Below are 57671 nucleotides of genomic sequence, written 5' to 3' on the forward strand. Positions count from 1 at the left end.
CGGATATGCGTCAGGTCTTCCAGGGCGATTAACTTGATACCCCGCTTTGCGGCTTCCTGCACAATCTCTTTGCTTACAACGTTATTGACATGCGTCACATGGCGTCTTTCTCGGCCTGAGGCTTTTTTCAGGTGCTGTCTGGCACTCTGAGAGCCGTTGCGCTGAAGACGCTTTCTCTGACTCATATATCGGTCTCTTTTATCCTTTAATGCTCCTGCTTTCCAAATACGGCCCGTGCTGACGGCCGCAATATTGTTCTCGCCGACATCAATACCCATGATCTCGTCGGCTTTCAGATTCTTTAAATGCTCTTCGCCCGAACAACCTTGGGACTCCACTGCGATGTGAAGCTCCCAAAACGCTTCTTTCCGGCCTCTCCGGGGATGCAGAACAAGGTTGCACTCCTTACGCTTTCCAGAAGCCAGCAACTCTTTTTGAAAAGGGCCGGGGCACAGACGTGCCCGAATCCGACCGCTGATGGTTGAAATTGAAACAGTGCCGTCAGGGAAAAATGTCAGCGTGTTCTTGTCGACGTGAACCGAGGGGTGCCTGAACACCAGCGTCTTGAGCTTCTTGTCCTCACTTTTGAGCTGTGCCGGATGCTTGGCAAGCTCCGTCTTGTAGGCTGCCGACACCGAGCGGATGACGTTACAGGCATACTGGCTGCCGAGATCCGGAAATTTTGCCTTGATCTTGTCATAAACTGCGTGATGCAGCGTGAAACGCTGCCAGAGCCTCTTCGTGCGGTCCGCCGCTACTGTCGGAACTACAAAGTTACACACCTGCGCATAGAGTCTCTGCGTCGCTGCGAGCTTTTCGTGTGCTGCCGGATCGAGTAGTTCCAGCCGAACGCAGGCTGTGCGGACACACTTGCCGCTCCCTTCAACGCGCCTAACGCCGTCCGCGGATGTGTTCAGTCCTTTCGATGTAGCTTTTGATCGTTTCTGCACTGACACTGCCTGCTGTTCCGACGTAGTAAGAAGGCGACCAAAGATGGCCTGCCCAAAGTTCATTTTTGAGTTCCGGATGCCGCATCAGCAGCATCCTTGCACTGGCACCCTTCAATACTCTCACCGCGTCGGCAATGCTGACGGACGGCGGAAAACTGACAAACAGGTGCAGGTGATCCGGCTGAATTTCCAAAGAAAGTATCTCATACTTTCTTTCAGCGCATATACTTTCAAGCAACTCACGCAGAGACTGCGCAACACCACCCCTGAGAACGGATTTCCTGTACTGGGGGCACCATACCATATGGTAAGCTGTCTGATAGACGCAGTTTCTGCTGTAAACGATGCTTAGCATAGTGCGTATGGTACCAATTTTTTAAAATAAAAACAGCCGCGATTCCTCCCGCGTCTGAAGACGCGGGTTTCCTCGCGGAATTTCTATGAACTGGAAGCGCTTGCTCAGCCTGAAAGCTGGGGCGACGTCTGTAAAGGCTGTCGAGAAGAAGAAACGGCGCTTGCCGCATAAAAAGAAAAAGGCCGGAATGCTGTTGGAACATCCAGGCCTTTTTTTAGGGAAACCCTGCTTTAGGCTTTGGGCAGACGTGCAAGCTGCGCCTTCACCTTTTCAAGGGTGGCGGCGAAGTCAGCCTGACGCTTCTTTTCCTGGTCAACAACCGCCGCGGGCGCGCGCTCCACGAAGGAGGCGTTGGAAAGTTTGGCCTCACACTTCTTGAGCTCATTTTCAAGGCGTGCGACTTCCTTGGTGAGACGTTCGCGTTCGGCGTCAATGTCGATTTCAACCTTGAGCATGAGCTTAAAGTCGCCGACGATCGCGACCGGCGCAACGGCACCTTCGTTAATCGCATTGATGTCTGCGACATGTTCAACGCCTGCAAGGCGTGCAAGCGCCGAAAGGTACCCGGCAAAAGCCTTCACCGTGGCGTCGCACCCTTCAACGGCAAGCGGAACCCGCACGGAGGGAGACAGCTGCATTTCGCCTCTGAGGTTACGCACAGCATCGATCATCTGCTTCATCAGGCCCATTTTTTCATCGGCCGAAGCGTCGAGCGCCTTTTCATCGAACTCGGGGTAGCGGGCAATCATGATGCTCGTTTCTTCGTCCGGGCGGCGTGTTGCGGCCGCAAGGCTCACCTTCTGCCAGAGCTCTTCGGTGATGAAGGGGATGATGGGGTGCGCCAGGCGCAGTGTTGCTTCAAGCACCGTAGCAAGCGTGTGGCGCGTGGCGCGCTGCACGGCTTCATCGGCGTCAGAAAGCTGCACTTTCGCAAGTTCCAGGTACCAGTCGCAGAACTCGTTCCAGACAAAGCTGTAGATGGCGTTGGCGGCATTGTCGAGACGGTAGTCGGCAAAGGCGTCCTTCACGGCCTTCACGGTGCGCTCAAATTCGGAGATGATCCACTTGTCAACGAAGGAGAAGCTCATGGGCTTGCCGGCGTTTTCACCGGTGCCGCAGTCCTTGCCTTCGATATTCATGAGCGTAAAGCGTGTGGCGTTCCAGAGCTTGTTGCAGAAGTTGCGGTAGCCCTCGCAGCGCTTGATGTCAAAGTTCACGTTGCGGCCGAGCGTGGCGTAGGCAGCCATCGTAAAGCGCAGGGCATCGGCGCCGAACGAGGGAATGCCGTCCGGGTAGCGCTTTCTGAGGCGCTTTTCAACCTGCGGGGCTTTTTCGGGCTGACGCAGACCGCGGGTGTTCTTCTTTACGAGCGACTCAAGGTCAATGCCGGAAATAAGATCGAGCGGATCGAGCGTGTTGCCTTCGCTCTTACTCATCTTCTTGCCTTCGGCATCACGCACGAGACCGTGGATGTAGACGTTCTTAAAGGGAGCGCGGCCCGTGAAGTGTTTGGTCATCATGACCATGCGCGCAACCCAGAAGAAGATGATGTCGTAACCGGTAACGAGAACCGTCGAGGGGAGGTAGAGGTCGTAAGCGGCCTTGTCTTCGCCCCGGGGTTCAGGCCAGCCCAATGTGGAGAAGGGCACCATGGCGGAACTGAACCACGTGTCAAGGACGTCCTCGTCACGGGTGAGCTTGACGCCTTCTCCGGCCTGAGCCTGAGCTTCTTCTTCGTTTTCAGCAACGTAGACGTTGCCCTTTTCGTCGTACCAGGCCGGAATCTGATGGCCCCACCAGAGCTGACGGCTGATGCACCAGTCCTGAATGTTTTCGAGCCACTGGCGGTAAACGCCCTGCCATTCCTTCGGGAAGATGTTCACTTCCCCCGAGGTGACGGCTTCAAGGCCCACTTCTCCGATGGACTTGCCCGGGAAGAGACTGCCTTCGGGGGCGGGTTTGCTCATCGCCATGTACCACTGCTCGGAGAGCATGGGTTCGACCACCTCACCGGTACGCGTCACACGCGGCACCATGTGCTTGATGTCCTTGATGCCCACCAGCAGGCCCTGCGCCTTTAAGTCTTCGACGCAGGCCTTACGGCAGGCGTAACGGTCCATGCCGCGGTACTTTTCCGGGCAGTTGTCGTTCATCGTCGCCGTCTTGGTGAGGATGTTGAGCATCTCAAGGTTGTGGCGCTTGCCGACTTCAAAGTCGTTGAAGTCGTGCGCAGGCGTGATCTTCACGCAGCCGGAACCGAATTCACGGTCGACGTATTCGTCGGCAATCACCGGAATCAGGCGGTCGGTGAGCGGAAGCTTGAGCATCTTTCCGACAAGGTGCTTGTAGCGCTCGTCTTCGGGGTGAACGGCAACGGCCTGGTCACCGAAAAGCGTTTCAGGACGGGTCGTTGCAACGATGACGCCTTCTCCGCCGTCAGCGGCCGGATAGCGGATCTCCCAAAGGTGGCCCGGAGCTTCCTCGCTTTCGACTTCAAGGTCGCTCACCGCACTCTGCAGCTTCGGATCCCAGTTCACGAGGCGCTTGCCGCGGTAGATGAGACCTTCACGGTAAAGCTGAACGAAGGTCTTTTTGACGACTTTGCTTAACTTGTCGTCCATCGTGAAGTAAAGGCGCGACCAGTCAAGGCTGTCGCCTAAGCGCCGCATCTGATTGAGAATCGTGCCGCCGGAATACTTCTGCCACTCCCAGATTTTGCTGATAAAGGCTTCGCGGCCGATCGCGCGGCGGTCAGTGCCTTCTTCCTGCAGCTGGCGTTCCACCACGATCTGCGTGGCGATGCCGGCGTGGTCTGTGCCGGGCAGCCAAAGCGTGTTGTAGCCCTGCATGCGGTAGTAACGCGTCAGAGAATCCATCACGGTCTGGTTGAAGGCATGGCCCATGTGCAGGATGCCCGTAATGTTGGGCGGGGGCAGCTGAATGGCAAACCCGGGCTTGGCGGGGTCGCTGCCGGCCTTGAAGTAGCCGCGGCTTTCCCAGACGGGGTACCAGCGCGCTTCAATGTCGGCCGGCTCAAAGCTTTTGGCGAGTTCGTTGGAGGTGGTCTGACTCATGATGAACTTTCAAAAAACAATAGGTACGGGCGGGACAAAAACGCGTTCCGTCCGGCTGAAAATCTGTAGGACCTGTAATTTTCGCACGATTTAACGGATGCGAGAAGAGCAGCGCTTGCCGGAAAAAGTCGTTGTTTGCTTGGAGCCAGGTTATGAGCTTTTCAGAAAAAAAATTTGATTTTTTCTTTCGACTTAGGCAGAATGCACCGCCTACGAAGAGACATTGGTCTTTCTCGTGAGAAAAATTTGGGGGTGTAGCTCAGCTGGGAGAGCGCTGCGTTCGCAATGCAGAGGTCAGGAGTTCGATCCTCCTCATCTCCACCACTTGCCTATTCCATAGGAAGTTCAATGCAGTTTGAAACCGCGTAAATACTGCGCCAATGCATTGAATTGAGCGTCACAAGGTGCCGTACAGAAATCCGGCTTCGTTCGACATTGTTCGTTCGAAGCCGTTTTTTTTTGGGTATAACTTTGGGTATAACTGTGGTACTGTTTCGCCATATCCCTTAAAAACAGTTATACCCACGATGCCCAAAGCCGCAAAAACACTGACTTCCCGTGAAGTCAATGCCATCACAAAGGGCGGTCTGACCGCTCTTGGCGGTGCCGACGGCCTTTACCTCAGTGTCAAAGATTCCGTAACAAGATCGTACGTGGATCGTTACCGCGTCCGCAATACCGGCCGCCGCACCATGATCGGCCTCGGATCTGTCGCTGACATCAGTCTCAAAGACGCCCGGGCGAAGGCCATGGAGCTCAGAAAGATCGTTGATCACTCAATCTGTCTTTCAAACTTTCCGATTTTGTCTCCCGCCTCAGCAAACGTATCGTTAAACGTTCCTGCCAGCTTGCCCGATACGGTGAAGGCAATCGCGTAGTCCTTAAGTCCCATATTTTCTCCGGGCAAAATAAAGGCCCGCAAATGCGAGCCCGGAAACCAGCATAATGGAAAACTCCATCAGCAGAACAACAGCAGGTAGCAGAAATAGAGCAGAAAATAGAAAAACACGCCTGCCATCGCCAATTGCAAAAGCAATACGATGAAATTCATCACTGCCGTAAGCAGATTAAACAACGCCCCGACAAGATCAAAAAAAGCAACCATGGTCGGCCCCTTAAGACGCCTAACACTTCCAGTAGAAGTATAGTGCGAAAGGTTGCTCTATTTACCTTTTCCTGCTCTTGTTTCAGCCTTCAGACAGGCATTTAAAGCTCGTTCCCAATCAACTACTTCGACCAGAGGTATCCGTTCCCACTCCATCGGCCCGCTGTATGTGCAGCGAGCCAGGGAAAGGTAAACGATCTTCAGTGTCAAGCGACATAAGAATTGACCCTCAAAACGACATAAAAATTGACCCACCTCCAAAAGGGACAAAAGAAAGGCATTTGACGTGCCGACCCGGAACGGCCGGCAGGCTGTGGAGGGGGAAGGCGTGTCAAATGGTGCTCCAGTTCCCCTTGCAGGGCGGCGTTGATGAAGCGTTGGGCTACGATCTTCATCGCTTCGTTGAAATGAGCCTGCGTTAAGGCCGCTAAGCCGCCGGCTTCCATCAGTTGCTCTACGGCATCGTTCAGAATGGCCTGCTGCTGGTCGGTAAATTTTACGGTGTCGTTTATTTTGGGTGTACGGGGTGCCACGGTGATTCCTTTCGCGCCCTACGGGAGCGCTATTATCGCCTGGACACAAAAAACCTTACATCCTCGGGAGTTTCGACAAAAAAGCAGGCACTTTCTCTTTTGAAGGTGCCTGCTTTCATTTCAGCTTAACCGGGTGACGTTATTCGTAGCCCTGCTTGGCCACAACCGCTGCGCGCTTACGTTTGAACATCAGCTCGTAGAGGATGAGACCGGTATTTGTCAAGACAAATACCGCAACCGAGGGATTGCGGCCAAAACGTCCGCTCATTGTAGGACGGGAAAAGACAAAGCAGGAAGCGGCAGTCGGCAATTGCGCCGATAGATGCCGGAGCAACGCCGGGCGCGGATAACAAAAAACCGTGAGGCATTGCTGCTTCACGGTTTTTAATGAATTTCTGGTGCGCCGGGTAGGATTCGAACCCGCGACCCCCTGGTTCGTAGCCAGGTACTCTATCCAACTGAGCTACCGGCGCACACTTTTTTCTGCCCTCTCAAGCAGAGACCGGCATTTTACAGAAACACTTTTAAAAGTGCAACTGCCGTGCCGGTGAGCAGAAATTCAGGTCTTACGCTGCCATCGCCAGACCGCTGTCGATGCGGGCAAGCACTTCGTCTTTGCCGAAAAGTTCCAGGGTCTTGTCAATCTGCGGCGTACGGTCAACGTTGCAGACCAAAACTCTGAGCGGTGTGGCAATCGGGCCCATCTTGATGTTGAGCTTTTCCATGACGGCCTTGATGGCACCGTAAATGGAGGGCGCATCAAACGTTGCAAGCTTGGCAGCTTCTTCACGGAAGGCAAGGAGCGCTTCCTTGTTGCCGTCAGCCAAAGCGGCCTTTACCGCTTCCGGATCACGCTCGAGGGGCTTATAGAAGAAGAGGGCGGCATCGGCAAGCGCTTCAAGCGTGGCGGCGCGGGTCTTTAAAAGGCCGCAGACGCCCGCAAGCGACGGGCCGCCTTCAACCTTGCCGCCGCGCTTTTCAATGCGCGCACGGGTGAGGTCTGCAAGACGCTTGTCATCGGCTTCCTTCATGTACTGGGCATTGAGCCACTCGAACTTCTTAAAGTCGATGCGGGCTGCGGCACGCGAGCAGTCGGAAAGGTCAAAGACCTTGGCCAGCTCTTCGCGCGAGAACTTTTCCATGTTGCCGTGGCCCCAGCCGAGGCGGGCGAGGTAATTGAAGACGGCTTCGGGCAGAAACCCGCGGGCTTCGTATTCCATCACCGACACCGAACCGTGGCGCTTGGAAAGCTTCTGTCCGTCAGGCCCGTTGATAAGCGGCAGGTGCGCAAAAATCGGAATCTCGGCGCCGAGGGCCTTATACAGATTAATCTGACGCGGCGTGTTGTTGATGTGGTCGGCACCGCGGATCACGTGGCTGACCTTCATGTCCCAGTCATCCACCACCACGGCAAAGTTGTAGGTGGGAATGCCGTCACGCATGATGATGAGGTCATCGAGTTCCTTGTTGGAAATCGTGATCGGGCCGTAAACGGCATCATCCCAGGACACGTCGCCGTCATCGGGATTGCGGAAACGGATCACGGGCTTGACGCCTTCGGGAATCGGGCGGCCGACGCAGTTTTCAGGACGCCAGCGGCCGTCGTAGCGGGGCTTAAGCCCCTTGGCACGCTGCTCTTCGCGCATTTGATCGAGCTCTTCGGGGGTGGCGTAGCACTTGTAGGCGCGACCGTCGGCGAGCATCTGATCAACGATTTCGCGGTAGCGGTCCAGACGATCCATCTGATAGATGGGGCCCTCGTCGTAGTCGAGGTTGAGCCACTTCATCGAATCGAGAATGACCTGCGTTGCCTCATCGGTGGAGCGCTTCTGATCAGTGTCTTCGATGCGCAGCAGGAACTTGCCGCCCAGGTGCCGGGCCACAGCCCAGCAGTAAATGGCGGTACGGGCAGTCCCCAGGTGCATCATGCCGGTGGGCGAGGGAGCAATACGGGTACGGATTTCTTTCATCACAATTCTCTAAGTAATCCTGAACGCAGGTGAGGCGCCTTTATTTTTTCGATCGGTGCCGTCAGACTGAGATTTCAACAGAATTCAGCATTTTAGCGCTTACGGGTAAAATATCGGCCTTCAAAAAATTTTCCGCCGACGGATGTAAACCGTGACCGCAAAAAAACTCTATCTGCGCAGCTTCGGCTGCCAAATGAATGACTATGACTCCGCCCGTATCGTCGACCTGATGGCCAAAAACGGGTACGAGCGGGTGGCAGCGCCCGAAGAAGCCGATCTCGTTGTGATCGTGACCTGTTCGATTCGTGAAAAGGCTCAGGAAAAGACCTTCTCGGATCTCGGACGCATCCGCGAAATCAAGAAAAAGAATCCGGAGCTTCTCATCGCTGTGGGCGGCTGTGTGGCAAGCCAGGAAGGTGAAAATATCCTGAAGCGCTCCCCCTGGGTGGACGTTGTGTTCGGGCCGCAGACACTGCACCGGCTGCCGAAAATGATTGAAGAGCGCCTGAAAACCGGGCGCCCGCAAGTGGACATCACGTTTCCTGAAATTGAAAAGTTTGATTGTCTGCCTGCGCCCAAGAGCAACGGGCCCGCGGCCTTTGTTTCCATCATGGAAGGCTGCAGTAAGTACTGCTCTTACTGCGTGGTGCCTTATACGCGCGGCGAAGAAATCAGCCGTCCTCTGATGGACGTGCTTGTGGAATGCACGCTTCTTGCCGCACAGGGCGTGAAGGAAATCACGCTTCTCGGGCAAAATGTGAACGCGTACCGCGGGCGCGGCGCCGACGGCTCGGTTGTGGACTTTGCGCTGCTTCTGGAATATGTGAGCGAAATCGACGGAATTGAACGCATCCGCTACACCACGAGCCACCCGACGGAATTTTCCGACCGTCTGATTGAAGCCTACGGGCGGCTGCCCAAACTCGCCAACCACGTGCATCTGCCGGTTCAGAGCGGCTCAGACCGGATTCTGGAAGCCATGAAGCGCGGCTATACGCACGACTGGTATCTCAACCGCATTGCCAAACTCATGGCCGTGCGTCCGGGAATTTCCATTGCCACGGACTTCATTGTGGGATTCCCCGGCGAAACCGAGGAAGACTTCAACGAAACGATGCGCCTGATTGATGAGGTGGGCTTTGACGCGAGTTTCTCCTTTGTGTATTCCAAGCGTCCGGGAACGCCCGCGGCAGATCTGCCCGATGACACCCCTTACGAGGTGAAGTTAAAGCGTCTGCAGCATCTGCAGGCCGTCAACGACGCCCGCGCCACGGAAATTTCCAAGGCCATGCTCGGCAACATTGAGCGCTGCCTGGTAACGGGCCCGGCGAAAAAGGGTGAGGGGATGCTTTCGGCGAGAACCGACAACAACCGCGTCGTCACCTTCGAGGGCGGCCCGAGGCTTATCGGCCAGATGGTCAACATTGAAATCACGGATGTCTTCCCGCATACGCTGGGCGGACGTCTTGTCAAGTAAAGAGGCGTCATGCAGGAACTTCAGGAACAGGTTTTTTCTGCGGAACTCACTGCGGCTGAGCTCTCGCGCCTTGTGGGGCCGTTGGACGAGAATCTGCGGCAGATTGAAAACGCCTTCGGCGTGCAGGTGCTGCGCCGCGGGCACAACTTCCGGTTTGCGGGAGTGCAGGCCGCAGGTGCCGCGCAGGTCTTAAGACGCGCCGCGGCGTGCATTCAGGCCGGTGAAGATCTGACGGTTAACGACGTTCAGATGATGATCATCGCCGAGCAGCGGGGCGGAGAAACCGAAGACGATGAGGGCTTTACGCTCAGAACGCGCCGCTCGGGTTTGAGACCGAGAACTCCCAATCAAAAGGCCTATCTCAAAGCATTACTCGAAAGTGATGTGACCTTCGGTATCGGCCCGGCCGGAACCGGTAAGACGTACTTGGCGGTTGCGGCTGCCGTGGACGCGTTTGAGCGCGATGCCGTGGAGCGCATTGTTCTGACGCGCCCTGCGATTGAAGCCGGTGAGCGCCTCGGGTTTCTCCCGGGAGACCTCACGCAGAAGGTTGATCCCTATTTAAGACCGCTTTACGACGCGCTTTTTGATCTCTTCGGATTTGAAAAGACGCAGCGCCTCATTGAAAAACAGGTGATTGAAATTGCGCCTTTGGCGTATATGCGCGGCAGAACGCTCAATAACGCGTTTGTGATTCTTGATGAAGCCCAGAACACGACCGTCGAGCAGATGAAGATGTTTTTGACGCGTATCGGTTTTGGTACGCGTGCCGTCATCACCGGGGACGTCACGCAGGTGGACCTGCCGCGCGGCGTGAGAAGCGGGCTTGCGCATGCCTCGCGGGTTCTTGAGAATGTCCGCGGCATTGCCATGGTGCATTTTTCGGCGGCTGACGTTGTGCGCCATCCTCTCGTGGGCGCGATTGTGCGCGCCTATGACGCCTACGAAGCCCGTGAAAAGGAAGAGGAAAAGGTGCGGCGCGCTCAGTTAAAAGCGGAGGCGGAAAACTGATGGCAAGAGCAAAAAAGGCCGGAAAGGCCGTGGACGTTACTTTTGAGCGCACGGACGGCGCCAAAAAGCGCCTTCCGACACGCGCCGAGATGCGCGGCTGGATGCAGGCCGCAAGCTTCGTGCCTTTTGCCGGGTCGGTGCGCTTTGTGGGGCCCGAAGAAGGGCGGCTTCTCAATAAAACCTACCGCGGCAAGGACTACACCACAAACGTACTGACCTTTGACTATGCGCACAGCCCGACGGCCGAAGCCGATATTGTGATCGCCACGGACGTCATTGAACGGGAAGCGCGCGAGCAGAAAAAAAGTTTCCGCGAGCACCTGGCGCACATGCTCATTCACTCCGTGCTTCACGCACAGGGCTGGGATCATGAAACCGATGAAGAGGCCGAGGCGATGGAAGCGCTTGAAACCAAGATTCTGTCAGGCCTCGGGTTTGCCGATCCCTACAGTGATCCGGCCCGCGGCCACTAAAAGCGGACGCTCTTTGCTATGCTCAACATATGACGGCATAAAAACGCCGTGAAATCAGTTATTACCATCAAGAAAAAGTTGTATGCCCGACGAGCAACCACAAAAACAGACGAAAAAAAGCAACCGCGGATTTTTCAAACTGTTCCGCAGCCGTTTCAAGGACGAACCGCAGACGCGCGAGGAAATCGTGGCGCTTTTGCGCAGCTCTCTGAGAAAAGGACTTCTTGACGCCGATGCACTTGCGATGATGGAGGGGGCACTGCACGTTTCCGAACTCAGAGCCTCCGACCTGATGGTGCAGCGCGCTCAGATTGAGGCCGTTGATCTATCCGAGAAGAAGGAAAACTGGCTGCCCAAACTCATTGCCCGCGGACACTCACGCTTTCCGGTTGTCGACGGTGACCTCGACACCGTCAAAGGCATCATGCATGCCAAGGACCTTTTAAGGCTCCTACTGGATCCGGACTACGACCTCGCGAGCCATCTGCGTCCGGCCCGCTTTATTCCGGAGACGCTTCCCATCAATATTTTGCTCAGGGATTTCCGCGACAGCCGCAATCACCTGGCTCTGGTGATCGATGAGTTCGGTTCCGTCTCAGGGCTGATCACGATTGAAGACGTGATCGAGCAAGTCGTGGGGCAGATTAACGATGAATTTGACTCCGTGAGTTCCGACGTCGACAACATCGCGGTTGTGGATGCCGAGCACTGGCGCATTAAGGCGGGGACCCATCTGGAACAGTTCAACGCTTATTTCCAGTGCAACCTGCAGGATGACTACTGTGAGACGGTGGGCGGGCTTATCACCGACCGCTTTGAGCATGTGCCTCACAGAGGGGAAGTGATCGAAATTGAAGGGTTCCGCTTCCGTGTCTTAAAGGGCGATGAGCGTCAGGCCGCACTCTTTCTTGCGGAAAAAGTGGTGGCCGCGGAGAAGGCTGAAGCCAAGAGCCGGGAAGGTAACAGCTGATGGAGGCTTTAAAAGCCGGCGGGAAATTTTCTGCGGCAGCGCCGTTTGTGCGTGCCGCAGCCTGCGCTTTGTCGGGCGCTGTTGCGGTTTTGGGGTTTGCCCCCTTTAACTGGTGGCTTCCGACGCTGGTTGCCTTTGCGGCGCTTTTTTTCTGTATTGAAAAATCGGCCGGTGTTAAAGAGGCTTTTCTGGACGGCTGGTTCTGGGGGCTTGCATTTTTCACGCTGGGGTTAAGCTGGACGCACCGTTCGATGGCCGTTTTCGGCGGATTCGGCGATGTTTTGGCCGCGGCAGGCGTCTTTCTGATGGCCGCGGTTCTCGCGCTTACGGCTGCCGTTCCTTGTGCGGCAGCCAGGTTTTTCAAGGCACCGCAGGGGTTACGAAGTCTTTTGTATCTGCCGGTCTGTTGGGTGCTGTCTGAAATTATCCGTACGAATGTCTTCGGATTCGGGTGGCTTACGGCGGGCTATGCGTTTTTACCCACGCCGCTTGCGGGCTGGGCTCCGGCGGGCGGCGTGTTTCTCACGGCGCTGGCGGCACTTTTTGCCGCGGGCCTTGTTGCGGCAGCCACGCTCGGCATGAAGGGGGTTGCCGTCAAAACGGCGGGGGCGCTTTTGGCGGGCGTTGCCGTCGCGGGCGGTTTCGGACTTGAGGGCATCAGTTGGTTCACGCCGGGAAAAACGCTTGATGTGCGGCTTGTGCAGCCCGATCTTCCGATTGTGATGCGGGTAACGGCTTCCGAGCAGACTTCCCGTCTGGAGCGCGTCAAGGCCATGAGTCTTGCAAGTCCCTTAGGCGGCAAACTTGATCTTATTTTGTGGCCTGAGAGCGTTTATGCCGCGCTGTTAAATCGGCTTAAGACCGAAGAAGCGCTTCTGCCGGCTCGCGTTGCCCGTGCGCAGAAAACCACGGTTTTATTCAATGCGTTTGAAGAGCCCGCCCGCGGCGTTTATTTCAACAGCCTCTGGGCGGCAGATGAGGCAGGAAGCGAGGCGCCGGTTTACGCTAAACGCCATTTGGTGCCTTTCGGTGAATATGTGCCCTTCGGATTTCGCTGGTTCGTGGATGCGATGGGCATCCCCATGGCCGATCAGCGGCACGGTCTTGTGCCGGAAGAGGCGCTCAAGGCCTCAGGCATTGTCTACGCGCCGGCGGTTTGCTACGAAAATAACTTCGGCGGTGAACTGCGGGCTTTCTGGCAGAAGCGCGAAGTGCCTCAGCTTATTGTCGTCACGGCAAATCTGGGGTGGTTCGGTGATTGGGCGGCTGCGCAGTTCACGCAGATTTCTGCGATGCGGGCAAGGGAATTCGCCACGCCCCTTCTGCAGGTCGTCAATAACGGCAGCTCTGCGGTGATTGATTTCCGGGGAAGGCTTGAACGCTGGGCGGGGCCGGGCGCACAGAGTCTGGATGCACTGGTGACGGTTTCGCGCGGGAGCGTCACGCCTTATGCCCGGTTCGGGGATCTGCCGCTTGCAGTCCTTCTGACGCTTATCCTCGCGGTCATTGCTTTCTGTCATCTGCGCAGGAAGCGCCGGGAAAGCGCTCTCCGTTAGGTGCTTTCTGCGGGCACGGCGGGCAGGCAGAGCCCTTAATCTTGATGGGGTAAAATTCCTCACTTTCCGCCGTCGGTTTTCGTTAATTGCGGCTCACGGTTGTGTTTTGCGCTGCAACTGAGGCGGGTTGTATTCAGGTTCTAGATAGAAAAAATGATTACCTTTCAGGAAGTAATTCTGCGTCTGCAGCAGTATTGGAACAAGCAGGGCTGCGCTCTGCTTCAGCCGATCGACATCGAAGTCGGTGCCGGTACCTCTCATACAGCGACATTTCTGAGAGCGCTCGGACCTGAACCCTGGCGTGCCGCGTATGTGCAGCCGTCGCGCCGTCCCAAGGACGCCCGTTACGGCGAAAACCCCAACCGTCTGCACCAGCACCATCAGTATCAGGTGGTGTTAAAGCCCGCTCCCGTCAATATCGTTGATCTCTATCTGGATTCCCTCAGAGCGCTCGGCATCGATACGGAGGTCAACGACATCCGTTTCGTGGAAGACAACTGGGAAAACCCGACGCTCGGCGCCTGGGGCCTTGGCTGGGAAGTGTGGATGAACGGTATGGAAGTCACGCAGTTTACGTACTTCCAGCAGGTGGGCGGCCTTGAGTGTAAGCCCATCACCGGTGAAATCACCTACGGGCTTGAACGCCTGACGATGTATCTGCAGAACTGCGACAACGTCTTTGACCTGGTCTACACGAACTGGACCGACGGACTGGGCGAAGAGCACACGCTCACCTACGGCGACGTCTTCCATCAGAACGAAGTCGAGCAGAGTCACTACAACTTTGAAGCCAGTGACCCGGAAAAGCTCTTCAAGCAGTTTGATTACTTTGAAGGCGAAGCCAAGCGCCTGATGGAACTCAGGCTCGCGCTGCCGGCCTACGAAATGGTTCTTAAGGCCGGCCACACCTTCAACCTTCTTGACGCCCGCGGTGCCATCAGCGTCACCGAACGAGCCGCCTACATTTCGCGCATCCGCAAATTCAGCCGTGAAGTGGCGCAGAGCTACTACGAATCGCGTGAACGCCTGGGATTCCCCATGCTTAAGAACGCACATCACGCCTAAGGCGAAGACCGGATTAAACACAATTTGCGGATAAAGAATTCAAAATGACCAGTTTGTTAGTTGAACTTCAGACCGAAGAACTGCCCCCGAAGGCTTTAAAGAAACTTTCCGACGCGTTTGCCGAAGGTATTGCCAAGAGCCTCAGGGCCGCGCATTTTCTGACGGACGATTCCGTTGTGCACGCCTACGGTGCCCCGCGCCGCATGGCCGTTCACATCACCAACGTTCTTGAAAAGAGCCCGGACGAGGCCTTCCGTCAGAAGCTTGTGCCGGTGAAGGTCGGTATCGGTGCCGACGGTGAAGCCGCACCGGCCCTGGTGAAGAAAATGGCTGCGCTCGGCATTTCCTGCCCGGTTTCGGAGCTTAAGCGCGTGAGCGACGGCAAGACCGAACAGCTCTACTACGAAGGTGTGCGCGCCGGTCAGAGCCTTACGCACGGCCTGCAGCAGGCCCTCGAAGACAGCGTCAAGGCGCTGCCGATTCCGAAGGTCATGAATTATCAGTTGGCCGATGGTGTGACCACAGTGCAGTTCGTGCGCCCGGTGAAGCATCTCACGGCTCTTTACGGCAGCGACGTTGTCAACGTCACGATGTTCGGCCTTAAGGCAGGCCGCGTCACGATGGGGCACCGCTTTCATACGCATGCGCCGATTGAAATCACGTCGGCCGACAGTTACGCCGCTGAGCTTCTTGAAAGGGGCAAGGTTATTGCCGACTATGCCGAACGCCGTGCGCGCCTTGTGGAAGAACTCGGTAAGGCCGCCAAGCGCGAAGGCGGCACGCTCATTGCCCCTGAGGACCTTATCGATGAGACGAATTCGCTCACCGAGTGGCCTGTGATTTACGTCTCTGAATTTGAAGAGAAGTTTTTGGCCGTGCCCGAAGAATGCCTCATTCTGACGATGCAGACCAACCAGAAGTACTTCCCGATGCGCAGTGCCGACGGCAAACTCATGAATAAGTTCGCCCTGGTGTCGCACATTGAAGCCAAGGACGGCGGCAAAGCCATTGTTTCCGGTAACGCCCGTGTGGTGCGTGCACGTCTGGCTGACGCCGAGTTCTTCTACAACCAGGACTGCAAGGAAACGCTCGAAAGCCGCCTGCCCGGTCTGCAGCATGTTGTTTACCACAATAAGCTCGGCTCTCAGGCCGAACGGATGCTGCGCGTGAAGGCGCTTGCCGGCATGATTGCCAAGACAATCGGAGCCGATGTCACGCACGCAGAGCGCGCCGCCATGCTTGCCAAGGCGGATCTGCGCACCCTTATGGTGGGCGAATTCCCCGAGCTTCAGGGCATCATGGGTGAATACTATGCGCGCCACGACGGAGAGCCCGAAGACGTGGCTGTTGCCGTGCGTGAGCACTACGAACCGCGCTTTGCCGGCGACAAACTGCCCGAGAGCAAGGTGGCGCTTGCCGTTGCCCTGGCCGACAAGATGGAAACGCTTTGCGGCATGTTCGGTATCGGCCAGATGCCCACGGGTGAAAAGGATCCTTTCGCGCTGCGCCGTCATGCGCTCGGTGTGCTCAGGATGCTCATTGAAAAAGAACTCACCGTGAGCCTCACGACCCTTGTGAAGTACGGGTTTGAAGTCGAAACCGGTGTGGCAGGCGTTAAGGACGCGTCCGCAGAGCTTCTGAACTTCTTCCACGACCGTCTGCGCGTGATGATGCGCGATGCCGGTTACAGCGCTCAGGAAGTCGATTCTGTGCTGTGCGGCCGCCCGGCCGATCTTGCCGATATTCCGCAGCGTCTTGCCGCCGTGCGCCGCTTCCTGGAACTGCCTGAAGCCGAAAGCCTCACTGCAGCCAATAAGCGTATCGGCAACATTCTCAAAAAGATTGAGGGCGATGTTCCGACCGAAGTGGATCCGGCACTTTTTGCAGAACCGGCTGAAAAGGCGCTTTATGAAGCACTCTGCGATCATGAGCCGGTTGCGCAGGCGCTTTATGAAAAGGGCGAGTTCAGCGCGATGCTTGCCTCGCTTACGCCCTTGAAGACTCCGGTTGATGCGTTCTTTACCGATGTGATGGTCAACGCCGAGGATCCTGCGGTGCGCCGTAACCGTCAGGCGCTTTTAAACCGTCTGTCGACCCTGATGAACCGCGTGGCCGAACTCTCGCGCCTCGCACTCTGACGGAAGTTACGCCATGCGCGCCTTAAGGGGCTGGTGCTTTTACGTCGCTTTTTCGGTGACGCTCGTCCCAATCGCACTGGCCTGCGTCCTTTTGTGGCCGTTTGCAGGCGCGGCATGGCGCTATCAGAGAATCGTCAGACCCTGGTTGGGCCTGGTGATGGGGATGCTGAAGTTTTTCTGCGGCGTCACCTACGAAGTCCGGGGAGCGGAAAACATTCCGCTCACTTCCGGCCGTCCCGTTGTCGTTCTGAGCAAGCATTCTTCGGCTTGGGAAACGCTTTTTCTGCCGTACTACATTGACCACCGCATGGGCTTTGTCTACAAGGAGTCGCTGCACTGGATTCCTTTTCTGGGCTGGGCCTTAAAGTCAATGAACATGATTGCGATCAACCGCAGTAACGGCGCGGGCGCTTATGTGTCTTTCCTTAAAAAGGGCCTTCGGTTTGTGAAAAACGGCTGGTGGGTGACGCTTTTCCCGGAAGGAACGCGCGTCGCCTGGGGTGCCCGCGCGCGCTACAAGACGGGCGGCGCCCGTTTTGCCGTTGCCGCCAAAGCCCTGGTCCTGCCGGTGGCGCACGACGCCGGGCGCCTCTGGCCGCGAAACAGCATCGGTAAGACAAGCGGCACGATTCATGTGACCTTCGGACCGGTCATTGATGCGGGAGCGGCCGATTTTGAGACCGTCAACCGTGAGCTTGAAGACTGGATTGAGGGTGAGATCGCCCGTATGTCCGGGCCTGACGCCGGTGCCGCACCGGTCAGGAATCAATCCGTATGACAGCCGAAAACCGGCAGATACGGCTGCCGGAAACGAAAAAGGAACCGGCCTTTACGGTTTCCTACACCCTCATGCGGGAAGCCCGCCGCACACTGGCAGCGAAGCTCACCGAAGAAGGACTTGTCGTCAAAAGCCCGCTCAGAATGGCGCTTGCGGACATCGAAGCGTTTCTCATCAAAAACACCCGCTGGATACGTAAGCATCTTGCCGCGCAGAAAGCCCGGCAGGACGTGGCCTCTCTTGCACAGTTGCGGCACGGCGGGCGCTTTTTCTACCGAGGCCGCATGACCGGACTCATGCTCGGCGCAGAGAGGACCGTACTCATTGAACGCTGCGGGCAGCAGATTCTTTGTTTGTCAGCGGCCCGCGATGCAAGTCCCGCGGCAATCCGCGGGCATCTGCGGGGGTGGCTTGCCGCACAGGCAGCGCGCCTTTTTTCGGGGCGCGTGATGAGCAAAGCCGAAGCGTTCGGGCGAATTCCGTCTGCCGTGAGGCTTTCTGACGCCAAAACCAGCTGGGGAAGCTGTAAAAGCGACGGGACGATCCGGCTTTCCTGGCGGCTCATTGTTTTCCCTGATCCCGTCATTGACTACGTGATCTGTCATGAGCTTGCGCATCTGGCGCAGATGAATCATTCGGCGCGTTTTTGGACTGTGGTGGAGAGCTTAGACCCCGACTACAGGGCGCATGAGGCCTTTCTCAAGCAGTTCAACATCAGAATGTTTCCGCTATAGAGTGTCAGCAATAACGGCTCATTCGGGTTTTAACCGTAGGTGTGCTTTTGGTGTTGTGCTAAAGTGCGCGGTGTGAAAAGGTGGGAAAAAGTGGGTCGCCGATCCGGAAACGGCCGCCCGCGGGATTGTTTTTCTCTGCCTGACACTGCCGCAGGCCGCGGCATGGCCAACTTTGTGCATCAGGGGCACAGACGTGTTTCAGGGAACTTCTTTATTAACGCTCGACGCCAAGGGACGGATGACGATGCCGACACGGTACCGTACGACCCTGGTGGATTCCTGCGGCCCTGACGTCACCTTAACGCGCCACCCTGACGGTTGCGTTCTGATTTACCCCCGTGCCGTCTGGCTTGAAAAAAAGAAAGCACTCGCAGCGCTTCCCTCAAGCGCGCGGATGCTGCAGCGCTTTGTTCTCGGAAGCGCGGTTGACCTCAGTATCGACAGTGCCGGGCGCCTTCTGATTCCGTCGGAATTAAGGGTGCTTTGTTCGCTGGATAAAGACGTGGCGCTCGTCGGTCTCGGGGAACATTTCGAAGTCTGGAATGCCCCCAAGCTCACCGAGCTTGAAGCTGCGGCATCTCAGGAACTTGCTGCCGCCGTGGCGGATTTTCACTTCTGACGGAGGCGCTTGTGACAGATACAGCCGCTTCACTTCAGAAAGAAAAAGCCTTTGTGCATCTGTCGGTCTTGGCCGAAGCCGCGCCGCAGGCACTTCTGACCGATCCCGATGGCATCTACGTGGATGCGACCTTCGGCCGCGGCGGGCATTCCCGCCGGATTCTTGCGGCTTTAAGCCCGAAGGGCAGGCTCATCGCCTTTGACCGTGATCCTGAAGCGGTGAGGGCTGCTGCTTCAATCACTGATCCCCGTTTTACGATCATTCCGGCGCCGTTTTCAAGGATGCAGGCTGAGCTCAGTGCGCGAGATGTTACCTCGGTAACCGGCGTTCTTATGGACATCGGCGTGAGCAGTCCCCAGATTGATGATGCCGAGCGCGGCTTTTCCTTCCGTTTTGACGGGCCGCTTGACATGCGCATGGACACCGAGCACGGGATCACTGCGGCTCAGTGGCTTGCAAAAGCTCCGGCTGAGGATATCGAAAAGGTTTTGAAAATCTACGGCGAAGAGCGCATGGCAGGCCGTATTGCCCGCACGATCTGCGAAGTGAGAAAAACGGAGATCATCGACCGGACGGCGCAGCTTGCCCGCATTATTGCTTCGGCTGTGCCCCGCTCACGGCAGGACCCGCAGCAGCATCCGGCCACCCGGAGCTTTCAGGCGATCCGTATTTTTATTAACGGTGAACTCGATGAGCTTACGGCGGCGCTCGAAGAGGCAGGCGGACTGTTAAAGCCCGACGGAAAACTCTGCGTGATCAGTTTTCATTCGCTTGAAGACCGTATCGTGAAGCGCTTTTTTGAGGCAGGTGCCCATCCTGAACGTGCCGTGGACAGCCGCATCGCGCTCACAAGCGACATGCTGCCCGCGCCCCTGTGGCGCGATGTCACGCGGATTAAGCCTGATGCCGGCGAGTGTGAGGCCAACCCCAGAGCCCGCAGCGCCGTGATGCGCACGGGCGTACGTACCGCGGCGCCTTGGGTGCCCGGCGGCAAGGGGAGGCTCTGATGCGCTTTAACGTCGGCCGTCTTTCCGAGCCTTTCCTCTTTTTGGTGGCACTCGTTTCGGTGGTGGTTCTCTGGTCGAGTGCCTGTGCGCTCGTTTGGACACAGTACCGGGTGAGGCTGCTGTTCACGGAAATTGAACGCGCCAACGATATGGCGCGGCGTTTGTCGGATGACTCAAGCCAGCTCGCGCTTGACCTTTCCAAAGCCGCGCTGCCCGCGGCTGTGAGTGAAAAAGCCCGTCAGATGGGCTTTGCCCCCGCCGATCTTGCGGCGACGGTGCTTCTTGAGGTTTCTCCCGAAGAGCTCGCCCAGAGACACCTGGAGGTGCGCAAATGAGAATGCCCGTCTTTCTCATCGGCCTCTGGCAGGGGCTCTGCCGCAAGGTGCAGCTCATCTGGAAGGAAGACAATTCGCCCAAAAAGCAGCACCCCAACGGCGGTGAAGAGGCGATGCTTCTGGTGCCGATTTCGCCGGGACGAAGCAAACTGCTGTTTTTCCTCTTTTTCTGCGGTCTCACCGCTGTTGTCTGCAAGGCCTTCTGGCTGCAGTGCGGCATTGACACGGAGTTTTTGCAGAAGCAGGGTGAGGCGCGTTACGCCCGCACGCTTTCAGTGCCCGCGCAGCGCGGTCAGATTGTGGACCGTAACGGCGTGGTGCTTGCTTCCACGATTCCGGCAAGAAGCATCTGGGCCGTACCGGAAGAAGCCGCTGAAGCAAGCCGCACGCAGATCGGAAAACTCGCTGAACTCGTGGGGGAGGATGAAAAAGCCGTCTGGCAGAGAATCCACGAGCGCCGTAACCGCAGTTTCGTCTACATCAAGCGTCAGCTTGACGTGGAAACTGCGCAGGCGGTACGGGATCTGCAGATTCCGGGGATTTACATCAGTAACGAAATGCGCCGCAACTACCCGGACGGCGAAATCTCCGCGCATGTGGTGGGCTTTACCGATTCCGATAATAACGGCCGTGAAGGGGTGGAACTTGCCGACAACGATCAGCTTGCGGGCAAACCCGGTTCGCGCCGCGTGATCCGTGACCGCCTCGGGCGCATTGTTGAAGACGTCTGGGTGAAGGAAGCCAAGGCCGGAGCCGACGTGGTTCTTTCCATCGATTCCCGTCTGCAGTTTATTGCGCATAACGCACTTAAAAAAGCAATTGCCAAGCATGAGGCAAAGGCCGGTGCGGTGGTTGTGGTGGACGTGCACACGGGCGAAATTCTCGCAATGAGCAACTGGCCCACCTATGACCCCAACGTGCGCCGCACGCTTCGATTTGAAAACGTCCGCAACCGGGTGCTCACCGACACGTTTGAACCGGGATCGACGATGAAGCCGTTTGCGGTGGCCAAAGCGCTTGACCTCGGGATAGTGAGGCCCGATACGCTGGTGCAGACTGCGCCCGGAAAGCTCACGATCGGCGACAGAACGATCGGCGACACACATAACTACGGCATGATCACCGTGAGTCAGGTGGTCTCAAAGTCAAGCAACATCGGCACGAGCAAAATCGCGCTTGAAATGACGCCGCAGACGTTGTGGCAGACCTATGAGGAGCTCGGGTTCGGGCGCTCTCCGAGAATCGGTTTTCCCGGCGCCGTCTCAGGGCGTCTGAGGCCCGCGGCCTCGTGGCGTCCGATTGAGCAGGCCACCATTTCCTACGGACACGGTATTTCGGTGTCGCTGATGCAGCTTGTGCGCGCCTATACGGCGCTCGCCCGAAACGGCGACGTGATCGATCTCACGTTCCGGCGCACCAACCGTGAAGCCCAGGGCATTCAGGTGTTTCGCCCGGAAGTGGCCCGCCAGATGCGCTCCATGATGATGGGAACGGTCACTGCGGGCGGCACGGCCCGGCGCGTGAGCGTGGAAGGGTATACGGTCGCGGGTAAAACCGGAACCGCCAATAAGATTGAAAACGGTGAGTACGTCAGTAAATACGTGGCCAGTTTTGTGGGCATGGCGCCCGCAGGGCAGCCCCGTATTATCGTGGCCGTCATGATTGACGAGCCCACCAAGGGCAGCTACTTCGGCGGCACGGTCGCCGGTCCCGTCTTTAACGACGTGGCCGCGGGCGCGCTGCGGCTGATCGGCGTACACCCCGATGATCCGACCGCGGTGAGCGGTTCCGGAATTTTTGTGAAAGGATTGCGAAATGACTGAGCAGGCAGACCGGACCCGCGATGCCGTTCTGACCTGGCTTAAGGCCAGAACAAAACCGGGCGCGCATCTTTGCATCGATTCCCGCAATATCCGGCCCGGGGACGTTTTTGTGGCGCTGAAGGGTGAACACACCGACGGCCTTTCATGGGCGCCGGTGGCGGTTGCCCGCGGGGCCGCTGCCGTTCTCACGGAAGAACGGGAAGGGGAAAAACGGCCGGTGCTGCAGGTGCCGGTTCTGGCGGTGCGTGAGCTTAAAAAACGGCTGGGAGAAATCGCCTCGGACTTTTTCGGCAGGCCGTCTGAGCACATGATGGGTACCGCCGTCACGGGTACCAACGGTAAGACAAGCATCAGTCACTGGACGGCGCGGCTTTTATCAGCGCTGCATCACCCCTGCGCAGCCGTGGGCACGATGGGGTGCTTTTATATGGGTGAGAAAATCCCGTCGCCGGCGCTCACGACGCCGGACGCAGCCAGTACCCAGGATCTCTTCAGTAACCTTTACGGCAGGGGCTGTCAGGCGTTTTGTATTGAAGCGAGTTCCATCGGCCTTGTGCAGGGCCGTCTTGACGGAACGGCTTTTCATACGGCGGCCTTCACCAACCTCACGCGGGATCATCTCGATTATCACGGCTCGATGCAGGCCTATGAAGAAGCCAAGGCTCTGCTTTTTGACTGGCCGGGCCTGAAATGCGCGGTCATCAATGCCGACGATGCCGCAGGGCGCCGGTTGATTGAAAAGACGCTCGCGCGCGGCGTGCGCACGATTGCCTGCACGCTTGATGCGGCACTTCAGATTGAAGGCTGCGAAATGTTGGCGGCCGGAAACATCCGTGCGGCGCATGCCGGTACCGCTTTTGACGCTCTCTGGCGGGGTGAACGCTTTGAAATTGAAGCAGCCGTGCTCGGGCGCTTTAATGTCTCGAACCTTCTTGAGACGGCGGGTATTGTTCTGAGCCTCGGCATTCCTGCCCGGGCCGTTTTCGGAAAACTTACGGAACTCACACCCCCTGCGGGACGCCTTCAGACTGTGACAAGCGAAGGCGCGCCGCTTGCGGTGGTTGACTACGCTCATACGCCGGATGCCCTCGAAAAGGTTCTCACGGCTTTGCGTGAAACGGCCGAGCACAGAGGCGGCAGGCTTTGGTGTGTTTTCGGCGCGGGCGGCGACCGTGATCCGGGCAAGCGCCCGATCATGGGGCGCGTTGCGGCGGAGCTTGCCGACGTCGCGGTGGTCACAAGCGACAATCCGAGAACCGAAGAGCCTGCCGTGATTGCGCAGGCTGTGGCCGAGGGCGCAGCGCCTGCCCGGGACCGCCGGGTCGTGCTTGACCGGCGCGAAGCGATAGTCTCGGCTGTTACTGAGGCGGCTGCGGCCGACGTGGTGCTCATTGCCGGCAAGGGCCATGAGGATTATCAGGAAATTCAGGGCGTCAAACACCATTTCAGCGATGTTGAGGTGGTGCGGGAAGCATTTAACGAACGCCGTACGCGCGTCGGGGGAAAATCAGCATGAAACAGGCGCAGACGGGGTGGACTTTTCACGCGTTGTTAAACGCACTGGGGCCGCTTGTAAAGGATGTGGACGGACAGACGGGGGCTGAACTCGGTGAGATCAGCACCGACAGCCGCACCATCACATCGGGCTCGGTTTTTGTCGCCCTCAAGGGCCCCAATTTTGACGGACACGACTACGCCGTTGCCGCCAAAGACCGCGGTGCCGGCGTGCTCATCGTCGAGCGTAACGTCGGTACCGGCGCGTCCTGCCCGCAGATCATTGTGACCGACACCGTGGAAGCCTACGGTGCACTGGCGCGGGCCTGGCGCGCGCAGTTTTCGATTCCGCTCATCTGTGTCGTGGGGTCCAACGGTAAGACCACCACCACGCAGATGATTGCCTCCATTCTGAGGCAGGCCTGCGGCGAAGAGGCGATGCTTGCCACGGAAGGCAACTTCAATAACGCCGTGGGCGTACCCCGCATGCTTTTGAAACTCACACCGCGCACGAAGGCGGCGGTGATTGAGGCCGGTATCAGCCACCCGGGTGAAATGGCGCAGTTAATCAGCTGGATTCGTCCGACAGTGGTGGTGATCACAAACGCCCAGCGCGAACACCAGGAATTTTTAAAGGGCGTTGAAGCGAGTGCCCGTGAAAACGCGATGGCGCTGGTGAGCCTCTCTGCCAAGGGGACGGCAGTGCTTCCGGCCGACGATGCCTGTCTGCCCGTGTGGCTTGAGTTTGCCCGTGCCCGCGGCTGCAAGGTTGCGACCTATGCCGCCGGCGACACCGATTTTGCCGTGGATCTCAGAGCCACGGAAGCAATGGGCACGGTCACGATGGCGTTTGGCTCGGAAACCCTCAGACTCGAACTCAAAATGGCCGGACGCCATGCTGTGCATGATGCGGCTGCGGCCGCTGCGGCTGCGGTGGCCGTGGGCGTCAATTCCCGCGCGGTGGAGGCGGGCTTAAGAAGTTTTGAGCCCGTGGAAGGCCGCGGGCGGCGCCACGTGCTCAGAAACGGCACGGTCATCATCGATGACGCGTATAACGCCAATCCCGACAGTATGCGCGCCGCCGTTGATATGCTGAGCCGCCTCTCCGGGCCCCGCATCTTTGTGGCGGGGGATATGGCCGAGACCGGCGGCGAAAACGTCGAAAGCTATCACCGTGAAATCGGGCAGTATGCCCGTGAGCACGGCGTGGACCGGTTCCTCGCCGTGGGTGAGGCAATGAAAAGCGCCGTTGAGGCTTTCGGCGCCGGTGCGCGGCACTTTGCAAGCCGCGATGAGCTGACGGCAGCGGCCATGGAAACGGCCAAGACGCCCTGCACGATGCTTTTGAAGGCTTCCAACAGTATGGGTCTGCAGCACGTGGTGCGCGACATCGTCTCCGAACTCGGCATTACGGATAAATAAACAAGAAGAAAAACAATGCTTCTTTATCTTTTTCAAAGGCTTGCGGAAGATATTCCGGCCTTCAGCGTCTTTAACTATCTTTCCTTAAGAGCAGTGCTTGCCGCGCTCACGGCTCTGGCAATCGGTTTTGCGGCCGGGCCCTGGGTGATCCGTGAACTCAAAAAACTCAAGATCGGTCAGGCCGTGAGAAACTGCGGGCCCAAAACGCATCTGGTGAAGGACGGAACGCCCACGATGGGGGGCTCTCTCATTTTGGTGGCAATCGGGCTTTCGACACTTTTGTGGATGGACCTCTCCAACCGTTTTGTCTGGGCCGTTCTTTTTGTGACGCTCGGATACGGCGCAATCGGCTGGGTCGATGACTACAGAAAGGTTGTGCATCACAACCCGCAGGGGATGAGTGCCCGCGAAAAGTTCAGCTGGCAGAGTCTCATCGGTATTGTGACGGCGGTCTACCTTGCTTTTGCCGTTTCCATGCCCACCGACACGCATGTCTGGGCAACGGTGATGCACTGGGTGGAAAACGGGTTTGCGCTCTCGGAACCGGGTAAGCTCGAACTCACCATTCCCTTCTTTAAGCAGGTGAGTTTTCCCTTCGGTGTCTGGGGCTTTCTGCTTCTCACCTACATCGTGATTGTGGGTACTTCCAACGCCGTCAATCTCACCGACGGCCTCGACGGCCTGGCGATTCTCCCGTGCGTGATGGTGGGCTCGGCCCTCGGAATCTTTGCCTACGTTGTGGGCCGCCCTGACTACGCGTCCTACCTTTATTTTTCCTATATTCCCGGGGCCGGAGAGCTTGTGGTCGTGTGCGCCGCGATGGCGGGCGCGGGCCTTGCTTTCCTTTGGTTTAACGCCTACCCTGCGCAGGTCTTTATGGGTGACGTCGGGGCGCTGGCTCTCGGCGGCGCCTTAGGCACCATCGCCGTTATTGTGCGGCAGGAAATCGTGCTCGCCATCATGGGCGGGATTTTTGTGGTGGAAACGCTCTCGGTGATGATTCAGACGGTCTACTTCCGGCTCTCTCACGGTAAGCGCGTTTTCCTGATGGCGCCGATTCACCATCACTTTGAACTCAAGGGCTGGAAGGAGACGCAGGTAGTGGTGCGCTTCTGGATCATCACCTTCATTCTGGTGCTGATCGGTCTTGCAACACTGAAGATCCGTTGAGTCGGGCTTTCCTGGGAGCAGAGGACATGTCAAATCAGTCGGTGCGTCTGGCAACAGGTAAAAGAGCGCTGGTTTTGGGGTGCGGTGCTTCGGGTGCAGCCTGCGCGCGGTTTCTTTATTCCCGCGGTTGGGATGTAACGGTGGCTGACAGCCGCACCAATCCGGCGGCTGCCGATGCGCTTGCCGCAGAACTGCCTCATATTGAATTTTCGTTCGGGGGCTTTAATCCCGATCTTGTGCGGGGTGCTTCGCTTCTGGTGATAAGTCCGGGGCTCTCGCCCTCACATTCTGCGGCAGCCGCAACCGTCAACCTCGCACACGAACTCGGCATTGAGGTTGTGGGCGAAATTGAACTCTTTGCCCGGGAGATGAAGCGTCTGAAGGCCTTCTGCGGCTACTCGCCCGTGGTGGTGGGAATCACCGGCACCAACGGCAAAACCACCACAACAACGATTACGGGTCTGATGGCCAAGGCTTCGGGTAAAACCGTGTGCGTGGCCGGTAACATCGGTCCCAATGCGCTCACCGAGCTCACCAAAGCGCTCGCAGCCGGAAAACTGCCTGAAGTCTGGGTGCTTGAGCTTTCAAGCTTTCAGCTTGAGACGACGTCATCGCTCGAACTTACCGCTGCCGCGTACTTAAACCTCACCGAAGACCATATCGACTGGCACGGGTCGCAGGAAAACTACGCGCAGGCCAAGGGCCGGATTTTCCTTCATGCTCGCTCGAGGATTTTGAACCGCGCCGATCCCGTGAGCATGCGCTGGGCTGAAAATACGGCAGGCGCCGCTGTGCGCACCTTTGCGCTCACCAAACCCGAAAAGCTGGGTGAGTGGGGCGTGACCGAGGACGCGGGTGTGGAGTGGATGAGTTTTATCGCACCGCAGACAACGCCCGCGGCAAGCAGCAAAAAAGCGCAGCTTTCGGCCTGGGACGCTCCGGAAATGAGTCTTCTGATGCCTTCGGCCGCGCTCAAAATCCGCGGCCGGCACAATGTGCAGAATGCTCTGGCGGCACTTGCGCTTGCCGACGCCGCAGGTTTTTCGCTTGCTGCGGCCCTGGAGGTGCTTGCAGGTTACACCGGAGAAGCCCACCGCGTGCAGCACGTTCTCACGGTTAACGGTATTGAATTTATCGATGACAGCAAAGGCACCAACGTCGGCGCTGTGGCCGCTGCGCTTGAGGGCCTGGCGGTCGGGGGACGAAAGTGTGCGCTCATCATGGGCGGCGACGGCAAGGGCCAGGACTTCGCGCCGCTCTCTTCATACGTGCAGCAGTTTGCGCGCTCGGTGGTTTTGATCGGGCGCGATGCCGTCCGGATTCAGGAGGCACTGAAAAACACGGGCGTGCCCCTTGAAAATGCGGGTACCGACTTTGAGGGTGCGGTGGACAAAGCCTACGCCTCGGCTCAGAGCGGAGACGCCGTGCTTTTAAGTCCCGCGTGCGCAAGCTGGGATATGTTTGCCAATTACGCCGAACGCTCGGCCCGCTTTATTGCGCGCGCCCAAGAGATTGCCGCGCGCACTGAGGAAGGAAACCGCTGACGATGGCCTGGTTTTTCCCCGGACGGGCTCCGGCCCGGCAGATTGAGGATGATTTAAGCGGCTCCACGGTGTTGCAGACAGGGGGCCGTGCCAAGCGTATCCGTGCCGAGGGTATCGACTGGAGCATCCTTTTTATCACGGGGTTTTTGCTTGCTTTCGGTTCCCTGATGGTGTATTCGGCCTCGATTTCGCTCGCCGACAGTCCGAAGTTTGACACGAGCTACACGCACTTTTTCGTGCGGCATCTGATTTCTATTGCGGTTGCCGCGGTCGCAGGCAGCATCGTCTACCGTATCCCCATGCGCTTTTGGGAGCGTGTTTCGGGGATTCTCGTCATCATCGCCGTATTGCTTCTGATCGCCGTTCTTATTCCGGGAGTCGGTCACAGCGTAAACGGCGCCCGGCGCTGGATCGGCTTCGGTTCTCTGACGATTCAGGTCACGGAAATTGCAAAGTTTGCGGCCTTGATCGGCGCAGCCGGCTTTACTGTGCACCGGCAGGAATTCATGCATTCCTTTACGAAGGGCTTTGCCCCGATGGCGCTGGTGATGGCAGTCGTCGCCTTTCTCATCAACATGCAGCCTGACCTAGGGGCCACCTTCGTCATTGTCTGCATCGCGCTCGGAGTGCTTTTCCTCGGGGGACTTAATCTCAGAATCTTCATGGTGGTTCTGGTTGCCGTGATTTTCGCTGCCGTCATGGCCGTTTATATGTCGCCCTGGCGCGTGGGCCGCGTGATGGCTTACCTTGATCCCTGGAGCAGCGACTATGCGCTCGACAAAGCCTATCAATTAAGCCACTCGCTTATTGCCTTCGGGCGCGGCGAATGGCTCGGCGTCGGGCTCGGGGCGTCGGTGGAAAAACTCAACTATCTGCCTGAAGCGCACACCGACTTTATTTTGGCGGTGGTGGGTGAAGAGCTCGGGTTCGTGGGAGTGATCTGTGTCTTTATTGCCTATTACTTCCTGGTGCGCCGCGCGTTTTCGATCGGACGGCAGGCCATCAAGCTTGACAGGGTGTTTTCCGGACTCGTTGCCGAAGGCGTGGGGCTTTGGATCGGCGTGCAGGTGGTGATTAACGGTGGCGTGGCCACGGGGCTATTCCCGACCAAGGGTCTGACGCTCCCGCTGATGAGCTACGGCGGCTCAAGCCTGCTCGCTACAATTGCGGCTGTCGCTGTTTTACTGAGAATTGACGCGGAAAACCGCATCCTGATGCGGGGCGGAAGGGTTTAGTCATGTCTGAAGAAAATAAAAAGCATCTGGTGGTAGCTGCCGCAGGAACGGGCGGTCACGTGTTTCCGGCGCTTGCGGTGGCGCGTGAGCTCAGAAACCGCGGCTGGAAGATTTCCTGGATCGGAACGCAGACCGGGATGGAGTCCAAACTCATTGCCAAAGACGCTATTGATTTCACGGGCCTGGACTTTAACGGCGTCAGAGGCAAGGGTTTTTTTGGCATGATCTCCGGCGGCATCAAGCTTTTAAAAGCCATGTCGCGCTGCAAAAGCCTCATGCGCGAACTCAAACCCGATGTGATGTTTACCACCGGCGGCTACGTGGCCGTGCCGGTTGCTTCCGGATGCCGCAAAAACGGCGTGCGTGTGGCGGTGATGAACTGCGATGCCGACCTTCTGATGTCCACTGAGATGATTCTCAAGGACGCCTGGGGCGTGGCCTGCGGTTTTGCCGGTTCGGCGCGCTCGCGGGCAGCCAGTAAGGGCCGCATCACCGGTAACCCGGTGCGCGCGGAAATCGAGGCGGTTGAGGCGCCTGAAACGCGCCTTGCAGGCCGCACGGGCCCTCTGAAGCTCCTTGTTTTCGGCGGCAGCCTCGGCGCACGTGTCTTAAATGAGACGGTGCCTAAGGCGCTTGCGCTTTTTGACCCGGAAAACCGTCCTCAGGTACTGCATCAGTGCGGTGCGGGCTCGGTGGAAGAAGCCAAAAAATGCTATGCCGATGCCGGGGTTGAAGCTGAGATTGTTCCCTTTATCGAGGATATGGCCAAGGCCTATACGGAAAGCGACCTTGTGATCTGCCGGGCGGGCGCGACGACCGTGGCGGAACTCTGTGCGGCGGGCGCTGCTTCCGTTCTGGTACCTTTCGTGGCAAAGACCACCAAACATCAGCTCGGTAACGCCCGCTATATGGCGATGAACAACGCCGGTCTGTGTGTTCCGCAGGAAAGCCTCACGCCTGAACACCTCTTCGGAATTCTCGCGAGCATGAAGCGCGAAAAGATTCTGCAGACTGCGGTAAACGCCCGTGCGCTTTGCCGCCTGAAGGCAGCCGCAGCCGTTGCCGACATGATTGAAGACATCGCGGCAATGAAGACCAAGCCCGTCTGACGGGGCACTCAAGGTCGGTAAAGCTGCTTTGGACTGCGGTTTCTGAAAAAAGGTTGATTTGAGTTATGAAGTTCGTTGTCAAGCATCTGCATTTTGTCGGTATCGGCGGCACCGGGATGTGCGGCATCGCCGAGGTGCTCCTGAACCTCGGTTACACCGTAAGCGGCTCGGATCTGGCTGAAAATGCCGCCACCCGCAGGCTCAAAAGCCTCGGCGCCGTGATTTACCGCGGGCATGACGCAAAAAACATTGAAGGCGCCGACGCCATCGTGATTTCCAGCGCCGTACATGCCGACAATCCGGAAGTTGTGGCCGCCAAGGCGGCCCATATTCCGGTGGTGCCGCGCGCGGTGATGCTCGCAGAACTCATGCGTCTGCGCCGCGGTATTGCGATTGCCGGGGCGCACGGCAAGACCACGACGACCTCGCTTACGACCGCGCTTTTGGCCGCCGGGGGGCTTGATCCCACCTATGTGATCGGCGGCAGACTCAACAGTTCCGGCACCAACGCCCGGCTCGGTGCCGGCGAATACATCGTCGCCGAAGCCGATGAGTCCGATGCCTCGTTTTTGAATCTCACGCCGGTGCTTGCGGCCGTCACCAACATCGATCAGGACCACATGGACACCTACGGGCACGACTTTGAGCGGCTCAAGCAGGCTTTTGTGGATTTTCTGACGCGGCTTCCCTTTTACGGGGTGGCGGTTCTGTGCAGTGATGATGAAAACGTGCGCTCGATCATCCCGCGCGTGCCGCGCCGCGTGGTGGAATACGGTTTAAACGACAAGGCCGAAGTCCGGGCCATTGACGTGAGAACCGACGGCACACGGATGCGCTTTACGATTTTAAGGCCCGAGTATCAGCCGCTGCCCGTGGTACTGAATCTGCCGGGGCTGCACAACGTGCGTAACGCCCTGGCGGCGGTGGCAATCGCCACGCTCGTGGGCGTCACGGACGAAGCGATTGTGAAGGGGCTGGCCGAATTTACGGGCGTAGGCCGGCGCTTTGCCCAGTACGGGGATCTTCCAGTCACAGACGCTGAGGGTAAGACCATCGGCAGCTTTAAGCTCGTTGATGATTACGGACACCACCCGCACGAGATGGCGGCAACGATTGCCGCGGTGCGCGGCGCATGGCCCGACAGGCGTCTTGTGGTTGTGTTTCAGCCGCACCGCTACACGCGCACCCGTGACTGCTTTGAAGACTTTGTGAAGGTTCTCTCGCAGGCTGACGTGGTGGTGCTCGCGGACGTTTACCCCGCAGGGGAAACGCCGATTGCGGGCGCAGACGGCCGGGCTCTGGCGCGTGCCGTACGTCTTGTCGGTAAGGGTGATCTTATTTTCTGCGACAGCGTTGATGAGGTGCCGCAGGCCGTGATGCAGGTGGTGCGTGACGGCGATGTCGTGGTGACGATGGGGGCGGGTTCCATCGGGCGCGTCGCGCCGATTCTTGCGCACCATGAGCTCTGAAGAAACGGAAAAAATAAGGAAAAGGAATAAATGCAGGCAGCAGTTGATGTGAAGGCCCTGGGACATGTGGCCGTTCTCATGGGGGGCTTCAGCTCCGAGCGCGAAGTTTCGCTTTCAAGCGGTGAGGGCGTTTTAAAGGCGCTCTTATCCAAGGGCGTCAATGCCGAAGGCTTTGACCCGGCGCGCCGCAGCATCACGGAGCTTGCCGCGGGCGGCTTTGACCGTGTGTTTATCGCCCTTCACGGGCGCTTTGGTGAAGACGGCACGGTGCAGGGGGTGCTCGAGTATCTCGGCATTCCCTATACGGGACCGGGCGTGAAGGCAAGTGCCGTTGCGATGGATAAGAGTGCAACGCGTCTTGTTTGGGATGACGCAGGACTGCCCCTGGCGCGCGGCATGACGGTCACATCAGCCGATCAGGCGCAGGCTGTGTTTGAACGGTTGGGCGGCAGCGTCGTCGTAAAGCCTGACTGCGAGGGCTCTTCGATCGGCGTGACGAAACTCAAGGACGCAACGGTTGACGCGATTCGTGATGCTCTTCAGAAGGCCCTGAAGCTTGATCGCGAGGTTCTCGTGGAAGAGCGCATCTTCGGGCGTGAGCTTACGGTCGGAATTCTCGGAGGCAAGGCCCTGCCCGTGATTGAAATCAAGGCGCCTGCGGGCGACTACGACTATCAGAACAAGTATTTCGGCAACGCCGTCAAATACGACTGCCCGGCAGAACTGCCTCAGGCCGTTACTGAGGCCGTGCAGGCGGCGTGCGAAAAAGCCTTTGCAGTTTTGGGCGCCCGCGGCTGGGGCCGCATTGACCTGATGATGAGGCCCGACGGCAGTTTTGTGCTGCTCGAACTCAATACGAGTCCCGGCATGACGCCGCATTCGCTTGTGCCGATGGCAGCGCGTGCCGTGGGACTTTCCTATGAGGATCTTGTGGTGAAGGTTCTTGCCTCGGCTGCGCTGGATCATGTGCGCCCCAAGGTGCAGTAACGGACGTGACGGACAATGCAGAAGAAGAGGGTTTGGCGCTGTGTTTTTGTTGCCGCGGCTCTTTTGGCCGCCGCGGGCGGCGCTTACCGTTTTCTCACGTCTGAGGCCAACACCGTCCGTGAGCTTTACATTGTCGGGGATGTGAAGGGACCTTCGGTGAATGAAATGCAGCAGGTCGTGCAGCGCACGGTGCAGGGCACGCTTTTCACCGTAAACCTTAAGGCCGTGAAAGAGGCGGTGCAGGAATTAAGCTGGGTTCAGAGTGCTTCCGTTGAGCGCGTCTGGCCTGACGGCCTGAAAGTGACCGTGATCAAACACAATCCGGTTGCGATTTGGGAAGACGGCCGGCTTGTGTCTTCCGAGGGTATTCTCTTCACCGGAAACGATGAGTCCATCGAAAAGCTTGCCGACATGCCCATGTTTTCCGGCGATGCAGCCTATTCTGTGCAGGCCGTGCAGTATCTGCCGGCTTTTATGAAGGCCGCCAAAGCGCTCGGCGGGCGTCTGAAGGGGGTGCATGCGTCATACCGCGGCAGCTGGAGCGTGACGGTGGAACTCAAAACAACGCCGGTGGTGACCATAGAACTCGGACGGGCACTGACGGAAAACAGTCCCGTGGAGCGGCTTGAGCGTGTGGTAAAACACTATCCGGATCTGTGCCGCATCATGCAGGGTTATCCTTTGAAAATTGATGCCCGTTACCGCGATGCGTTTGCTGCACAGCTTCCGAACGCCGAGTCGGCCAGACTTTGGCGTCTGGAGCACCCCGCGGTACAGAAAAAAGGTGAAGGTTGATGGATTCAGCAGTAAAGTCCTCGCAGATTGCAGCGCTTGATATCGGTACCGCCAAAATTTCCGTGGTGGTGGCCGACGTTGACGACACGGGCGAGATCCGTGTGGTCGGCATCGGCAAGGTGGAAGCCTTGGGGATTTATGACGGCAGCATTCAGGACGTGGAGCTCGCCGTTGACTCAATCCGCAAGGCTGTTGCCGAAGCCGAAGCAATGAGCGGGCGCAAGATTACGACCGTGTCGGCGGCATTGACCGGAAAGTATCTGCATTCCGTGAACCGCAAAGGGCGTCTTGTGCTGCGTGAAAATGAAGTGACGGCGCAGGATGTGCAGCGCGTCACGCGCCTGGCGATGGCTTTTGACCCGAAAAACGACAGCAGGGGCCGGGGTGACGATGACCGCGTGGTCTCGCACCTGGTGAAGGGATATACGCTTGATAACGACACGGCAACGCTTATTGCCGATCCGGTCGGCATGTCCGGTAACGTCATTCACGCGCATGTGCATCTCGCGGTCGGTTCGGAATCGATCGTGGCAAATCTCATCCGTTGCATCCGCCGCGCGGGGCTTGACGTGGAGGCGCTTATTCTTCAGCCCTGGGCGAGTGCAGCGAGCTGCCTGACGCCCACGGATAAAGAGCTCGGCGTCATCATGATGGATTTCGGCGCGGGCTCGGTGGACCTGGCTTGCTACGAGCGCAGCCGGATAGAAAAAACAGAAGTGATACCCGTGGGTGGCAATCTTTTTACCCGCGATATTGCCGGGGTTCTGGGCTGCTCCCTGGATGATGCCGATGACCTTAAGCCCGCGTATGCGCATATCGGTATGAGGCCCGGTGATGACTATGAAACAATCCGTTATGTCTGTGAAGCCACGCGGGAAGAAAAGGTTGTCCCCTGCCGTAAGCTCGTGGAAGTCGTGACCTGCCGCGCCGAAGAAATTCTCAAAGTGATCCGCGACCGGTTTCTTGCACCGGAAAACTGGCTGCAGAGAGCGGCCGGGGGCATTGTGATCACAGGAGGCTGTACGCGGATGCCGGGTTTTGCCGAGCTTGTCGCGAAGGTGATGCAGCTGCCGGTCCGCTTAGCCTCTCCGGGACACAAGGAAGGTAACGGCAGCGAAGATCTCATCGGGGTTGAGGATTCAACCGCGATCGGCGTGATTATTGAGACCGTGCGGCGCCGCCGCTTAAGCGGCAAGGCCCGTGCGGCGGACGGACATCTCGGCGGCTTTATGGCCGGTTTCAAGCGGATGATCTTCGGCGACTTTTCCGGCTAGCGGAAAAAAATAAACCCGAGTCGGCAACCGACTCGGGTCAGGAATTATGGGGTGAGATGCACCCCGCACACTCAATGTGTGCGCACCTATTTCGATGATTCCTCCTGTCTGAGGTCTTTTCGAGGTGCTTTTGTGATGAGCGCTATGCGCTTTTTGGTTCGGTCGTTGTCTGCTGACCGGCGGCTTCCGTCAGGTAGCCGAGTCCGTCCACATACTTGCGGATGTCTTCCCGTTTCCAGTTGAGCTTAGCGGAAAATCCTTCAACCGGTTTCGGGAAGCGGGTCTTGTCCGAGTACCGGCGGCGCTTGAACGTCGTGACGGAAATTCCCATGAAGGCGGTTGCGGCCGCTTGGTCCATCAGAAGTGTTGTGTTATCCATGGCGGTGGCTCCAGTCAATGTTGTCGTTTTGCTGTTGAACTGCTCGTTTCAGTTGTTCGTCCGTGTAGGCGTATCGCCCGTCCTTTCCCCTTGTCAGATGCCGCATCGCATAGAACTCCATGACAATTCGTGACGGCGCTGAGGCTATGTACGAATTCATGGGCCGCACGGGCGCTATGCGGTTTGATCGTATTGCCGGCATCGCCTCCGTTGCTCGCAAGCCGACGGCTCAGCAGTTGGCCATACTCGGGCGTAGCTCGAAGGGCGGGTATTTGGCCCTGTCACTCAATACGCCGGAAGGGCGCATTGTTGATGACACAGAGTTTGATTCCGCTTCGCCGCGGCTGATTGAAGACTTCTTTGCGCAGGCGCAGGAAAAGGCTGATCGTGGCGTGGCAGGTGCGTGGGCGCCCCGTGGCAAGGCGAAGGCCGGTAGCCGCACGTCTGAAGTGACGGAAACGCTTTCCACGGATCCGCAGATCGGTGCATCTTTCCGCACGTTGACAGACGCGGGCGCGGTGAACGTCGTGGACACTGTAGACGATTTGCCCACCGAGATTCGCAGTCAAATCGATGACACGGAACAAAGTCGGTCTCCGATGAAGTCGCCTCGCGCCGATATTAAGCGCGGCCTCAATGCGATGGCTCGACTCATTGCGGATCACAAGACGCCGTACCGTGCAATGTTCCGACAGGGGCTTGGGTGGGTTGATTTTGAGTACGGCTCTGAAGGTTCGGAACGTATTAAGGGCAACGGCTCTCGCAAGGGCGCACAGGGCATTATCCACATAATGGAGGCACGTTACCGTAAAGACGGCTACAACGAAAAACAGATCGGTGACTTGCTGGATGATGCGGTCTACGCCATTGCCGAAGGCCACGAAACCTCCCGTCTCAATAAGAGTGGGGGTCACTTAAACGTTACGATTGAGAACTTCCGGAACGGAAAGACAACGCGCGTTGCGCTCACGAAGACGCCAAGTAGCGACGCTTGGGTGGTGACAGGATTCCATGTTGATGGGCTTGTTGCGACAGGTGCCACTAGAAAGGGTGATGGCAATGCTAGCGCTACGCATCAACGGCCTACACTCAGTCGTCCGCAGAAGGGAGCTGTCGCAACAGACTCGGTTCTTATTTTAGGGAATCGTGTGCTTACGATCAAGCATTCCGACAACGGCGACATCCAGGGGGTGTGTATGACCCGGCTTCCGGAAAGTCCTATCTCATCGCCTCGAACCTCTCGAAGGACACGGCAAAAGGTGTGTTCCTCCATGAGGTCGGCGTGCATATGGCGGCCGACGGTTCCGGCCGCGCAGCTATGGAGCCGCTGATTGCCCGGGCCGCTCAGATCGTGATTAACGGAGCGTCCAACGGTGACGCCACTGCCAAGGCTGTTTTACAGCGTATGGAAGACGCGGGGCTTATTGAAACAGTCGGCGGCCGCAAGAACATCAAGAAAGCCCAGGAAGAAGAGGCCCGGTAGATGTCATTGTCGACGTCTACAGCCGCATGGTTGTGAGCGCCAGGGTATTCGAGGCTGATAATGCCGACTTCGCCGCGCGCTTTCTCGGGGATGCCTTCAGGCGATACGGAATCAAGCCCGGACAGCTTGTCGTGCACTCAGACAATGGTGCGAGCATGAAGGCCGCTCCCACTTTGGCTTTGCTTGAGAAAAACGGAATTACCTTCTCGCACAGTTGTCCGCGAATCAGCAACGACAATCCGTATTCGGAGTCCTTCTTCCGTGCGCTCAAGTACAGCGGCGATTAACTGTACCACCGTGACGGCTTCGACAATGCTGAGGAAGCTGAGCAATGGGTGCAGGGCTTTGTAGACCACTACAACGAGCACCACAGACGCCGCGGCATCCGCATGGTAACGCCGGGGCAGCGCTATCGCGGCGAGGACGCGGAGGTGCTGCGCCGACGCAGGGAGACGATGCTGGAGGCTCGCAGACGCCATCTGGAGCGCTGGATCACCGGGAGAGTGCTGAACTGTACGCCGATCAAAGAGGTGTGGCTTAACCCCGAAAATGGGCAGTTGGAGGAAAAGCATGCCAAGGCAGCTTGAACAAACGCCCCGCTGTTGCTGCAACAGGGCGTTCAACGGTTTCCCGCGGGCCTCAGGCTCGGACTCCTCCTGCTGAGATTTCTTAACCGCGTGAACGGTGTTCTCAAACTCGTGAACACCCCCGTTTCTTACTTTCGTGAACGGTGCAGCACAGCTGCATCAAAGGTTTTTCTACGGGCTAAAAAACTCTAGGTGAATCCGCCGGAGGCGGAGGGGGCAGAGCCCCTCAGAACTCACACATATAAAAATTTGTAAATTAGAGGAAAGAAGACTTGACATCTACCGGGTCTCTCGGGAATTGTCGCGGCGCTCGCAGCCCGGGAGCGCGGTGCGCAGGTTCTTCTGATTGATAAAGCCCGCAAAGATATGCGCGGCGGTAATTCTCGCGTCTGCCGTGGGTCTTTTCTGATGCCAAAGGACAAAAGCCCCGAAGCGCGGACTGCCTTTATTGAAGATGTCGTCAAAAAGTCAATGGGCGGCGGACGTACGGATCTCTACGAAGTGCTCGCCGATCAGATTCTCGATGCCGTGGCCTAGGCTGAAAAGCACGGCGCCCGGTTTGAGCCCTGGCTGCAGCAGTCTCCCTGGCGGCTCGGAGTGCGGATTGCCTCGCCGGGCCAGTACCGCTGGATGCCCAAACTGCTCGAGACACTGCACACGGCTTATGAAAAGGCGGGGGAAAAAGCACTGTATCAGACAAAAGCAGTGCGGCTGCTTGTCAACAGTAAGGGCGCAGTCTGCGGCTGCCGTGTAAAGACCCGAAAGGGTCTGGTCGATATTGAGGCGAAGGGCGTGGTGCTTGCCACCGGCGGCTACTCCGCCAACCGTGCGTTACTGGAAGCGGCACATCCGGGCGGCGCTTTGTGGATGAATCGATCGGTTACGCTGCCTTCGGCAAAGCGACCCTGAAGCAGCCTCAGCAGCAGGTGGCGCTCATTTTTGACGAAAAGACGCGTCAGGCGGAAAAGCGTATCGGTATGTCGATGACGCTCTTTGAAAAGGCGGGCGGCGGTCTTATTACCGCGGACGGAATCGACGATCTGGCTGTTAAGCTCGGCGTCCCGGCGGGGGTTTAAAGGAGACGGTGCAATCCTTTAACGCCAAGGTGAGGGCAGACGGTACGGCGCCTGAAGCCGTGCCTCCGAAATCCCATCTGGCGGCCAAACTCGACATGAAGGGCAGGCTCTACGCTTTTTATCCGCTGACTCCTTCCATCACCATGGTTTACGGGGGACTTACCATCGACACGAAGGCCCGCGTCACCGCGCAGGACGGTGATGTGATGCGCGGACTGTATGCGGCGGGTGAAACCGTGAACCTCTACTATATGGACTATCACGGCGGCGGCATTTTGTCGCAGTGCCTGGCTTTCGGTCGCGTGGCCGGAGAGGGTGCGGCAAAGCTTGCCGGGCACGGAGGGCGAGTGTTTTAAATATCGGTGATGTAACACGTAGCAGCGGGCGTAAAGCACGTCACTCTGACATCTGTTTATCGAAGACGGCGCGGGTAAAACCGCGCCGTTTCCGTTCTTAGAAAACTTTATTTCATTTTTGACGAAAAACCGATCACATTTCCGGGTGACAATCCGGCCGAAAAACTCAAAACGTTGTAAAAGAACAACAAAAAATAAATTCTTTTAGCAAAAAACGCCGAAAAGTATAAGGGAATACCCCCCCCCCTGTAGACAAATGCAGAAATTCTTATTCTGCGAATGTACCGCCTCGATAGGCGGGGGTGCATGCGTCCGAAAGATGCGTGCAGAAAAACGAAAATTTTCGGAGTTTTGTAAATGAACAAATCTTTTAAGGTCGTCTTCTCCAAGGCGCGTTCCGCGCTGATGGTCGTCAATGAAGCGACTTCTTCCGTTCAGGCCAAGGGCACAAAGACGGTGATCGCAGCAGCCGCTGCCGCGATGCTCGCCGGCGGTGCTGTGGCCGCCGAACCGACAGGCACCGATGCAATTATCGGCAAAGATGCCTCGCTGACAGTGGGTTGGGTCGTCGACAGCACTAATGCACAAAATAGTGCCATTAAGACGACGCACACCGGCCTCGTTGATGAACACAAGTCCGGCTATACGGCTGATGCGGCTCTCACGGGTAAGAATGTGAAGCTCATGGGCGGCAAGCTCGTTGTGACGGCCACTGGAAACAGTGGCGCATCGACTGGTTACTCTCAGACTGTGACCGCCATCGGCAGCGGTACGATCGAACTGACGGCCAACAACGGCGCAGACACGAAGAAGCAGGACGCAACGGTCACCTACAACAGTGCTGATGCCGTCGGCGTTGTGACTGATCAGACTAAGAAGACCTACGGTGATGTCACGGTCAGCTTCAAGAAGAATACCGGCACCGCAGCAGAGACTGGTGAAAAAGCTGTTTCTCAGTTGGTTCAGGATGCAAGCCAGACGGGTCATTTTGTCCTCGGCCATAAGGCTGACTCCACCGTGCGCGGTGACGGTTCGGCTGTCGTGACGCTGGACGTTGAAGCCGGTGCCAATGCGCAGGTTGCTGCTGCATCGAACAAGAACATCGACCTCGAAAATGTTGTCTTCACCAATAACGGTGAACTGACTCTCTCCGGTACCGCAGTTAACTTCAAGTCCGATTACGCCGCTCAGAAGGGTACGCTGAAGGTTACCGGTGCTGCCACCTTCACGGATGCAAGTCTGAACGGTACGAATGTTTTGGTCGGTACAAAGCCGGCCGACGATAAGCTCACCTACACAGAAACCTTCGCTGATGCCCTGACGGTTACCGGTGTGGGCGAAACCCTGACGGCAGACGTTTTGACGGTTAACGGCATGGCAGCGAAGGTATCCGGCCAGGCTGTTGCCACCGTCGGTACGGTTAATCTGCTTGGAAATCAAGCTCTGACGTTCGGCGCGCTGACAGATGCGACAGCTGTTTCACACACGATTACCGCTCTTAACCTCACGGGCGCTTCCGGCGGCTTGGTCGTCAACGCTCACAACACAGTGACCGGTGATACGGTCGTTGCCGCTAAGACCGGCAACAAAATCACCAACAACGGCTCTGTGAACTACAAGACAGTGACTGTTACGGCCGGTGATACGGTTGACAGCGTTGGCCTGTCGGTCGAAGGCAGCGGTAGTCACACCTTCGGTGCCGTGACGGTGGCGGGCTCTGCCAAGGCTGGCGCCACAATGACGGTTGCGGGCGGTCAGGCTGCCATTGACACGCTCACGATTTCTGGTATTTCCCTGGGTAAGGAAGGTTCGTTTGAGATCAATGACACCGCCTACACTGCTCACACTCCCGTGAAGTACACGGTTGACGCGAAGACGGTTGATGTTCAGAGCTTCGGTCAGCTCAATCTTACCAAGGGTTCACTGAAGGCCGGCACGATGACCGTAGCCAAGGATGGTAAGGTTGAAACTGCCGCCGCTCAGGTTGCTCAGATCGGCTCTCTCACCAATGCAGGCACTGTCACGCTGAACGGTTCTACCACGGTCGGAGACCTGACAAATACCAATGCGCTGAACGCAAGCGGCGCTCTGACGATTGAGGGTACGGCTTCCAACTCCGGCGCCATTATTGGTACCAATATCAGTGTGAATGGCGATCTCACCAACACTGGCCGGATCAACATCGATACTGATGGTGCTCCGACCAGTGGCGATACAGCGCTCACCGTTGCCAAGGGCGGCAAGCTCACTACCAAGATCACCAAGTCTTATGGCGTCGGAACTACGACCATTCAGGGTACGTTCAATCTGACGGAACTCAACTCCCACGTTGATCCGACGACCGCTGATACGGCTCCGGCTGATCAGCTGCTGCTCACCGGCAATATGACGCTTGACGGCGGCCTCGTGACCTTGAGAGATCAGGAATTCACGGGCAATGTCCAGCTGGGTTTTAAACCGGGAGCGACGATTCTTCCTGCTACCCTGACGGTTAAGGGGGATCGTAATTATGCTTCTCAGCAGATTACCTTCTATCCGGATGGGACTGGTGCGAGCGGTTCTGAGCTGACCCTTGATACGACTTATACCGGAACCTACACGGTTGGTAAGCTTGATGCTAAGGGTGCTAAGAGTGTTGCCGTTGACGGCGGCACGCTTGCCGTGACCGATAAGCTCACCACCGGTGCCACTCCTGCTGTCACGGTCGGTGCCGGCGGCACGCTCACTGTGACAAATACCGCCATCGGCCTTTCTGTGAAGGACGGTGCCGCTGTATGGGATAAGGAAGGTGAGACGGGCCATGAAGCCGTGTGGTTTAACGGTCTTGGTACAAATGCCGGTAAGGTGGTTGTTACCGGTCTGACGGGTGAGATTACACAGACTGCCCTGACGGACGCTTCCTCCGGCCTGGCCGCCAAGCTTGGTACTTCAGTCGGCAGAAGCAACTCCGCCGGTGCTCTTCTTGACCTGGGTGCTCTGAAGATCAAGAATCTTTTCGGAACCGATGGAACCATCACAGCTGCCACGGCTGCCAGTTTGGCTGGCGTTGTGACGGATGATACGAAGGGTGGCGTGGTTTCCGGTGTCACCAATGAGTCGCTGATCGGCGAATACAAGGCCTTGAAGCTCAGTGACAATACGGATACGTACGACGTTAAGGGCAAGCTGGTGCTCAACAACACCGGAAAGGTCATCACCTACGATACGACCGGTGCTTCCGCAACCAAGGATAATTTGGCAAAGGTTACGCTCGCTGCTGCCGGCGACCTCACCGTTACGGGTGACGGTGCTGTTCTCGGTGAAGTGGCCTCGGGTGCCGCAAACAGCAAGCTCACGGTTGCTTCTGCCAACGCCACGATTGAAGGTAACGTGAATACGTCCGGCTCTGTGACATCCCAGGCTGGTTCCAATGTGACGATTAACGGTGACGTCAACACTGATACGTTCCAGGTTGACGGCACTGTCACGATGGGTACCGCAACGGTCAACGGTCAGCAGCTTCCTGCTCAGGCCTCGATCGGCAAGCTCAACGTTGGGGATACCGGCGTGTTCAATAACGCAGATCTCACGACTTTGAGCCAGGCTGGTTCCGTCGTTTATGGTACCGCTAACCTTGGAAAGCTCATTGCTACCCAGGGTCTGACAGTGAATGGTCAGGCGGTTGTGGGTGAACTGAAGGAAGGCTCTGTCACAGTTGTTGCAGAACCCGCTGACCATACCCAGACGGAGCTCTTCAACAAGGCTAACGGCTACATGATCAACGTGGCCGACGCCGCACTGGCTTCTGTCGGTACGGTTGCAAGCGATGCTAATGTGACTGTGGATGCTGGCGCTATCGTTGCTTTCGGTCAGACCTCTACTGTGGCTGATGCCCAGAAGGCTTTTGCTGAAACCGGATATGGCCTGGGTTCGAAGCCTTTGGATACCGATGGTGTGACGGTTATTAACAAGGATAAGAAACTTGTTACGTCCGTGATCTATGTCGGTAACCAGGTTGCCGCGACCACGAAGGCTGCCGCTGCTCCGACGTATGTGTCTGTGAACGGTATCGGCGCTACTGCTGGCGAAGTGAACGTCGGTGCCAACCAGATGCTCATCATTGATGCTGATAAGGTTGATGTGACGGGTACGACGGCTGTGTTCGGTGGTCCTGTTACGTTTGATTCGAATGCTGTGGCTTCGATTGCCAACTTCTCTGTCCACGACAAGATCAAGATCGGTGCTTTCAAACAGGGCGCTGATTCGGCCGCTAACTTCGGTGATGCGCTGCATGACATGACTTGGGCGGGTGATCTCCTGACGGAAGTTGAGTTCACGACGACGGGTACAACGACGACAGATACAACGACGACCGAAGGCACGGTTGAACTCCGTATGATCAATGAGAAGGACGACGGCTACGCTGATATCGCCGCTACTGCAGGCTTCGGTGTTGCCTACGCCATGTTCGATCAGAACATGGACAACGGCACCTCGTCTTCCGCGAAGTTCAACAAGTGGTTGTACTCCACCACGAGCTGGACTGATGCCAACGGCAATATGTCTCTCACGCAGATGCAGACGGCCGCTAAGGACGTCGCAAGCCTCGGCGCCATCACAGGCGTTCAGACGATGACGATGGACGCCGTGAACCAGATGGGTGAAACGGTTGCTGACCGTGTGTCGCTCCTCACCCAGCGTGCTGCCGGTGTGAACGTCTGGGCTGCCGCCAACGGCGGTATGTTCGAAGCCAAGTCGCTCTTTGACGGCGCGGGCTACGAAAGCGACATCTACTCCGGTGTCCTCGGCGTTGACTACCAGTTCGCCTGCAACGCTGTTTTGGGCGCCGCTCTGACGATCGGGACGGCCGACACGGACAACAAGAACTCCACGGTTAAGGCGAGCACCGACTCTGACCTCGTGGGCTTCTCCGTCTACGCCAGCAAGACCTTTGCTGACGTTCTCGGTGTGTCCGCTGACATCGGTTACCTCACGGCTTCCAACGACGTGACCGCCAACGGTTACGGCCAGGCTTGGAAGTTCAGCCAGGATACCGATGCCTTCACGATCGGCCTGCGCACCGAAGTCCTCGCGGAAGTCGGCGCTGTGAAGCTCGTGCCCCATATCGGCATCCGCTACACGGCTCTGTCGACCGACGGCTTTGAAGCCGGTTACAAGACCGAAATCGACGATCAGAACGTCTTCCAGATGCCGGTTGGTGTCACCGTCTCCGGTGACTTCCAGACGGGCGACTGGACGGTTGCTCCGAAGTTCGATCTCTCGGTTGTCCCGACCTTCGGCGACAAGGATGCTGATCTCAAACTCGGCATCACCGGTGTGAAGGCCACTGACGACCTCGCGGTCCGTGTGATTGACTCCAACCCGGTTCAGGCTACGTTGGGCGTCAATGCCACCAACGGCGCCTGGGGCTTTGGTCTCAACTACAAGCTCGGCGTGGGCAGCGACGACCGTATGAACAACACGTTCAACGTCAACGTCCGCTACGCGTTCTAATCGAACGGGTATGAAAAAAACTCAGTCCGGGTAACCGGACTGAGGCCCGAGCCGCCTAAAGCGGATAACGCCACGGCGGCAAGGGCAAGCGCTTTACCGCTTTCTCTGAGGGGTTCACACGAACGCTTCAGAGGGAGCTCCCGGTTTTGCTTGAGCCGGTTACCTGTCGTTTCTCCTTTAAAAGACGGGAGAAAACGGCATCAAAACTCCATGTCAGGCAACTTTCAAGCCCCGTTCCCTCAATGAGGAAGCGGGGTCTTTTTTACCAGTAGCGTTTTCGGCGAAACAAATGAACATGACACTCAGTGATGGTGCAGGGCAAAGCGTGCCGGTTCGTCAGAAGCCCGCGTTTTATGCCTCAGAAAAGAAGCGCCGCTGGGCCCGTGACCTTTTTGAGCACGGCTACGGCTACACCAAAGTGGCGTCAATTCTGGAACTTTCGGAAAACACTGTCCGGGACTGGCAGCGTGAGTACCGCAAGGGGCGCTTCAGGGTTCAGATTGCAGACAACCAGCTGCGTTATTCCGATGAGTTGCGGGAGAAGGTTCTGAAAATGCGCGCAGAGGGGGTCTCATGGCGCAAGATCAGCGAATTAACCCGTGTTCCTGTTTCCACTGTCCGAAAGTGGTGTGCAAAGGCAGTAACCAGTGAAAAGTGCGCTGCGGCACCGTAATTAAAGCAGGGATAAAGCAAGGAAAAAAGAGCCAATCCGGCGGGAGACGTTTTTTGGGACCTTTTTGGGTGCTTTTGAATTATGGGATAGAAAGAAACGGGAGAGACTCAGAGAGACGCGGAGAGAGACGGCGCGGAACACCGCGAAGCCAATAACGGCGCGGGTTTGGTGGTACGGAAAGATACGAAAAAGCCCTGCTGAGAACCAGCAGGGCTTTAGTGACCTGGGGTGGGAGATGGGACTCGAACCCACGACAACCGGAATCACAATCCGGGACTCTACCAACTGAGCTACACCCACCGTTAATTTTTTGTCTCGCCGTCATGTTGTGGCCTGCCCGGCAGGATTCGAACCAGCGACCCTCGGCTTAGAAGGCCGATGCTCTATCCAACTGAGCTACGGGCAGTCATACAACCAGTAACGTGGTCGGGGTGAAGAGATTCGAACTCCCGACATCCTGCTCCCAAAGCAGGCGCGCTACCGGGCTGCGCTACACCCCGCGAGAGACCGAAATTATACGGATGATTTTATTTCCTGCAAATCGGTGCGGGGGAAAAGAGTCAGTGCATTGAAAAGAAACAGAAAATATCATGCCGCACGGGCTTGCGGCATTCGGACGTGCCGGTTGTGTACTTTTGGTTTCGAAAGTGTGTTGGCGGTGAGTGTGAATCGGCCTCATAATCCCGCACAGAAAACAAGAAATGCCGCAGGGAGCAGACAATGGCTGATTATCTGGACCGGATACTTGAAACAAAGCGCGCGGAAGTCGCTCAGCTGAAAGCCCGCAAGACAATGAATGAGCTCAGGGCAGCGGCTGAGAAAGCCGATCCCCCGCGGGGCTTTGTGCGCGCTCTGCAGACAAAAATCAGTGCGGGGCTGCCCGCCGTCATCGCCGAAGTGAAAAAGGCAAGTCCGAGTAAGGGCCTTATCTGTCCGGACTTCAATCCTGCGCGCACGGCGCAGCAATATGAAGCCGCGGGTGCTGCCTGCCTCTCTGTCTTAACCGACAGCGTCTACTTTCAGGGCTCTGAAGCCGCGTTTCGTGCGGCGCGCGCTGCCGTCGGTATTCCGGCGCTGCGAAAAGACTTCATGATTGATGAAGCGCAGATTTACGAGTCCCGTGCGATGGGGGCGGACGCGGTACTGCTGATCATGCGGGCGCTCACCGACGGGCTTGCGCTCAAACTCGCGCAGACGGCTCTCAGTCTTGGAATGGACGTACTCACCGAAAGTCACGATGAGGGGGAACTCAAGCGCGCTCTCGCGCTTCCGGTGACGTTAATCGGCATCAATAACCGCAATCTCCGCACTTTTGTGACGAGCATCGACACGACGCTTGCGTTGCACGATCTGGTGCCCGGAGACCGCATCATTGTCTCGGAAAGCGGCATTGCGACGCCGCAGGACGTGGCGGCGCTGAAAAGCGCTCGTGTCGGAGCCTATCTTGTGGGCGAAAGCCTGATGCGTCAGGGGAACCCCGGTGCGGCGCTTACCCAACTTTTCTTTTCGGAATAATCATGCGTGACTTTGCGCGGGAACGGCATCTTTGGGACGGGGCCGGCAACTGGCAGCCTCTCTGTACGGAATTTCTTCAGAGTCCGGCCGGAGAAAGTCTTCTGGCACGGCTTGACGCGCGGCTTGAAGCCGGTGCCGTGATTTATCCGCCGTATCCCTTTAAGGCGCTCGAGATGACGCCCGCGGAAAAAGTGAAGGTGGTGATTCTCGGACAGGATCCCTACCACGGACCGGGGCAGGCGGTGGGAATGAGTTTTTCGGTTCCGCCCGAATTACGAAAGCTCCCGCCGAGTCTGAAAAACATTTTCCGCGAAATTGCGCTTGAGTACGATACGGGCATTCACACCAACGGTGACCTTTCCGGGTGGGCTGAGCAGGGCGTGCTTCTTTTAAACGCTGTGCTCACCGTAGAAGAGGGTGAAGCCGCTTCGCACGGCCGCTGGGGCTGGGAAAAACTCACCGACGCGGTGCTTGCAAAAGCCGCTTCTGCCGCAACTCCCTGCGTTTATATGCTCTGGGGAAACTGGGCGCAGGCCAAGGCCGACGGGATCCGTCACAATGCCAAGGGGCCCATACTGATTCTCACAAGCAACCACCCATCGCCTTTATCGGCCCTGCGCGGTCCCGCGCCCTTTATCGGCTGCGGGCACTTCCGCAAGGCCAATGAATGGCTTCAGTCTCAGGGAGCCGAGCCCGTTCGCTGGCTTGAGTTCGCTGCGGGTGCAGAGTCTGCGCAAGGCTTTAGACTTACGTGAGGCGCAATCGGGAGCATGCTGTGCCGCCACAGGCTCTCCTTTGTTTCTGATTTCGGACTTCGGGAGCGCTCAGAGTGGCCTGGCAGCATCTTCTTTTCGGAACAGCCGTCTGTCTGACGGCTTGTACGGCAGCCGCCGGGTCGGTTGCCGTCACCGGTGTCGATGCAGCCGCAGCCAAAAATATTGTGCTGATGCTCGAACCGACGGGAGAGGCTGAGCCCTGGCGGCTTGATAATTCCTCAATCCGAGAGACGGCCGCGCGGGCTCTGCGCCCCTACGGGTACTACAGTCCCTCAATTGACGTCACGCGCGACGGGAAAAAGCTCAGTCTCAGGGTTGATCCCGGAGAGCGCACCGTGCTCACCGATTCCGCGGTTGAAATCACCGGTGCAGCCAAGAATGATCCGGACTTTGTAAAGCTTCTGGCCGCGGTCCCCAAGGCCGGGACGCCGCTTTCGCACGCCGCGTATGAAAACTTTAAGAAGTCACTCAATACCCTGACGCTGCAGAAAGGCTACTTTGACGCGCGTTTTGCCGTATCACGTCTGGAAGTTGAGCAGAAAAGGGCTAAAGCCCGCTGGGTGATCCGTTTTGAAAGCGGAGAGCGCTACAGGGTGGGTGAAACCGTGTTTGCGGGCAGCCAGATTGATCCGGAGCGGCTCGCCACGCTGGCACCCTATAAGGCAGGAGACTACTTCAGCGCGACGGCGGTTGCCGAATTAAGCCGAAGGCTTTCACAAACCGGGTGGTTTGAATTGGTGTCGGCGGCACCGGACTTTGAAAAGGGAACGCCTGATGCGCTGCCGGTTGTCGTAAGTCTCGTGCCCCGCAAGAAAAACGTTGTTGAGACCGGGCTCGGCGTGAGTTCGGACACCGGTGTGACGGGGACGGTTTCCTGGACCCGCCCCTGGATCAACCGCCGCGGCTACAGCCTCACGGCAGAGACGAGTGTTTCAACGGCCGAACAAAGTTTTGAAGCGAGCCTAAAAATCCCCGTAAAGGAAAATCCGCTTGAGCAGTACTACCTTGTTTCGGCGGGCTACAAACACACCGATCTCAACGACACGGCGTCTTCGGCCTTTACGTTAAGTCTGTCGCGCTATTGGCAGACGGCTTCGGGCTGGCAGCGCGTTGCATCGGTGAAAGCCTCGCAGGATCACTTCACGCAGGGCGGCGTTACGCAGACAACGCAGCTCATTTATCCGGGATTAAGCCTCACGCGTATCCGTCAGAGAGGAGACACGAGTCCTTCGTGGGGTGACTCCCAGAAGTACAGCATTGATGTTTCGTCCGGCGCCTGGGCTTCTGATGTGGACTTTGTGATTCTGCGGCTTGACAACACATGGCTCAGAACGTTTAAAGTGCGCCACCGTGTGATCGGCCGGATTTCGCTCGGCGCCGTTTTTGCCGATGATATTGACGCGGTGCCGCCGGATCTGCGCTTTTTTGTGGGCGGCGACAAAAGTATCCGCGGCTTTGACTATAAGGGCGTCTCGCCCGAAGACGGCAGGGGGCGGCTTATCGGCGGCTCCAAGCTTGCGACAGCCTCGCTTGAGTACCAGTACAACGTGACGGGACGCTGGTGGGGTGCTGCCTTTTTTGATGCCGGTGATGCGGTGCGCAGTATGGATGATTTCACGGTGCACAAAGGCGCAGGGGTCGGTATTCGCTGGGATTCGCCCGTGGGGCCGGTGAAATTTGACCTTGCCTGGCCCATTAATGACGCGTCCGAACGCGGCCTGCACTTTTACATCGGTCTGGGGGCGCAATGGTGATGCGGCGCTGGCTTAAATATTCAGTTGCGGGCGCGGCCGTGCTTTCCGCTGCCGCCACCGGTGCCGTTGCCTTTCTGGCTGCGACCGAAACGGGCCTTCACTTTGTACTCAAAGAGGCAAGCGACCATGTGCCGGGTTTTTCTTTCGAATCGGCGCAAGGGACACTTCTTTCTCCTGAAATCACGGGGTTAAGCTACGCCGCTGAGGGCGTTGCGGTGCGCGTCGGAAAGGCCGCTTATGCCTTTGACCTCATGGCTTTTTTGCAGGGAAACCGCATCGTTTTGCACAACGTGAGGCTTGAGCAGGCCTCAGTCAATGTTGCTGAGTCCGGTGAAAGTGCGCCGGAAGTGGCGCCGGCAGAGCAGACAACGCACTTTGAGGGACTACCGGTTGATGTTGAAGTCACCGGTATTGCATTAAGGGATATTGCTTTTCACTCGGGCAGTCTTGATCTGGAGCTTCAGAAAGCCGATTTGGCCGTGAGTGCTTCGGATAAAACCATCCGGATCGCTGAGACGGCACTCTCGGGGCTTGCGGTGACGCTGCCTGCGCAGCAAAAAGCGCCGGAGGCCACCGACTGGGCAGCACTTGAAAACACGATCCGCGCAAGCGGTGCGGCTTCCTGGCTGGCGGTTCCTGAGAAACTCGTGCTTCCGGTTGACGTCACCCTGCAGAACTTCACGGCTCAGGGCGTGACGGTGCGGCAGGGAAAGGAAACGCTTTTGGCACCGTCCCGATTTGCCGCGGATCTGTCGCTCACGCAGACAGAACTTTCCGTGAGGCAGCTGACGGCAGACATTCCTCAGATGCAGCTGACGGTGAGCGGGAACGCGCAGACGGCGGGGGCCTGGCCCGTGGATCTGCAGGCTTCGGCGGTGCTCTCGGCTGACGGACGCGAACAAAAGACCGATGTCAGAGTGACGGGAGCCCTCCGGGAAAAACTCACGGCACGGATATCGACGGCAGGAATGGTTCACGCCCGGGCCGAGGCTTCCGGTTTTCTCATGAAGCCCGAACTGCCTTTTGAAGCCGAAGTTTTTTTGACCGCGCCTTTTGAGCAAAAGATCAGTGACAAAGACGCTGTCAAAGTGACCGCTTTTACGGTTAAGGCGCAGGGGACGGTTCTTAATGCCGGCATTAAGGCTTCTGTGATGGGGAAAGCGTTAGCGGGTTCCGCAGCTCTTTCAGACGTTCCCTTTTCCGGAGAAACCACACTTGATACCAAGGGGCTTCGCGCGATCACGGTCAGGCTTCTTGATGCGGCGGCAGGTGAAAAAGGTCAGCACGCCCGGATTAAGGCCCGGGCGCAGATAAATGCTTCAAACGGCCTTCGTGTGAGCGGCTCATTGACGGCAGTAAACCTTCAGGCCGCAAAACCGCTCCTGCCCACAGAACTGCGCCTTGAGGGAGCGACGGATTTTTCCGTGTTTTACCGTGACGGGCACTGGGACGCAGCACTCAAATCCATGAATTTCACGGGGCTTGTCTCCGGTCGGGCCCTTGAGGCCGCGGGCGGACTCCGTGCTGCCTCTGGCGGCACGGTTTCGGCCCGAAACGTCACTTTGCGGGCGGGACGCAACACGATGACCGCGGACGGCAGCGTTGCCGTGGCCGGCAAAGGCGCATTAAACCTCAAAGCCCGGATTGCGGCGCCGGATCTTTCCGAAGTTTTGCCGCAGTTAAAGGGTGAGGCAAGAGGCACGGTGGCGGTTTCGGGGTCTCTTGGTGAGCCCAGGCTTTCAGCCGATCTCACGGCCTCCGGTATGCGCTTTAATGATCTAGCTATTGACCGGGCGCGTCTGGCCGGGCGTTTCGGATCCGGGGGTGCGGCAGACGCCGTGACGCTTACGGTAAACGGCCTGCGGCAGGGAGACTACGCGGTCCCTGAAGCCCGGCTGGTTCTTGCGGGCACGCCGGAAAAACACACGCTGCGGTTTTCGGCGCGTGAAAAGACGCACGGGCTCGCGCTTGACGGGCGTTTGACAGGAAGCTGGAAGACTGAGGCGGCTCTCTGGAGCGGCGCGGCACAAAGCCTTTCGGTTAAAACGCCGTTGGGTGCCTGGGCGCTCACCAAGGCTGCGCCTTTAACTGTCTCCGCAGCAAGCCAACAGCTGAAAAACGCCTGTTTTGCGGGCGGCGCGTCAGCACGCACAGGGTTCTGTCTTACTGAACTTACAGCCGACAAGACAGCCCTTACCGTGAAGGCCGACGGCATCCGTATTGAACCCTCTGACTTCGCGGCGCTTTTCGAGCAAAAGCCGCAGATTACGGGCACCCTTTCAGGAAGGGCTTCCCTGCGGCAGATGTTCGGCGAAAACGGAGAACAGACGGCCGAAGCGCTTTTTGAGGCGCCGCGGATCACCGCACGGCTGCAGCAGAAAACGTCCGGCAAAGCCCGAAACGAGGGGCTCACACTGACGGATACGCGCCTGGTACTTAAGGCAGACGCCTCCGCCTTCACCGTCAGTGCGCAGACGCACACGGCGGGCAGTTCCCGTCCTGTGACGCTAGCCGTAACCGCTGACCGGCGCCGCAATGACACACTCTCAGGAAGACTCTCCGTTCAGGGGCTGGAACTGAAAGATCTCAGAGCGCTTTTGCCCGCTGAAACCGAAGTCACGGGGCTATTGACGGCAGACGTGGGTGTGTCGGGCAGCATCCGTCGGCCGGAGCTCACGGGGGAGGCGGCCGTCACGGACCTTTCAGTCGTGTCGCCTCAGATGCCTTTTCAGATGCAGCCGAGCCGCCTGACGCTCAGCTTTGCGGGGACGCAGTCTGACGCAGCGCTTGAGCTCATGACAAATCAGGGAAAGGCCTCGGCTGCCGCGCACCTTGACTGGAGCGACATGGACAGTCCCGCGGCTGATCTCACGATGACAAGCGAGCGGCTTCGGCTTGACGTGAGTCCGGATATTTCGGTGGATGTGGCGCCTGACTTACGCGTCAGAGCCCGCGGTGAAACATTGGCCGTTACCGGAAGAGTTGCTGTCCCCCGGGCCCGTATTGCGGTCAACAGCCTGCCGGAGGGCGCGGAAGGCACGTCATCCGACGAGGTTGTGATTGACCGGGATGAAGCAGAAGAAAAATCAGATCTCGCATCGCGAGTTTCCGCTGACATTGCCCTTCATTTCGGAGAACACGTCCGCATCAACGTCTTTGAACTCAAGGCCGGTTTAAAAGGGGACCTTCATGCCCGGCAGAACCAAGGGATATTTTCTCTGGACGGCCGCGTGAGCCTTGATGAGGGGACATTTCACGCCTACGGTCAGGATTTGAGAATCACCAAGGGGCTTCTCATTTTTGCCGGGCCGGCAGACAACCCGACACTTGAAATTGAGGCCGTGAGAAACAGTGAAACCACGGAGGATGACGTCACGGCGGGGGTTCAGGTGACAGGAACAGCATCGGCTCCCAAGGTGGAACTTTTTTCCGATCCGGAGATGAGTGATGAAAACAAACTTTCCTACCTTCTCACCGGGCACGGGCTTGATAATGAAAATGATGCAGCCGGCAGCAACGCTATGACCTCGGCCTTAATCGGACTCGGCGCAAGTCAGGCCGGACGCGTTGTGGGCAAAATCGGGGAGGCTGCCGGTATTGAAGGTCTTACCGTGGACACCGCCGGCCGCGGCACGGACTCTCAGGTGGTGCTCTCAGGTTACGTCCTGCCCGGCCTTCAGGTGAAGTACGGCATGGGAATCTTTGATTCCTTAACGACTCTGACGCTGCGCTACAGGCTGCTGCCCAAACTTTATCTTCAGGCTGTTTCCGGCACCGGTCAGTCCTTTGACGTGCTCTGGCGCTTTGAATTCTGACGCAGTCGTCCGGAAAGATTGCAAATTTCTGCTACGGGAGCCTGAGCACCCTTTCGGAGAGCGGGAAAAAGGCTCTACAATAATGCGCACGAATTTTGACTGCCGCCTGCATGCGTGATTTTTTAGCGCAATGGGCGGCAGACTACCGGTAGTCAAATATTTGGGCGGGACGAGATATCGGCCCGCCGGTAAAAAGGATAGCCATGTCGTTTGAGGCCATTACGGAACAGCCCAATCATTTCGATGCCTGCATCAAAGTCATCGGTGTCGGCGGTGGCGGCGGCAATGCCGTTGAGCACATGATCGACAATCAGGCTCAGGGAATTACGTTTATTGCTGCCAACACGGATAAGCAGGCGCTGAGCCGCTCCCGGGCCAACATCGTGATTCCGCTCGGTAAGACCGGGCTCGGTGCGGGCGCCAAACCCGAAGTGGGTGCCATGGCCGCACAGGAAGCCGCCGACAAGATCCGTGAGGCGCTTGAGGGTACGCATCTTCTCTTTATCACGGCCGGCATGGGCGGCGGCACCGGAACCGGTGCGGCTCCCGTGATTGCCGAGATTGCCAAAGAGCTCGGCATTCTCACGGTTGCGGTCGTCACCAAGCCCTTTGAGTTTGAAGGTTCCCGCCGTATGCGCCAGGCGCAGGCCGGCATTGAAAACCTTAAGGACAAGGTCGACAGCCTCATCGTGATTCTCAACGACAAGCTCGAAGACGAAGTGGGCGGTCAGGCCACGATGGTTGACTGCTTTGCCGCCGCAGACGATGTGCTTTACAAGGCCTGTAACGGTATTGCCGAGATCATTCATACGCCCGGCATCATCAATGTTGACTTCGAAGACCTGCGTACCGTGATGAGTGAACGCGGCACGGCTATGATGGGTACGGCAACCGCAAGCGGTCCGGACCGCGCCCGTGAAGCAGCGGAAAAGGCGATTGCCTGCCCGCTTCTGGAAGGAGCAAACCTTCAGGGTGCCCGCGGCCTTCTCGTTTATGTGACGGCTTCGGCTGAAACGATGACCAATCCCGAAATCCGCGAAGTGATGAGCGTCATGAAGAACTTCGTGAGCCGCGACGCCAACCAGATTATCGGCACGGCCTTCGATAACGACATGGGCGATGAGCTGCGTGTGACGGTGGTCGCAACGGGTCTTGACGACGATACGGGACGTCATACGCCCGAAGCCGGTCAGGGCGGTTTGGGTAGCAGCATTTACGGCAGAGGTCCCCAGGTCTTCTCGCAGCCTGCGTTCGGCCAGGCCCCTGCGCAGCAGGCTGTGCCTCAGGCGCCGATTCAGCAGACGTTCGGTTACGGCTACACGCAGCCCGTGCGCGAGCCCCAGAGCGCGCCCGCCGCGCAGCCGCAGTTTGCACCGCAGACAAATGATCCGGCTCTGCAGCAGCCGCAGACCGTGCATCAGCCGGCGCCGCAGCCGCAGCAGCATCTGTCGGACGACTGGGCCCGCACGGCGCCGCAGGATAAGCCGCAGCAAAGTGAGGTTTCCGCCACGCCCTTTGTGAGTGTTCCGACATTTATCCGTCACCGTTAAAAAACATGCTCAAACAATGCACTCTGCGCCGCACGGTCACGGCCGTCGGCATCGGCCTGCATTCGGGGCGTCGTGTCAAACTCGAGATGCGGCCGGCCGCTCCTGACACGGGTATCATCTTCCGCCGCGTGGATCTGACGCCGCCGGTTGAACTGCCTGCGCGCCCCACAAGCGTGAACGACACGCGCATGGCGACGACCTTAAACGAAGGCAAGATCATCATTTCGACGATCGAACACCTGATGAGCGCGTTAAACGGCCTCGGAATCGACAACGTCTACGTGGATGTGGACGCGCCTGAGATTCCTGTGATGGACGGCTCGGGCGCCACCTTCGTTTATCTCATCCGCTCGGCGGGTGTGATTGAACAGAATGCGCCCAAGAAGTTTGTGCGCGTGAAAAAGACGGTTGAAGTGCACGACGGCGACAAGTGGGCCAAACTCGAGCCCCACAACGGCTTTATCCTCGACTTCAGCATCCATTTCGGCCACCCCGCGATTGACAACACCGTGCAGCGTGCGGTGGTGGACTTTTCCAAGGAAACCTACGAGCAGAGCGTGAGCCGTGCGCGTACCTTCGGTTTCGTTTCTGACGTTGAAATGCTCCGCTCAATGGGTCTTGCGCAGGGCGGCACGCTGGAAAACGCGATTGTGATGGATGAGTTCCGGGTGCTCAACGTCGGCGGACTGCGCTCTCCCGACGAATTTGTAAAGCACAAGATTCTCGATGCGATGGGCGACCTTTATGTGCTCGGCCATCAGCTGCTTGCAAAGTACAGTGCCTATAAGTCCGGCCACGCCATCAACAACAGGCTGTTGCGGGAGCTTTTAGCTGACAGCGAAGCCTGGGAATTTGTGACGGTGCCAGAGAAAGACCGCCCCTTTATGGTGGCGACTTCCGCGTTTGAGCCTGCCGCGACAGCGGTGTAGACCGTTATGCAGCTGGGCCGGCCTGCTTTTTACGCATGGCCCGGGCAAGCGACAGTAAGGCGTCTTTTAAGGCCGACTCGTTCATCGAGCCGGCCTTTTCTTCAACTGCTGAAAGCGCCGTCTCCGACATGGTGCGGGGATTCGTCTCAACGGTGCGGGTTCTTAAGCGGATGTGGTCTGTGACCGGACGGATTTTGATGTCCACGGGGGCAATAAAGCCCGCGCGCCCGAGAGCAGCCGTAATGCGGGGCAGCAGTTGCCGCAGGCGGTTTTGCTGGATCGCGGTTTTCACAAGCAGTGTGATTTTTTCGGGCGTCACGCGGATGTTGGCGATGTCGGAAAAGTCCAGGCCGAGCCGCATTTTGGCGGTTTCGCCTGCCACGGCGCGGGCGGCTTTGCGGGCGTCTTTTAACTGTTCGGCCACGCTTTGCTCTTCACCGGCGGCAAAAGTGATCTGTGCAAAAGTTCTGAATTTGCCGCGGCGCGGTGCTTTTTTGTAATACATGGCGGGGATAAGGCGCTCGTGAGCCCTTTTCCGTGAAGGAAACGGGCACATTTTTGTCCGAAAATAAGGGGTTTGCTGTGCGATAATAGCCGTTATTTCTTTTGGGCGGAGGGCTTTGTGCCGTCCGCATTTTTAAGGAACCGGCGCTTCCCAAAAAAAACACCGCCGGGTTCTTTGACTGGATAACTATGTTTGATTCGATTCTCACCAAGATTTTCGGCAGCCGCAACGACCGGTTGATCCGGCAGTACCGCAAGAAGTGCGCTGCCATCAATAAGCTCGGGCCGGAGATGGAAAAGCTCACGGACGATGAGCTCAAGCACAAGACCGTTGAATTCCGCGAACGCTTGGCTAAGGGTGAGGATCTGCAGGCACTGTTGCCTGAAGCCTTTGCCGTGGTGCGTGAAGCAAGTACCCGTGTGCTCGGAATGCGCCACTTTGACGTGCAGTTGATCGGCGCCATGGTGTTAAACGACGGCAAGATTGCCGAAATGCGCACCGGTGAAGGGAAGACTCTCACCGCAACGCTTGCGGTGTACCTCAACGCCCTGCCGGGGCTGGGCGTTCACGTCGTGACCGTGAACGACTACCTCGCAAGCCGCGACGCCGCCTGGATGGGACGCCTTTACAACTTCCTCGGCATGAGCGTCGGAACGATTCTCTCGCAGCAGGATACGGAACACAAAAAGGCCGCCTACGCCGCCGACATCACCTACGGCACCAACAACGAGTTCGGCTTTGACTACCTGCGCGACAACATGGAGTATGACGTCGCCAACCGCCGTCAGAGAGGGCTCAATTACGCGATCGTCGACGAAGTCGACTCGATTCTCATTGATGAGGCCCGTACGCCCCTCATCATTTCGGGTGCAGCTGACGACAACACGGATCTCTATCGTCAGATCAACGAAATCCCGCCGCTTTTAAAGCGTCAGGCCGATGAAAAGGCTGAAGGGGACTATTGGGTGGATGAAAAGGCCCATCAGGTTTATCTCTCTGAAGCCGGCCACGCGCACCTTGAAAAGATCCTTACCGAAAAGGGACTCATCAAGGACGGCACGAGCCTTTATTCGCCCCAGAACATTATTCTGCTGCACCACCTCAATGCGTCGCTCAGAGCCCATACGCTTTTCCAGCGTGATCAGCAGTACGTAGTGCAAAACGGCGAAGTCATCATCGTCGACGAATTCACCGGCCGCTTAATGCCCGGCCGCCGCTGGTCCGACGGTCTGCATCAGGCCGTGGAAGCCAAGGAAGGCGTCAAGATCCAGCAGGAAAACCAGACGATGGCTTCCATCACGTTCCAGAACTACTTCCGCATGTACAAGAAACTTGCGGGTATGACGGGTACGGCCGATACGGAAGCCTACGAATTCCAGGATATTTACGGTCTGGAAACCGTGGTGGTGCCCACGCACCGCAAGATGATCCGTCAGGATGCGCAGGACAAGGTTTTCCGCACCACCGAAGAGAAGTACCAGGCCATCGTTGACGACGTCAAGGACTGCGTCAAGCGCGGTCAGCCGGTCCTGGTCGGTACGACTTCCATTGAAATTTCGGAACTCTTAAGCAACCGCCTCACCAAAGAGGGTATTGCGCACAATGTGTTAAACGCCAAGCAGCACGAACGTGAAGCACAGGTTGTGCTTGAAGCCGGACGTCCCGGCGCCGTGACGATTGCCACCAACATGGCAGGGCGCGGTACCGATATCGTTCTGGGCGGCGGCATCAACAAGCACATCGATGAAATCCGTGCCGACGAAACGCTCTCGCCTGAAGAAAAGGAAAAGCGCATCGAGGCCCTTAAGGCCGACTGGCAGAAACTTCATGACGCTGTGGTGGCGGCCGGGGGGCTGCGCATCATCGGCAGCGAACGCCATGAATCCCGCCGTATCGACAACCAGCTGCGCGGCCGTTCGGGCCGTCAGGGTGACCCGGGCAGCTCTGTCTTCTATCTTTCGATGGAAGATCAGTTGCTCAGAATCTTCGGCGGCGACCGCATGAAGGCAATCGCGGACCGCTTAAAGCTCGAGCACGGCGTGGCGATTGAATCCAAGATGCTCTCGCGCATGATTGAAAGCGCGCAGCGTAAGGTTGAAGGCCGCAACTACGATATCCGCAAGCAGCTGCTCGAATTTGACGACGTCCAGAACGATCAGCGCAAGGAGATCTACCGCCTGCGAAACGAAATCCTTGAGAGTAAGGACGTCAGCGACATGATCAACAGCCTGCGGGAAGGCTACTTCACGGATCTCTTCAGAAGCTTTGTGCCCGCGGATACCGTTGAAGAGCAGTGGGACCTCAAGGG

General features: G+C 57.7%; 47 protein-coding genes, 5 tRNA genes and 2 pseudogenes (2 of these 54 cut by a window edge). 41 read left to right on the forward strand and 13 right to left on the reverse strand.

What is annotated here, in order from left to right; translation table 11 throughout:
* The 3 genes from BQ7486_RS09045 to BQ7486_RS09055 all read right to left on the reverse strand — a co-directional run.
* A protein-coding gene (locus BQ7486_RS09045; protein WP_235836729.1) for an RNA-guided endonuclease InsQ/TnpB family protein crosses the window boundary here: on the reverse strand, nt 1-782 show its 5' portion. Its footprint begins 286 nt before the window's first position; only the first 782 of its 1068 coding nucleotides appear in the window; it begins with the start codon at nt 780-782; its stop codon lies beyond the left edge, outside the window.
* A 109-nt stretch (nt 783-891) separates the two neighbouring features.
* Nucleotides 892-1305, reverse strand: coding sequence for an IS200/IS605 family transposase (gene tnpA / locus BQ7486_RS09050; RefSeq protein WP_074009096.1), 414 nt, complete (start codon nt 1303-1305; stop codon nt 892-894).
* A gap of 230 nt (nt 1306-1535) precedes the next feature.
* Nucleotides 1536-4379 (reverse strand): valine--tRNA ligase, encoded by a 2844-nt coding sequence (locus tag BQ7486_RS09055; protein ID WP_074009778.1) that lies wholly within the window; start codon nt 4377-4379, stop codon nt 1536-1538.
* Nucleotides 4380-4627: 248 nt separating this feature from the next.
* Here BQ7486_RS09055 and BQ7486_RS09060 point away from each other — a divergent pair.
* Together BQ7486_RS09060 and BQ7486_RS09065 are read left to right on the forward strand one after the other, a co-directional pair.
* Nucleotides 4628-4703: transfer RNA gene (locus BQ7486_RS09060), tRNA-Ala, on the forward strand.
* Nucleotides 4704-4906: 203 nt separating this feature from the next.
* Complete coding sequence (locus tag BQ7486_RS09065; RefSeq protein WP_074009779.1) at nt 4907-5257, forward strand: Arm DNA-binding domain-containing protein; 351 nt, start codon at nt 4907-4909, stop codon at nt 5255-5257.
* Nucleotides 5258-5337: 80 nt separating this feature from the next.
* Here the strand turns inward: BQ7486_RS09065 and BQ7486_RS11965 are convergent, their stop codons facing one another.
* From BQ7486_RS11965 to gltX, 5 genes and pseudogenes are all read right to left on the reverse strand, one after another.
* Nucleotides 5338-5484 carry a hypothetical protein gene (locus tag BQ7486_RS11965; RefSeq protein WP_154666321.1) on the reverse strand — a complete coding sequence of 49 codons (147 nt, stop codon included), beginning with the start codon at nt 5482-5484 and terminating at the stop codon, nt 5338-5340.
* Nucleotides 5485-5810: 326 nt separating this feature from the next.
* A pseudogene (locus BQ7486_RS12525) lies at nt 5811-5996 on the reverse strand (IS256 family transposase); the annotation flags it as partial.
* A 160-nt stretch (nt 5997-6156) separates the two neighbouring features.
* Nucleotides 6157-6285, reverse strand: a complete 129-nt coding sequence (locus BQ7486_RS12400) for a hypothetical protein (protein ID WP_268874093.1) — start codon at nt 6283-6285, stop codon at nt 6157-6159.
* Between the two features lie 128 nt (nt 6286-6413).
* Nucleotides 6414-6490 (reverse strand) — tRNA-Arg (locus BQ7486_RS09075).
* Between the two features lie 93 nt (nt 6491-6583).
* On the reverse strand, nt 6584-7987 hold the full coding sequence (gene gltX / locus BQ7486_RS09080; protein ID WP_022373870.1) for a glutamate--tRNA ligase: 1404 nt from the start codon (nt 7985-7987) through the stop codon (nt 6584-6586).
* A 151-nt stretch (nt 7988-8138) separates the two neighbouring features.
* Between gltX and miaB the strand changes: the two genes are divergently transcribed.
* From miaB to ftsA, 23 genes are all read left to right on the forward strand, one after another.
* Complete coding sequence (gene miaB / locus BQ7486_RS09085; RefSeq protein ID WP_074009781.1) at nt 8139-9464, forward strand: tRNA (N6-isopentenyl adenosine(37)-C2)-methylthiotransferase MiaB; 1326 nt, start codon at nt 8139-8141, stop codon at nt 9462-9464.
* 9 nt (nt 9465-9473) lie between these two features.
* Nucleotides 9474-10475 carry a PhoH family protein gene (locus tag BQ7486_RS09090; protein ID WP_074009782.1) on the forward strand — a complete coding sequence of 334 codons (1002 nt, stop codon included), beginning with the start codon at nt 9474-9476 and terminating at the stop codon, nt 10473-10475.
* Entirely contained in the window at nt 10475-10948 is a 474-nt protein-coding gene (gene ybeY, locus BQ7486_RS09095; RefSeq protein WP_022373867.1) for an rRNA maturation RNase YbeY, read from the forward strand. The genes BQ7486_RS09090 and ybeY overlap by 1 nt, the downstream gene beginning before the upstream one ends.
* 82 nt (nt 10949-11030) lie before the next feature.
* Nucleotides 11031-11918 (forward strand): HlyC/CorC family transporter, encoded by an 888-nt coding sequence (locus BQ7486_RS09100; protein WP_022373866.1) that lies wholly within the window; start codon nt 11031-11033, stop codon nt 11916-11918.
* Nucleotides 11918-13474, forward strand: a complete 1557-nt coding sequence (gene lnt / locus BQ7486_RS09105) for an apolipoprotein N-acyltransferase (RefSeq protein ID WP_074009783.1) — start codon at nt 11918-11920, stop codon at nt 13472-13474. Before BQ7486_RS09100 ends, lnt begins: the two co-directional genes overlap by 1 nt.
* Before the next feature lie 153 nt (nt 13475-13627).
* Nucleotides 13628-14539, forward strand: coding sequence for a glycine--tRNA ligase subunit alpha (gene glyQ, locus BQ7486_RS09110; protein WP_022373864.1), 912 nt, complete (start codon nt 13628-13630; stop codon nt 14537-14539).
* 44 nt (nt 14540-14583) lie between these two features.
* Nucleotides 14584-16677 (forward strand): glycine--tRNA ligase subunit beta, encoded by a 2094-nt coding sequence (gene glyS / locus BQ7486_RS09115; protein ID WP_074009784.1) that lies wholly within the window; start codon nt 14584-14586, stop codon nt 16675-16677.
* 13 nt (nt 16678-16690) lie between these two features.
* Nucleotides 16691-17455: a lysophospholipid acyltransferase family protein gene (locus tag BQ7486_RS09120; RefSeq protein WP_074009785.1), complete on the forward strand. Its 765-nt coding sequence runs from the start codon at nt 16691-16693 to the stop codon at nt 17453-17455.
* Nucleotides 17452-18189, forward strand: a complete 738-nt coding sequence (locus BQ7486_RS09125; protein WP_074009786.1) for a M48 family metallopeptidase — start codon at nt 17452-17454, stop codon at nt 18187-18189. Before BQ7486_RS09120 ends, BQ7486_RS09125 begins: the two co-directional genes overlap by 4 nt.
* A gap of 193 nt (nt 18190-18382) precedes the next feature.
* Complete coding sequence (gene mraZ / locus BQ7486_RS09130) at nt 18383-18808, forward strand: division/cell wall cluster transcriptional repressor MraZ (protein WP_074009787.1); 426 nt, start codon at nt 18383-18385, stop codon at nt 18806-18808.
* An 11-nt stretch (nt 18809-18819) separates the two neighbouring features.
* On the forward strand, nt 18820-19815 hold the full coding sequence (rsmH, locus tag BQ7486_RS09135) for a 16S rRNA (cytosine(1402)-N(4))-methyltransferase RsmH (RefSeq protein WP_022373859.1): 996 nt from the start codon (nt 18820-18822) through the stop codon (nt 19813-19815).
* The gene (locus BQ7486_RS09140; RefSeq protein WP_022373858.1) at nt 19815-20150 is read left to right on the forward strand and encodes a cell division protein FtsL; all 336 of its coding nucleotides are present in this window, start codon (nt 19815-19817) and stop codon (nt 20148-20150) included. The genes rsmH and BQ7486_RS09140 overlap by 1 nt, the downstream gene beginning before the upstream one ends.
* Before the next feature lie 2 nt (nt 20151-20152).
* Nucleotides 20153-21973, forward strand: coding sequence for a peptidoglycan D,D-transpeptidase FtsI family protein (locus BQ7486_RS09145; RefSeq protein ID WP_074009788.1), 1821 nt, complete (start codon nt 20153-20155; stop codon nt 21971-21973).
* Nucleotides 21966-23489, forward strand: a complete 1524-nt coding sequence (locus BQ7486_RS09150; protein WP_074009789.1) for a UDP-N-acetylmuramoyl-L-alanyl-D-glutamate--2,6-diaminopimelate ligase — start codon at nt 21966-21968, stop codon at nt 23487-23489. Before BQ7486_RS09145 ends, BQ7486_RS09150 begins: the two co-directional genes overlap by 8 nt.
* Entirely contained in the window at nt 23486-24889 is a 1404-nt protein-coding gene (locus BQ7486_RS09155; protein WP_074009790.1) for a UDP-N-acetylmuramoyl-tripeptide--D-alanyl-D-alanine ligase, read from the forward strand. The genes BQ7486_RS09150 and BQ7486_RS09155 overlap by 4 nt, the downstream gene beginning before the upstream one ends.
* 15 nt (nt 24890-24904) lie before the next feature.
* Nucleotides 24905-26059, forward strand: a complete 1155-nt coding sequence (mraY, locus tag BQ7486_RS09160; RefSeq protein WP_074009791.1) for a phospho-N-acetylmuramoyl-pentapeptide-transferase — start codon at nt 24905-24907, stop codon at nt 26057-26059.
* Between the two features lie 26 nt (nt 26060-26085).
* Nucleotides 26086-27603 carry a UDP-N-acetylmuramoyl-L-alanine--D-glutamate ligase gene (gene murD, locus BQ7486_RS09165; RefSeq protein WP_084765870.1) on the forward strand — a complete coding sequence of 506 codons (1518 nt, stop codon included), beginning with the start codon at nt 26086-26088 and terminating at the stop codon, nt 27601-27603.
* A 2-nt stretch (nt 27604-27605) separates the two neighbouring features.
* Nucleotides 27606-28838: a putative lipid II flippase FtsW gene (gene ftsW, locus BQ7486_RS09170; RefSeq protein ID WP_084765872.1), complete on the forward strand. Its 1233-nt coding sequence runs from the start codon at nt 27606-27608 to the stop codon at nt 28836-28838.
* Nucleotides 28839-28840: 2 nt separating this feature from the next.
* Complete coding sequence (gene murG / locus BQ7486_RS09175) at nt 28841-29947, forward strand: undecaprenyldiphospho-muramoylpentapeptide beta-N-acetylglucosaminyltransferase (RefSeq protein ID WP_022373851.1); 1107 nt, start codon at nt 28841-28843, stop codon at nt 29945-29947.
* A gap of 65 nt (nt 29948-30012) precedes the next feature.
* Nucleotides 30013-31416: a UDP-N-acetylmuramate--L-alanine ligase gene (gene murC, locus BQ7486_RS09180; RefSeq protein WP_074009792.1), complete on the forward strand. Its 1404-nt coding sequence runs from the start codon at nt 30013-30015 to the stop codon at nt 31414-31416.
* A gap of 30 nt (nt 31417-31446) precedes the next feature.
* Complete coding sequence (locus BQ7486_RS09185) at nt 31447-32403, forward strand: D-alanine--D-alanine ligase (RefSeq protein ID WP_074009793.1); 957 nt, start codon at nt 31447-31449, stop codon at nt 32401-32403.
* Nucleotides 32404-32418: 15 nt separating this feature from the next.
* Nucleotides 32419-33198 carry a cell division protein FtsQ/DivIB gene (locus BQ7486_RS09190; RefSeq protein WP_084765874.1) on the forward strand — a complete coding sequence of 260 codons (780 nt, stop codon included), beginning with the start codon at nt 32419-32421 and terminating at the stop codon, nt 33196-33198.
* A complete protein-coding gene (gene ftsA / locus BQ7486_RS09195) occupies nt 33198-34472 on the forward strand; it encodes a cell division protein FtsA (RefSeq protein ID WP_074009795.1) in 1275 nt (424 codons plus the stop codon). Before BQ7486_RS09190 ends, ftsA begins: the two co-directional genes overlap by 1 nt.
* A 142-nt stretch (nt 34473-34614) precedes the next feature.
* Here ftsA and BQ7486_RS09200 read toward each other — a convergent pair whose 3' ends face one another.
* Nucleotides 34615-34851 carry a hypothetical protein gene (locus BQ7486_RS09200; protein ID WP_143183127.1) on the reverse strand — a complete coding sequence of 79 codons (237 nt, stop codon included), beginning with the start codon at nt 34849-34851 and terminating at the stop codon, nt 34615-34617.
* Nucleotides 34852-34970: 119 nt separating this feature from the next.
* On the opposite strand from BQ7486_RS09200, the gene BQ7486_RS09205 reads away from it, so the two are divergent.
* The 9 genes and pseudogenes from BQ7486_RS09205 (at nt 34971) to BQ7486_RS09245 (ending at nt 44519) form a co-directional block, all read left to right on the forward strand.
* The gene (locus tag BQ7486_RS09205; protein ID WP_074009797.1) at nt 34971-36182 is read left to right on the forward strand and encodes a putative barnase/colicin E5 family endoribonuclease; all 1212 of its coding nucleotides are present in this window, start codon (nt 34971-34973) and stop codon (nt 36180-36182) included.
* On the forward strand, nt 36170-36334 hold the full coding sequence (locus BQ7486_RS11970; RefSeq protein WP_154666322.1) for a hypothetical protein: 165 nt from the start codon (nt 36170-36172) through the stop codon (nt 36332-36334). The genes BQ7486_RS09205 and BQ7486_RS11970 overlap by 13 nt, the downstream gene beginning before the upstream one ends.
* A gap of 32 nt (nt 36335-36366) precedes the next feature.
* Complete coding sequence (locus BQ7486_RS09215; RefSeq protein WP_162272260.1) at nt 36367-36621, forward strand: DDE-type integrase/transposase/recombinase; 255 nt, start codon at nt 36367-36369, stop codon at nt 36619-36621.
* A gap of 48 nt (nt 36622-36669) precedes the next feature.
* Nucleotides 36670-36921 (forward strand): hypothetical protein, encoded by a 252-nt coding sequence (locus tag BQ7486_RS09220; RefSeq protein ID WP_074009800.1) that lies wholly within the window; start codon nt 36670-36672, stop codon nt 36919-36921.
* 297 nt (nt 36922-37218) lie between these two features.
* Nucleotides 37219-37830 (forward strand): annotated as a pseudogene (locus tag BQ7486_RS12280) (FAD-binding protein).
* Nucleotides 37785-37997, forward strand: a complete 213-nt coding sequence (locus BQ7486_RS11775; RefSeq protein ID WP_143183130.1) for a hypothetical protein — start codon at nt 37785-37787, stop codon at nt 37995-37997. The pseudogene BQ7486_RS12280 and the gene BQ7486_RS11775 overlap by 46 nt, the downstream one beginning before the upstream one ends.
* Before the next feature lie 8 nt (nt 37998-38005).
* A complete protein-coding gene (locus tag BQ7486_RS09235) occupies nt 38006-38353 on the forward strand; it encodes an FAD-binding protein (protein WP_074009802.1) in 348 nt (115 codons plus the stop codon).
* Between the two features lie 357 nt (nt 38354-38710).
* Complete coding sequence (locus BQ7486_RS09240) at nt 38711-43846, forward strand: autotransporter domain-containing protein (protein ID WP_074009803.1); 5136 nt, start codon at nt 38711-38713, stop codon at nt 43844-43846.
* Between the two features lie 289 nt (nt 43847-44135).
* The gene (locus tag BQ7486_RS09245; protein WP_074009804.1) at nt 44136-44519 is read left to right on the forward strand and encodes a helix-turn-helix domain-containing protein; all 384 of its coding nucleotides are present in this window, start codon (nt 44136-44138) and stop codon (nt 44517-44519) included.
* A 224-nt stretch (nt 44520-44743) separates the two neighbouring features.
* Here BQ7486_RS09245 and BQ7486_RS09250 read toward each other — a convergent pair.
* The 3 genes from BQ7486_RS09250 to BQ7486_RS09260 form a co-directional block, all read right to left on the reverse strand.
* Nucleotides 44744-44819: transfer RNA gene (locus BQ7486_RS09250), tRNA-His, on the reverse strand.
* Between the two features lie 29 nt (nt 44820-44848).
* Nucleotides 44849-44925: transfer RNA gene (locus BQ7486_RS09255), tRNA-Arg, on the reverse strand.
* 17 nt (nt 44926-44942) lie between these two features.
* Nucleotides 44943-45019: transfer RNA gene (locus BQ7486_RS09260), tRNA-Pro, on the reverse strand.
* Between the two features lie 220 nt (nt 45020-45239).
* On the opposite strand from BQ7486_RS09260, the gene trpC reads away from it, so the two are divergent.
* From trpC to lpxC, 6 genes are all read left to right on the forward strand, one after another.
* Nucleotides 45240-46034 carry an indole-3-glycerol phosphate synthase TrpC gene (gene trpC / locus BQ7486_RS09265; protein ID WP_074009805.1) on the forward strand — a complete coding sequence of 265 codons (795 nt, stop codon included), beginning with the start codon at nt 45240-45242 and terminating at the stop codon, nt 46032-46034.
* A gap of 2 nt (nt 46035-46036) precedes the next feature.
* Nucleotides 46037-46789, forward strand: coding sequence for a uracil-DNA glycosylase (locus BQ7486_RS09270; RefSeq protein ID WP_074009806.1), 753 nt, complete (start codon nt 46037-46039; stop codon nt 46787-46789).
* A 74-nt stretch (nt 46790-46863) separates the two neighbouring features.
* The gene (gene tamA / locus BQ7486_RS09275) at nt 46864-48564 is read left to right on the forward strand and encodes an autotransporter assembly complex protein TamA (RefSeq protein WP_074009807.1); all 1701 of its coding nucleotides are present in this window, start codon (nt 46864-46866) and stop codon (nt 48562-48564) included.
* Complete coding sequence (gene tamB, locus BQ7486_RS09280; protein ID WP_162272261.1) at nt 48564-52379, forward strand: autotransporter assembly complex protein TamB; 3816 nt, start codon at nt 48564-48566, stop codon at nt 52377-52379. Before tamA ends, tamB begins: the two co-directional genes overlap by 1 nt.
* 203 nt (nt 52380-52582) lie before the next feature.
* The gene (gene ftsZ, locus BQ7486_RS09285; RefSeq protein ID WP_084765876.1) at nt 52583-53929 is read left to right on the forward strand and encodes a cell division protein FtsZ; all 1347 of its coding nucleotides are present in this window, start codon (nt 52583-52585) and stop codon (nt 53927-53929) included.
* A 5-nt stretch (nt 53930-53934) separates the two neighbouring features.
* The gene (gene lpxC / locus BQ7486_RS09290; RefSeq protein ID WP_022373839.1) at nt 53935-54858 is read left to right on the forward strand and encodes a UDP-3-O-acyl-N-acetylglucosamine deacetylase; all 924 of its coding nucleotides are present in this window, start codon (nt 53935-53937) and stop codon (nt 54856-54858) included.
* Between the two features lie 4 nt (nt 54859-54862).
* On the opposite strand, the gene BQ7486_RS09295 is transcribed toward lpxC, so the two are convergent.
* Complete coding sequence (locus tag BQ7486_RS09295; protein ID WP_143183131.1) at nt 54863-55282, reverse strand: hypothetical protein; 420 nt, start codon at nt 55280-55282, stop codon at nt 54863-54865.
* A gap of 269 nt (nt 55283-55551) precedes the next feature.
* Here BQ7486_RS09295 and secA point away from each other — a divergent pair, with 269 nt between their 5' ends.
* Nucleotides 55552-57671 carry the 5' portion of a preprotein translocase subunit SecA gene (secA, locus tag BQ7486_RS09300; RefSeq protein ID WP_074010119.1) on the forward strand. 559 nt of this gene lie beyond the right edge of the window, so the window shows 2120 of its 2679 coding nt (coding positions 1-2120); the start codon lies at nt 55552-55554; its stop codon lies off the right edge, out of view.

The organism is Duodenibacillus massiliensis, from assembly GCF_900128485.1.
Lineage (GTDB): Bacteria > Pseudomonadota > Gammaproteobacteria > Burkholderiales > Burkholderiaceae_F > Duodenibacillus > Duodenibacillus massiliensis.

What these genes read in the sequence shown, in the direction of transcription:
- BQ7486_RS09055 (WP_074009778.1), bottom strand. Translation starts at nt 4,379, where the DNA reads ATGAGTCAGACCACCTCCAACGAACTCGCCAAAAGCTTTGAGCCGGCC.
- BQ7486_RS09125 (WP_074009786.1), top strand. Translation starts at nt 17,452, where the DNA reads ATGACAGCCGAAAACCGGCAGATACGGCTGCCGGAAACGAAAAAGGAA.
- murG (WP_022373851.1), top strand. Translation starts at nt 28,841, where the DNA reads ATGTCTGAAGAAAATAAAAAGCATCTGGTGGTAGCTGCCGCAGGAACG.
- BQ7486_RS09140 (WP_022373858.1), top strand. Translation starts at nt 19,815, where the DNA reads ATGCGCTTTAACGTCGGCCGTCTTTCCGAGCCTTTCCTCTTTTTGGTG.
- murD (WP_084765870.1), top strand. Translation starts at nt 26,086, where the DNA reads ATGTCAAATCAGTCGGTGCGTCTGGCAACAGGTAAAAGAGCGCTGGTT.
- BQ7486_RS09090 (WP_074009782.1), top strand. Translation starts at nt 9,474, where the DNA reads ATGCAGGAACTTCAGGAACAGGTTTTTTCTGCGGAACTCACTGCGGCT.
- glyQ (WP_022373864.1), top strand. Translation starts at nt 13,628, where the DNA reads ATGATTACCTTTCAGGAAGTAATTCTGCGTCTGCAGCAGTATTGGAAC.
- ftsA (WP_074009795.1), top strand. Translation starts at nt 33,198, where the DNA reads ATGGATTCAGCAGTAAAGTCCTCGCAGATTGCAGCGCTTGATATCGGT.
- gltX (WP_022373870.1), bottom strand. Translation starts at nt 7,987, where the DNA reads ATGAAAGAAATCCGTACCCGTATTGCTCCCTCGCCCACCGGCATGATG.
- trpC (WP_074009805.1), top strand. Translation starts at nt 45,240, where the DNA reads ATGGCTGATTATCTGGACCGGATACTTGAAACAAAGCGCGCGGAAGTC.
- ftsW (WP_084765872.1), top strand. Translation starts at nt 27,606, where the DNA reads ATGGCCTGGTTTTTCCCCGGACGGGCTCCGGCCCGGCAGATTGAGGAT.
- BQ7486_RS09145 (WP_074009788.1), top strand. Translation starts at nt 20,153, where the DNA reads ATGCCCGTCTTTCTCATCGGCCTCTGGCAGGGGCTCTGCCGCAAGGTG.
- BQ7486_RS09100 (WP_022373866.1), top strand. Translation starts at nt 11,031, where the DNA reads ATGCCCGACGAGCAACCACAAAAACAGACGAAAAAAAGCAACCGCGGA.
- BQ7486_RS12400 (WP_268874093.1), bottom strand. Translation starts at nt 6,285, where the DNA reads ATGAGCGGACGTTTTGGCCGCAATCCCTCGGTTGCGGTATTTGTCTTG.
- BQ7486_RS09155 (WP_074009790.1), top strand. Translation starts at nt 23,486, where the DNA reads ATGAAACAGGCGCAGACGGGGTGGACTTTTCACGCGTTGTTAAACGCA.
- BQ7486_RS09120 (WP_074009785.1), top strand. Translation starts at nt 16,691, where the DNA reads ATGCGCGCCTTAAGGGGCTGGTGCTTTTACGTCGCTTTTTCGGTGACG.
- lnt (WP_074009783.1), top strand. Translation starts at nt 11,918, where the DNA reads ATGGAGGCTTTAAAAGCCGGCGGGAAATTTTCTGCGGCAGCGCCGTTT.
- tamB (WP_162272261.1), top strand. Translation starts at nt 48,564, where the DNA reads ATGCGGCGCTGGCTTAAATATTCAGTTGCGGGCGCGGCCGTGCTTTCC.
- BQ7486_RS09190 (WP_084765874.1), top strand. Translation starts at nt 32,419, where the DNA reads ATGCAGAAGAAGAGGGTTTGGCGCTGTGTTTTTGTTGCCGCGGCTCTT.
- BQ7486_RS09270 (WP_074009806.1), top strand. Translation starts at nt 46,037, where the DNA reads ATGCGTGACTTTGCGCGGGAACGGCATCTTTGGGACGGGGCCGGCAAC.
- lpxC (WP_022373839.1), top strand. Translation starts at nt 53,935, where the DNA reads ATGCTCAAACAATGCACTCTGCGCCGCACGGTCACGGCCGTCGGCATC.
- BQ7486_RS11970 (WP_154666322.1), top strand. Translation starts at nt 36,170, where the DNA reads ATGGAGCCGCTGATTGCCCGGGCCGCTCAGATCGTGATTAACGGAGCG.
- BQ7486_RS09245 (WP_074009804.1), top strand. Translation starts at nt 44,136, where the DNA reads ATGAACATGACACTCAGTGATGGTGCAGGGCAAAGCGTGCCGGTTCGT.
- tnpA (WP_074009096.1), bottom strand. Translation starts at nt 1,305, where the DNA reads ATGCTAAGCATCGTTTACAGCAGAAACTGCGTCTATCAGACAGCTTAC.
- BQ7486_RS11965 (WP_154666321.1), bottom strand. Translation starts at nt 5,484, where the DNA reads ATGGTTGCTTTTTTTGATCTTGTCGGGGCGTTGTTTAATCTGCTTACG.
- murC (WP_074009792.1), top strand. Translation starts at nt 30,013, where the DNA reads ATGAAGTTCGTTGTCAAGCATCTGCATTTTGTCGGTATCGGCGGCACC.
- glyS (WP_074009784.1), top strand. Translation starts at nt 14,584, where the DNA reads ATGACCAGTTTGTTAGTTGAACTTCAGACCGAAGAACTGCCCCCGAAG.
- BQ7486_RS09065 (WP_074009779.1), top strand. Translation starts at nt 4,907, where the DNA reads ATGCCCAAAGCCGCAAAAACACTGACTTCCCGTGAAGTCAATGCCATC.
- BQ7486_RS09200 (WP_143183127.1), bottom strand. Translation starts at nt 34,851, where the DNA reads ATGGATAACACAACACTTCTGATGGACCAAGCGGCCGCAACCGCCTTC.
- ybeY (WP_022373867.1), top strand. Translation starts at nt 10,475, where the DNA reads ATGGCAAGAGCAAAAAAGGCCGGAAAGGCCGTGGACGTTACTTTTGAG.
- ftsZ (WP_084765876.1), top strand. Translation starts at nt 52,583, where the DNA reads ATGTCGTTTGAGGCCATTACGGAACAGCCCAATCATTTCGATGCCTGC.
- BQ7486_RS09150 (WP_074009789.1), top strand. Translation starts at nt 21,966, where the DNA reads ATGACTGAGCAGGCAGACCGGACCCGCGATGCCGTTCTGACCTGGCTT.
- BQ7486_RS09240 (WP_074009803.1), top strand. Translation starts at nt 38,711, where the DNA reads ATGAACAAATCTTTTAAGGTCGTCTTCTCCAAGGCGCGTTCCGCGCTG.
- BQ7486_RS09185 (WP_074009793.1), top strand. Translation starts at nt 31,447, where the DNA reads ATGCAGGCAGCAGTTGATGTGAAGGCCCTGGGACATGTGGCCGTTCTC.
- BQ7486_RS09205 (WP_074009797.1), top strand. Translation starts at nt 34,971, where the DNA reads ATGACAATTCGTGACGGCGCTGAGGCTATGTACGAATTCATGGGCCGC.
- mraY (WP_074009791.1), top strand. Translation starts at nt 24,905, where the DNA reads ATGCTTCTTTATCTTTTTCAAAGGCTTGCGGAAGATATTCCGGCCTTC.